The organism is Mucilaginibacter ginsenosidivorans, from assembly GCF_007971025.1.
Taxonomy (GTDB): Bacteria; Bacteroidota; Bacteroidia; order Sphingobacteriales; family Sphingobacteriaceae; genus Mucilaginibacter; species Mucilaginibacter ginsenosidivorans.
Genome location: NZ_CP042436.1, coordinates 5,241,360 through 5,299,030, shown reverse-complemented (window position 1 = coordinate 5,299,030; position 57,671 = coordinate 5,241,360). Strand labels below are relative to the sequence as shown.

Here is a 57,671-nt window from a genome sequence, read left to right as displayed (position 1 = left end):
TAAAATATTGATAATCAAATAATTACGAGTTGTTGAGGTGACAATATGTTAACCATGTTAACCCTGTTTCATGTACACGGTTTTGCTATGTGAAGTTCTTGTGTAACATCGCAGGCGTAAAAGCCGTCTATTGAAAAACACTTTCCCGGCAACATGAAAAAATTACTGACCTTAATAATTTCGATAATTTCCCTGTCCGCTTTCGCACAAAAAGATAACCGGATAACTATTGGCACGATCGATACCGTCTACTCAAAAATACTTGGTGAAAAGCGCGCGGTATTGGTACACGTCCCCCACGGCGATAAAACAGAAAAGTACCCGGTTTTATATATACTGGATGGCGAGGATCATTTTCAGTCGGCAGTAGCAATTGATGAACAAATGAGCGGTGTAACGCCGCCGATGATTGTGGTCGGCATTCCCAATACCAACCGCGAGCGCGACCTTACACCTACCCATGTGACTAACTCGAAAGAATCGGGAGGCGGTGAGAACTTTATTGGGTTCATCGAAAAGGAGCTGATGCCGTACATCGAATCGCATTACCCTGCTGCCCCATACAGGCTGTTCAGCGGTCACTCCCTTGGTGGATTAACGGTGATGAATGCGTTTTTCAATCATACCAGTTTATTCAACGCTTATATCGCGCTCGACCCGAGCCTTTGGTGGGACGAACAGCACTGGATAAAAAAATATGAAGTGGAACTGTCCAAACATAATTTCAATAAAAAGTCCTTATTTATAGCTATAGCCAATAATATTCCAGCCGGGTTGGACACCATTTCAATATTGAAAGACACCAGTGTTACCGCACCCATTCCGCAATCGGTAATTCCTTTTGTGCACATTTTACGGGCTACCAAACCACCGGGTTTGCGCTGGACATCCAAATTTTACCCTAATGAACGGCATGGTACGGTTGAGTTAACATCGGAGTACGATGCGCTGCGCTATATTTTTGATTATTATCAGTTCAGGACGAGCCAGTTCGCTGGTCACCCTGAACTGGACGAAGATTCGGTTATTGCGGCACATTACAGGGTTGTTTCCGAAAAATTGGGGTATGCCGTTAAGCCTACGGAAGACCTGATCAATAACGTGGCTTACGATTGCATGAGCCGGAAGAAGTGGGATGTAGCGTACAAACTGTTTAAGCGCAATACCGATAATCACCCAACCAGTTCCAATGCTTTTGACAGCTTGGGCGATTATTACGCGGATCGTGGTGATAAGGCAAATGCCATAAAAGCCTATTCAAAATCGCTGAGTTTGAATGAGACCGAAGACACGCGGCGGAAATTGAATGACATGAAGAAATGAATTACAGAGATGCATAATTATGCGTCTCTGCGGTAAATGCTATTTTGGTTGCCCTTTGGCCAATGCTTTGTTTGCCCATTTAATGGCGGTTTTTTCGCGATATTGGGCGTAATCAGCTTTAAGCGCCATTTTCAGCAGGCTGTCAACACCGCCTTTTACCGCGAGGTTGTATAAGCTGGCCGCTTTGCGCGTAAGGGAAGCATCCCAGGCCCTAAGGCTAAGCGAGTAGGAGCCGGACAGGTATTTCATCCAGTGCCACCAGCCGGTAGGCATAAAAAGTGTGTCGCCGTGTTCGAGAAATAATTCGATACCCTCGACACCGTTCAACGCTGGAAATTTCTCGAAATCAGGGTTGGATACATCGTAATCCTCCAAAGCGTAAGTGGCATTTGGCAGGCAGTACAGGCGGCGCTTCCATTTGTTTTCGAACAAAATAATGTGCTTGCGGCCCACAAAGTGCGTGTGAAAAATATGTGGCAGGTCAATATCGTAGTGCAGGAAAGTGACGGAGTTCGATCCGCCAAAAAACATGCCCGGCATGCTTTCCAAAAATCCGCCCATCAGGTCCTTTGGTAAAACAATATCGTCCAGCAGCTGCGGCGCCTGTTTGAAAATGTTGAAAAAGAAAATACGCAATTCCGTTGGCTCCGACATGATCAGGTCGATATACTGATCAAAAGGCATTTCGGCAGCCTTGGCGTTTATCGGTTTGGAAGGATCGGCTTTGGAGTTGTCATACAACGGAACTACCTTGTTCCCTACCACCTGTTTCATATATTCCGGCGTCCATTTTTCTCGGGCGGGCCAGTTTTTGGTGAGCCCTTTTATCACCAAAGGCTTGCGCGGCTTCAGGTAGTTTTCAGTAAAATCCTCCGGACTGATGTTCTCTACAGTATCAATCGGTTTCAGTATAAAACTCATATGCAATTCAGATCCTTATTTGCAAAGCTGCAAAGATAACGCTTTCGGGTTACTAATCGCTACCAACAAATATTATGACGCTGTAAACAAAAAAGCCCGGACGCTTTTCGCACCCGGGCCCTTCAGTTTACACTGCAAACATATAAAGCTAACTGATCAATTCGGCATCAATACGGTATTCACCACGTGGATAACGCCGTTGCTCTGGTTTACGTCGGCAATGGTGATCCATGATTTGCCGCCTTTTTCGTCGACCAGGTAAAGTTTTTTACCCTGCTGCATCACGGTCAGTTTGCCGCCCTGTACGGTGGTTAATTCCGCTTTTCCATTACCTTCCTTCACTTTCGCCATCAGGTCGGCCGAACTAAGTTTTCCGGCAACTACATGGTAAGTTAAAATTTTGGTCAGCGTTGCTTTGTTTTCAGGTTTTACCAGGTTATCGACTGTACCGGCAGGCAGTTTATTGAATGCCTCGTTGGTCGGTGCGAAAACAGTGAAAGGCCCTGCGCTTTCCAAAGTTTCAACCAAACCCGCTGCTTTAACAGCTGCAACAAGCGTAGTGTGGTCTTTTGAGTTAACTGCGTTCTCAACAATATTTTTAGTAGGATACATGGCTGCCCCGCCTACCATTTTTGTTTGAGCATAAGTCCTTGGCGCAAATGCGATAGCTGCTAAAGCAAACGCCGCGATAATCAATTTTTTCATTTTGTGTTTTAAATTTTTGTGATGTTTGGGGAAGATACGGGCGGAGTACAGCCATGGATTTTAAGGCAGGTATAATTCCAATAGCCTAAGGTTTTAAGCTATTTCAAACCGGAAACAGGAATATTTCGTAGTTGCGCGAGCTCCTAAAAAAAGAGCTCAGCGGCTATGTGGTCGGCGTATAATTTGCCGGTTTGGGTAAGGTAGAGGATGTTGTTTTCGCGGCGTATCCACTGCTTGTCAAAAAACTCGCCGGTCAGTTTCAGCAGAATATCGGACGAACCGGCAGCAATGACATTTAACTGATCAAGATCGAGCCCCCACATGGTGCGCAGCGAGGTCATGATATATTCATTGAGGCGATTGGTTTCGGTAAGTACCTCTGTTTCCGCGGGTATGTTTCCACTGTAAACGCCCTGGATATACTTTGCATTATTGGCGATATTCCACTGCCGGGTTTCACTGTTATAAGAATGTGCCGAAGGCCCTATGCCCAGGTATTTTACCCCTTGCCAGTAGTTGGTATTGTGCCTCGAATAATGTCCTGGCTTGCAAAAATTGGAGATTTCGTAATGCTCGAAGCTATGCTGTTGCATCGCATCCGCCAGGTATAAAAATTGATCGGCGCTTTGCCCTTCGTTCATAGGTGGCTCTGCTTTCTTTTTGATGAACGATGCAAGCGTGGTGCGTGGCTCAATCGTCATCGAATAGCAGGACACATGCGGCACCTGCAGTTCAAAAACTTTATCAAGATTCGCCTTCCATTTCTGGTCTGTAAGCAGCGGATAGCCATAGATCAGGTCGACCGTAATATTCTCGAACCCCATATCCTGCGCCCGCTTTACCGACGATTCTGCCTCGTCGGCCCTATGTGCCCGGTTCATCCATCTCAGGTCTTCATCAAAAAAACTTTGTATGCCTATGCTGAAACGGTTGACCGGCGTGCCCCGTAATTCCTGTATCTTTTTGTTATCCAGGTCATCCGGATTGGCTTCCAGCGTGATCTCAGCATTTGACGATACCGTATGCAACCCTGTAATGGTATCAATTATGGAATTGACCTCATCTCCATTCAATAGTGATGGCGTACCTCCACCAAAGTAAATGGTTTCGATGGATTCTTGATCAAAGTAGTTTTTTTGCAGGCCAATCTCTTTGATTATTGCCTTCAGCAGGTCATCCTTATAAGCCAGCGAAGTGCTGAAATGAAAATCGCAGTAATGGCAGGCTTGCTTGCAAAAAGGAATGTGAATGTAGATGCCCGCCATTCTGCAAAAGTAGGCATATTCTTTTATTGCGGCCAGTTGTTCTTGTGCGCCATCGCGATGACCTGGGCTTTGCTGCTCACGTGTAATTTGCGGTAAATATTGGCAATGTGTTTTCGAACGGTTAATACATTGCTATTCATAATTTCAGCCACCCGCTTGGCATCGTGGCCTTTAATGGTTTGTTGGAGTATCTCTTTTTCCCGGTCGGTAAGCAGTTCGTCAAATACTCCTGTTTCAGTTTTTGTATCATCAGGCTTTACTTCAACCCGGCTCAGTATTTGGAAGGCTTTCCGCGCAATAGCAGCGCTCATCGGTGCGCCGCCGTGCTCCGCAATATTCACAATCGCATCCCGCAGGCCCGCGGCGCTCTCATCTTTTAACAAGTAGCCATGTGCGCCCGCCCTTATGGCGTCAAATATTTTTTCGTTATCATCAAAAATGGTCAATACGATAAAATATATATCCGGGTAAAGCGACCTGGCAATGCTGATGGTTTGTATGCCGTTCATGCCCGGCATCTCCAGATCCATAAATATCACCTGCGGCATCTTGTGAAGGGGCATCAGTTTTAACTGCTCCAGGCAGTCGTTGCCGTTTATCGCGACAAAACAAAGGTCAAGATTATCAAACTGCCGTAGTTTGTCCGTTATACTGGTACGGTTTACCTTTTTGTCATCCACTAAACCTATCCGCAAGGGTTTATTCATTTTCTATGTTTAAATGTATAAAGATATACCTGGGTTACGGACCCGTAAATACTCATTTTGCAGTATATAATGTCCAGCTCGTTCCGTCGCCGTTGCCCGAAGCCAGCTCCAGTTTCATATTAACCTCTTCGGCCCTTTCCTGCATGTTCAGTAATCCGTTCCCATGTTTACTGAAGGCATCCGCAGGCATGCCTGTGCCGTCGTCCTTTACTTCAATATGAATGTTTCCATTGCTGATAATGGCAATGGTTATATTTTTTGCATGGCTGTGTTTAACAGCGTTGTGCAGCGCCTCCTGCATTATCCGGAATATATTTAGTGCATGCCGCGATCCTATACTAACATCGTTTTCAATATTTTCCTGTATGTGGAATTCAATTTTATCATAGGTTGCCGAAAACTTACCGATGTAGTTTTTGATACGGTCGCTGATCTCTGTTATTGTGATGTGCTCTTTGTTCAAAACCCAGATGGTATCGCGCAGAGAATTAATGATCTCTTTTGAGTTTTGATGCAGGTTGTTTAAGGTCCTGTCATTATGGCGTTCGTTGCCATCCATTATCTTCTCCACATCCGTGCTTATGGCAGTAGCGTACGCACCGATGTTATCATGCAGATCGGCAGCTATACGCCGCCGCTCCTTTTCTTCCGCTTCTACTATGGATAGGGCCGCCAGCCGTTTCTCTTCATTCAGCGCCAGTTGCATTTTTACATTTTGTTTGCGCTTGTAATTAACAAACACCAACCATGCCACCAGGCCCAGCAGCAGGAGTACGATCATCGAGCCATATAAAAGGTAGTTTTTTTCTGCGATGGCCAATTGCTGTTTCGCGATAGTGCTTTCCTTTTTTTGAAGGTCATATTTAGCCTGAAGTTCGGCTATGGCATCGGCCGAATTAGCTGCGTAAAAGGCGTCATTTTCATGAATAAGTTTTTCGAGGGTGGCCGCATAATTTTTGGTGTCTCCCTTATCCTGGTAGCATTTGGCCAACGTACGGTATGCCGATATTTTTAAGGCAGAAATCTCTGTGGCCGGCTTTTTATTTTTGATCGAAATAGCTTTTGCGGCCGAATCGGACCTCGCTATTGCTTCGTTCAAAAGATTAATAGCTTTACCTGGTTGCTGCGCACGCATGTAAATGGATGCCAACGCAAGTTTCTCGTTTGATAATGGCAGTTTGCCTTCTACTTTTTCGCGGATAGCGATGCATTGCATCATCACTTGTTCAGCTACATCAAATTTCTTTTGATCTTTTAAAATACTGGCCTTAACCCTCAGTGCATTAGCCATGTAAAACAGGTTCGATACCCTGTTGCACCGCGGGATGGCTTTGTCGACATAGAAAAACGCCGAATCCGTTTTTCCCACCCAACGGTAAGTTTCCGCCAGGTTGATGTATAATACCGCTGCCGGCGAATCAAACCGCGGTTCATCGGTTATATGCGCCGACCCTTTAAAATACCAGGAAAAGGCCACCGGAACATGATCGAGGTTGTAGTTGATCACACCGACAGTACTCATGTTCCTGGCAAGGGCCGTCGCATCGCCGGCCTGTTCTGCTTCGCGGATGATCTGGTATAATTGCGCAAGCGCATTTTTATAGTCGGACGCATCTCCAAAGCAATCAACTTTCAATTCTTCAAGTTTGAAATAAATTGACCGTGTTGCCGCATTTTCAAATGAATAATGTTTTAAGACCGAGTCGGTTAATAACGCGGCGCCATCTGTCCGGTTGTCGCGCAGGTATGCGTTGATCAGCATGATATCGGCCAGCGCCTGCTTATCAGCATCTTTAACCTGTTTTGCCAGTTTGCGGGCGGTTAATGCATACCGGTAAAGTGAATCTTTATTGATACTTTGATGATATTCTCCCAATGCCAGCAAAAGTTGGAGTTTCCGGGCCGGTGGGGCATTTGCAATTTTATTCTTTAGGTCGTCGATAACCCGTGTTTGCGCAAAAAGCCCATCAGGTAGTGTCAATACCAAAGCTACCAGTATTGTAATGTGATAAAGTGATCGGGTCAGTATTCTCATGCCGTAATAAATATATCAAAAAACCTGTATCCGGCGCAATTTATCAATGCAAGGTATTATGCGGCATACTCTAAATTGAGTATTTACTGCTGGTGATTATTGTTCAAGTTTTGGGTATTACAACCCCGGAACAATGAAGCAGTTATCGTTTTATTTTTTATTAACCGTCTTATTGATAGGCCCTGTTAAAAATGGGTTGACCGGCGTCAAGGTCAAAGACACAACCCGCACAGCAAAAAGTCCCGCCCGAACCGCCAAATGGGATAGGAACATTTGTGTAAACCGCCACGGCAGGTGATGTGACCGGCAGTTAAATACCCTGCTGCTAAATGACCGGGGTACTATAAATTGAGTATTTACCCAAAGCTATAATTGTAGAAATTTTGATAATACTAAAACGCTGTAATATGAAACGTGCATTTTTTTTCCTTCTTATATACAGCCTGGTATTTGGCTGTAGTAAAAGTGATTCGGATAACAACAAACCAAAAACACCCGCCACGCCTAAGGGATGGAGCAGGCTGGGGACAGATAGCCATGCGATGAAGGCGGATGGTTATATTTTTGATATGAAAATAGACGCAAAAGGGAACTTATATGCTGCCGGAGACCACTTTAATAGTAATGACGAATGGAACTTAAATGTTTGGGACGGCACCGACTGGAAGGACGTGGGAGCGCTAAACGCGAATGATGCGGGTCACGTTATCGCGTTGGACAACGTGGGCAATGTTTACCTGGGCGGTGAGTTTACCGACGAGACCGGTTATAAGAATGCTGTGATGTGGAACGGTTCAACCTGGTCGTCATTAAAGGATGTTGGCACACATTTATCCAAGCAACCCCTTGATGTACTTGCGGTTGATCCGGCGGGAGTGGCGTATTCCGAGTTTAGCATAGTGACTACAGTTGGTACTAATTTTGTTAAAAGAAGCGGCAGTAATTGGGTGTCCATCGGTAATCCACCTACTGCGCTATCCAATCCGCAAGCCTGGTGCCTTATATCCGATCCATCGGGTAACCTCTATGCATCCGGCGATTATAAATCCGACGGCTATTATTATGTAGCTAAATATAATAGCAGTACCGGATGGACTCCCATAGGCAAATTGCAGGCTAACGCAGTTATCAGTCGCGTTGCGCTTGATAATGCCGGGAATCTGTATGCAGGGGGTCGTTTCACCGATATTAACAATAAAAGGTACATATCAAAATGGAATGGATCAGCGTGGACGCAATTGGGCGATGCCATATTTAATGGAGATATCAATTCAATAACCACTGATGGTAATGGCCATGTTTATGTTGCCGGTCAATTTACCAACGCCGGTAATAAATATTATGTAGCTGAGTGGGACGGCCTGAAGTGGACAGAACTGGGAGGCGCTAATGCGCTGGCTGCGAATAACCCCATTAGTGTCGTTATCGCGGATAAAGAAGGCAACATTTATGCCGCGGGTAGTTTTACTGGTGCGGATGGACAGTCATACGTTGCTAAATTCACCAGGTAAACAGGCGGGCTGCCTGTATTTGTTTGCAAATTATTTAACACTAAATAATTTGTATTGAATAAAAGCAACTAAATATTGCGGTACCTTTGCGATCGTATTGATTGAGAGTATTTACCGTATGCGATCTTTTGCCGCGTGCTTTTTGCTGATGTTGTTTTTTACTGTGAATGCCCTCGCACAGCAGGTTTCTGATACCTTAAAAAACGGCGATACGCTGGCCCCGGCTGCTACGCAAAATAAGCACCTGCCTTTTTTGGATTCCGTTGCACTGGCTATGCAACAGCATGATCAGTTGGTACAGGACTCCCTGGCCACCAAATACATCCGCCCTGCCGACCCGGCCCGGCACGATATGCTGATGGATACCCTGATCCAAAAGTATATGTATAAGGGTACCAATTACCTGGATATCCATACCAAATCAAAAAGTTTACTGAAAGAAGGCAGCAGCCGTCCTTCGCGAGATAGGTGGGTTATCGGCATTATCCTTGCTTTGTTGATCTATGCGGCCATACTTAACCTTTTTATGGGTAAGGATGTCGAGAGCGTATGGCAATCGTTCTATAGTAAGCGTATGCTTAACCAGGTTAGCAAGGAGGATGGGGGCATCAACTCGTGGACCTTCCTGGCGCTCTTCCTGTTGTTCGCACTTACATTCGGGCTGTTCCTTTACCAGTTTTCGGCATACCGGCATGTATATTATACCATCGGGGGCGCCCAGCTGTTCTTTTCGCTTACTTTTATCATCCTGGTACTGTTTGCTGTCAAGTTCCTTGTGGTCAAATTTCTCGGTTTTGTGTTTGGCACCGGCAAGTTGGTCAGCGAATATCTATCGGTATCCTACCTTACCTATTTTAACGTAGGTTTCGTGTTTTTGCCGGTCTCTCTTTGCTTCAGTTTGCTGCCCGACCCGTTTATAAAATATGTGCTGTTTTTTGCCTTCATTCTCATAGCGGCTATAGTCGTTTGGCAATACCTGCGGGGGAGCGTAGGCATCATTTCTAACATTCTATTTCATAAATTTTATTTAATTGTCTATCTTTGTGCCCTCGAAATTTGCCCTATTTTGATTTTGATTAAGGCATTAAAGATATAGGCGTCACGTTTTTATATATAAGTATTTTGGAAGAAAGAAAGAAAAAGGTTAAAAGCATATTGGTTACTTTGCCAAAGCCCGAGAATGACAAAAACCCGTATTCCGAACTGGCAAAGAAATACAATCTAAAGATCGATTTCAGATCATTTATTCATGTTGAGGGTGTACCCGCAAAAGACTTCAGGAAAGAAAAGATCAACCTGCCCGATTTTACCGCTGTCATCTTTACGAGCCGAAACTCAGCCGATCACTTTTTCCGTATTTGCGAAGAAATGCGCTTTGAGGTGCCTGTTGACATGAAATACTTCTGCCTTTCAGAAACTATCGCCCTTTATCTTCAAAAATATATTCAATACCGTAAAAGAAAAATATTTTTCGGCAAACAAACCGCGTCCGACCTGGCCGAAGTATTAAAAAAACATTCAAGTGAAAAATTCCTGTATCCCTGCTCTGACGTTGCAGCAGAAGAAACGCAGAAATTTTTGCTGGATAATGGCTATGATTTTACCCCCGCCGTATTGTTCCGTACGGTATGCAGCGACCTGTCCGATCTGGCCGACGTTTTTTACGATGTACTGGCATTTTTTAGCCCTTCAAGCATACAATCTCTCTACAAGAACTTCCCTGATTTTAAGCAAAATAACACCCGCATAGCTGCCTTTGGCGCTACTACACACAAAGCCGTGTTGGATGCCGGTCTTATTTTGGATATCCCCGCGCCAACCCCCGGCGCTCCTTCAATGACCATGGCCATTGAACAATATGTAAAGATGGTAAACAAATAATTTATAGTAAATTATGGAATTTGCCCGCAACTTTCAAAAGCGCGGAGCCGTATAATGCCTCATAATTACCCTGCTACAACGATAAGTGGTTAATTATAAGTTATTTTGTTTTTTTATGGCAATAAACTATTAATTTATATTTTTGCTATGGAGTATGGCGAGAACTTTACATATAAAAAACATTTAACGTTTTGCTTAAAGTAAAATTAATATATTAGTAGAGGTCATATTGCGTTATCTTCAATAACTGATTGATTTAAAAATGAAGCAGATTTACTTTTTAATAGTGGTTTTAGCCGGAAGTGTGGTACTTGGCGGTTGCGGCAAAAAAGGCACAGGTGACAGGGGCGAGTTAACGGGCATTCCCCAAAAGTCCTTTAGGGCTGAAGTACCATACGGCATGGTATATATACCATCTGGTACCTTTTTAATGGGTCAAACGGATCAGGATGTTACTTTCGCACAGCTGGCCCAAACTAAACAGGTTACCCAGTCAGCCTTTTTCATGGATGAAACTGAAGTTTCGAACACCAAGTATAAGCAATTTGTACAATGGGTGCGCGATTCTATCGCTATCACCAATTATCTAAACGATCCCAAGTATTTCATGAAGCCCAAAGCGGCTGGCAATACCAATAACGGTAAAAAATATATCAACTGGGCTTATGTAAAACGCTACCCTATTTCGTTTGATGCGAACAGGAAGGGTAACAACGCTAACATGGCTAAGCTGCAAGGCATGTATTATCAGGGCGACGATCGTATTTTCGATCGCAACGAACTGGATGTGCGCCTGCTGAAATACAATTATTCTATCGTAAACCTTCGCGAGGCGGCCGATTACAAGAATGATAAAACAAAACACCGTTCAGATTTCATTTATCGCGACACGGTTCCGGTATATCCTGACACGCTGGTTTGGTTGTCCGATTTTTCGTACGCTGCCAATGAACCGATGGTTGAAGGTTATTTTTCGCACCCCGCCTATCGTAACTACCCGGTTGTGGGGGTTACCTGGCGCCAGGCACGTGCGTTTAACGTATGGCGCACGCGCTACAACGAGAACTATAAACAATCGCGCGGCTTACCACACAGGTTAACTTATACTTTGCCGACCGAGGTTGAATTTGAATACGCGGCACGCGGCGGCAGGGTTGGTACCGATTATCCGTGGGGTGGTCCGTATATCAAAAATGCAAAAGGCTGCCTTATGGCCAACTTTAAGCCAGGTCGTGGTAATTACAGCGACGATGGCGGCGCTTATACCGTAAATGTGCGCTCGTATTTTCCAAATGACTTTGGTTTGTATAATATGGCCGGTAACGTAGCCGAATGGACCTTGACCGCATTTGACGAGTCGGCCTCAACTTTTACACACGATTTGAACCCAAACTTTACTTATGATGCCAAACCCGGCGATCCGCCTGCATTAAAACGTAAAGTAGTAAGGGGTGGCTCGTGGAAAGATGTGGGATATTTCCTGCAAAATGCTACCCGTACTTATGAATACCAGGATACTGCAAAATCATACATCGGCTTCCGTTGCGTGACGCATTACCTTGGCCGCGACATTAAAGACAAACACTAACAAAATATCATCCACTAAATTAAATTCTAATTATTCTACTATCATGACAGGGAAGAAAAAACCTTACGGAATTACCAATATCGTATCTTGGGGAGCATCTGTGGTTATTATTGGGTTATTATTTAAGATTCAGCACTGGCCTTACGGTGGTACATTTATATCAGCGGGACTTATTACTGAAGCCGCTCTATTTTTCCTTTTAGGTTTTATGAGGGAAAACGTAGAAGAGCACATCGACTGGACGCGCGTTTATCCTGAATTAAGTGAAGATTTTAAAGGAGAACTTCCAACTGCAACAACACGCGGCATCGGCGCTACATCAAGTACAGCAGCCTTGGATAAAATGCTGGACGACGCAAAAATTGGTCCTGAATTGATAGGCAGCCTGGGCGAAGGCCTGAGAACTTTTGGCGATAAAGTAGCAAACATTTCAAAAGTTGCCGATGCAGGCGCAGCTACAAGCGAATTCTCATCAAAAGTAAAAACTGCAAGTGCAAGCTACGATAAACTGAGCAGCGCTTTCGAAGCAGCATCAGCTAACCTGTCAGAAATGGCTAATTCGAATATCGACTCAAAGGCTTACCATGAGCAGGTGAATAACCTGGCCAAAAACCTGTCGGCATTGAACGCAGTATACGAATTGGAGTTGCAGGACTCGAGCTCTCATCTGAAGTCAATGAACAAGTTTTACACCAGTATGGCGTCAACTATGCAAAACTTTACCGAATCGCTGGAAGATTCTCAGCAGTTCAAAACAGAAGTTGCGCGCTTGTCTAAAAACCTGAGCACGCTGAACTCTATTTATGGTAACATGCTATCGGCAATGAGCCAGCCACGTTCATAATTGATTTAATAACGACCCTACAAACGAATAAATAAGATAAAATGGCCGGCGGTAAAGAAACCCCAAGACAGCGAATGATAGGTATCCTATACCTGGTACTATTGGGCCTTATAGCTCTTGACGTACCGGAGAATTTGCTGGACTCATTTAAAAATATCAGCGATAGCTTAAACTCGTCTAAAAATAATGTTCAAATCGGTATTAATAATACGTTTGATGCTTTCGAAAAGACGAAATTGAAAGATGAACCTGAACGAGCTAGAGAACCGTACAAAAAAGCAAAAAAGGCGAGGGAATTGGCTACTAACCTAGATGCCTACATCGAATCATTAAAAAAACAATTGGAGGATGCGACAGGTGGAATGGACGCAGCAACAAATGATTATAAAGGGCGGGAAGATTTAGCAGCATCGGATCACTTGATGGTTGGCGGCGAAAAAAGAGCAGCTTATGAGTTGCATAAAAGAATTGATGATACAAGAAATGCTTTGTTAGCACTATTAGATCCCAAAGATCGTGTGGGAATGAATCTTTCATTGCAAGCGACTCCGCCAAAAAAACGTGATGGTTTCCCTAATAAAGACTGGGAGCAAGCTAATTTTGGAGATGGTATCCCTATGGGTGCCGCAATGACAGCTTTTGTAAAAATACAATCGGATGTCAAAAACTCCGAAAACGAGGTTATAAAGAAGTTATTAGGAAAAGTTGACCAGGCGCAGGTAAATCTCGACCAGTTCAATGCTGTTGCCGTTGCGCCTACAAGCTACGTTTTGGTTGGGCAACCTTATACGGCTGATGTTTTCCTGACAGCATCGGATTCAAAATCAAGCCCCGAGGTTACCGTAGATGGCTCCAGGCTTCCGACGGAAGGTGGTAAAGGCAAGTATTCGGGCAGTACCGGCAGCGAAGGTGTTCATACCTGGGTAGGTACTATCAAGGTTAAGCAAACAGACGGTACCTATAAAACGTATTCAACTCCGCCTCAAACTTACATGGTGGCAAAACCATCAGCGGTTGTATCACCTGATAAGATGAATGTATTATACATTGGCGTGCCAAACCCTATTTCGGTATCTGCCCCGGGCATCGCAAAAGAGAAACTGCATGTGAGTATATCGGCAGGCTCGTTATCCGGCTCGGCCGGGCACTATATAGCCACGGTTAATTCAGTAAGTGATAACGATGTGGTAACGGTATCCGGCGAAATTGCGCCGGGGAAAACAACCGTGTTAGGTGCAACCAAATTCCGTGTAAAACGTATACCCGACCCAAAACCACAGTTTGCGGGGAAAAGCGGTGGCAATACAAGCGCTGCTAATATTAAAGCGCAGGACAGGGTTTTTGCCAAACTGGACAACTTTGATTTTGACGCTAAATTTAATGTGACCCGCTTTACGATCTTAGTGATCAAGCCGCGCCAGGACCCGATCATATATTCGGCCACCGGTTCGGAGTTGACCAGCCAGATGCGTGCAGCAATAAATACGATAGGCCCGGGGTCGACCATAGTATTTAAAGATATTGTAGCAGTAGGCCCTGACGGCACACAACGTGGATTGGATCCGATAGTGTTATCGGCAAATTAAAAGGATATGAAAAAGAGATTTTTGGTTATTGTACTTTGTTTGGCGTGTGCGGGTGCGTTTGCCCAGCGCAAGAAGGTTAAAAAAACCACCTCAAAGCCAACCACCACGCAACAGCAGGCCGGTAACACCGGTGCCAAAACTGTTGTGGATACGACAAAAAAACAACAGGTAGCCACCGCGCCCGCAAAGCCGTTTGACAGGCCGCTTGATGGATATTACAAAAAAACCAATATCCTGAATGCCAGGGTTACACCTTATGCAAATGTTCGTGAATCGGATGTGGCTTATGCCAAACGTGTATGGCGCGAGATAGATGTTCGCGAAAAAATGAACCAGTACCTGGCTTCGCCAAAACAACGCCTCATTGACATTTTGATGGACGCTGTAGCAGCAGGCGAGCTAACTGCCTATGATGCTAACCCAAGTAAAGATGATCCGGACGGCGATGCGTTTGCAAAACCGTTGACCGCTGCCCAGGCCAAATCAAAAATGGCTGATAGTGTACTGGTGGACAGATTTGATAAAAACACGGGCGACAAGATCGGCTCGACCATGCAGCCCGGAGAGTTTAACCCCGACAGCATTGTTAAATTCCGTATCAAGGAAGACTGGATATTCGACCGCCAGCGTTCGATATTCGAACCGCGCATTATAGGTATTGCGCCTATGGTGAAGCAAAAGGTGACCGGTCTTAACCTGGATTACCAGCCCGCTTTCTGGATATATTTCCCCGATGCCCGGCCCATACTGGCTACCAAAGAAGCAGTTGACCGCAGCAATGATAATACAGGACTGAGTTTCGATGACGTATTTATGAAAAGGATATTCACCAGCTACATTGTGAAGGTATCCAACGATAAAGATGAACGAATCAAAGACTACGCGCAGGGTATAGATAAACTGTACGAATCGGAAAAAGTGAAAAAACAGCTGATGGATTGGGAACTCAATCTTTGGCAATACTAAGAAAAAAATAGCCCTAACTTATAAGAGGAAAGTCTTAGGCCGGATAACGGTTTAAGACTTTTTCTTTTGCAATAAGTTATGCGGCCGTTGCTATATCAGGTGCATTTAAGAGCTCTTAGCGGCCTCCCCAAAATAACTCCTTATTGCAAGCGCCTGCTTTTTGGTCACTACCTCCAACAACTCGTCTTCTGTCGCATTTCGTATTTTTTTAACCGACTTAAAGTATTTCAACAGTTTGTCGGCCGACGTTTTTCCTATTCCTTCTATTAGCTCAAGCTCAGTTGCTAAAGTGCCCTTGTCGCGTTTTTTCCTGTGAAAAGTGATGCCGAAACGGTGGGCCTCATCGCGCAGTTGCTGGATGATCTTCAGCGTCTCCGATTTTTTATCGAGGTATAAAGGGTATTGGTCGCCGGGGTAATACAACTCCTCGAGACGTTTTGCAATGCCGATAACCGTTACCTGTTTATCTATCCCCAGTAACTTGAGGCTTTTCACTGCGGATGATAATTGTCCCTTACCACCGTCGATAATGATCAGTTGCGGAAGTTCGGAGCCTTCATCCAGCATGCGGCGATAGCGGCGGTGTACAGCCTCCTCCATAGTAGCAAAATCATTTGGCCCCTCAACGGTTTTTACGTTAAAATGGCGATAGTCCTTTTTTGATGGTTTCCCGTCGCGAAACACAACGATAGCCGACACGGGATATTTCCCCTGGAAGTTCGAATTATCAAAACATTCGATATGCCGGGGCAACTGGTTCATCCTCAGGTCCTTCATCATCACCATAAGCAACCGCTCAGTACGCACTTCAGGGTTTAGCTTTTCGTACTGGTCTATCTTCTCTTTTTTAAAGAACAGTACATTCTTGTGTGAAAGATCAAGCAGCTTTTTCTTTTCGCCGAGCTTAGGCACCGTGAACTTGATCTGTCCATCATCAATATCCGGGTGAAACGGCACGATCACTTCTTTTGAATGGCTGTTATACCTGCTCCTGAACTCTGATATAGCCAGGGTAAGTAACTCTTCGTCGCCTTCATCCAGCCGTTTCTTCAGCTCGATGGTTTGGGTTTGAATGATGGTGCCGTTCATCACTTTCAGGAAATTGACGAACGCGTATTTTTCATCCGATGCGATATTGAAAACATCCACATCGGTGATAGACGAATTGACGACGGTCGACTTACTTTGGTAGTTCTCCAGCAGGTCGAATTTTCGTTTCAGCTTGTGTGCCGCTTCGAAATTGAGACTGGCCACAGCTGCATCCAGGTCGGCTTTCATGTTGCGCAGTACCGCACCTATCTTGCCGTTCAATATATCTTTTATCTCCTCGATATTATGCTCGTAGTCTGCTTCGGTTTGATAGTTCTGGCAAGGGCCTTTGCAGTTACCCAATTGATATTCGAGGCAAACCTTAAATTTCCCTGCATCGATATTTTGCCGTGTAAGTGCCAGGTTACAAGTACGAAGAGGATAGGTTTCTTTGATCAACCCCAAAATGGCGTGCATCATGCTAACCGAAGCATACGGGCCCAGGTATTTGGAACCGTCGCGGACAATGCGCCGTGTCCAGAATATGCGCGGAAAATTCTCATTTTTGATAATGATCCATGGATAGGTCTTATCATCTTTCAGCATCACATTATACCTCGGCTGATGCTTTTTTATCATGCTGTTTTCCAGCAGCCAGGCATCTACCTCCGTATCTACGATGGTAAAAGTTATGTTGCGTATTTTGGATACCAGTACACGCGTTTTGGCATTGACCTGTGTATCCTTATTGAAATAGGAGGTAACCCGGTTCCGAAGATCTTTGGCCTTGCCAATGTAAATCAGTTCCTTATCCGTATCCCAAAACTGGTATACCCCTGGTTTATGGGGAATTTTTTTTAACGCCTCCCTATAATCAAAATCATTCATTAGCCATTGGTTCATCGGTTAATTGGTAAAGGATTGTCGAATACCCAATCAACCTTGCAATATTTCAACTTTCCAACCTTACAATAAACCACTAAAACCCAAGCTTCTTATCCACATCCGATGCCGGGTTCTGTCCCTGTTCCTGCTGGTCGTACGCGCTGCAATCGAGCGTTACGGTAAGCGGGGATTTTGGAGGATCGAAGTCGACATTCTTTTTAATACCGAGTGATTCATTGGCATATACCCGCTTCATAAAGCCCGCAAATATAGGCAATGCTGTGTTGGCTCCTTCACCCAGCCGCGTCGACCTGAAGTGGATGTCCCTGTCCTCGCAGCCCGTCCACACACCGGTAACCAATTGTGGCGTAATACCGATGAACCAGCCGTCGGAATTATCCTGCGTGGTGCCGGTTTTGCCGCCTACCGGGTTGCGGATGCCATATTTGTAGGTAAGTCTCGAGCCGGTGCCGTTTTCAATAACACCTTTCAGCATGTAGGTCATTACATAAGCTGTTTGCTCATTCATAGCCTGTGTCACGCGTGGTCTGTGGGTATAAAGCACATTGCCTTTCTTATCTTCTATGCGCAATATGAAGGTCGGTTCCGTCCATATCCCATGATTGGCAAATACAGAGTACGCCCCGGTCATATCAAAAACCGACGCATTAAATGAGCCAAGGCAGATTGATGGATAAGGCCCCACCTCACTGGTTATCCCCATTTTTTTTATCTGGTTCATAACCGGAACGGGGCCCACCTGTTTCATAACCCATGCTGTAACATAGTTCTGCGAGAAAGCAAGGGCAGTTCGTAAAGTAATGGCTCCCGGCTGAAGGTCGGATTGTGATTGACGCGGGCTGTACGGTGGTTGCCCCGGTATGTCAATTTCAACAGGCACGTTATCTACCTTTAAACACGGCGAATACCCATTATCTATAGCCACAGAATAGGTAAACGGCTTTGCTGTTGAACCCACCTGTCGCGTTCCGTATTTTACCTGGTCGTATTTAAAGTGCTCGAAATTTATACCCCCAACCCAGGCTTTAATATAACCGGTGGTTGGGTCCATGCTCATCATGGAGTTGCGCAGCAGCAATTTTGAGTACACAATCGAGTCGATGGGTTTCATCGTCATCGTGGTATCGCCTTTCCAGGTAAACAGGTCTACTTTGGTAGGTGTATTGAAATCTTTTTTGATCTCGTCTGCCGACATGCCCTGCAGTGTATCGGCCTTATACCTGTCCGACCTGTGCATACCCTGGTCAAGCAGCAGTTTGAAGTTTTTGATACTTTTATATAAACTATATCCCTTCCAGTGATCGTTAAACTGCACCTGTAACTGACGCATGTATTCGGCCTGTGCCTCTTCGGCATATTGCTGCATCGTGTAATTGATGGTCGTGTAAATTTTCAGGCCATCACGATCAAGATCATAAGAGGTTCCGTCGGCTCTTACGATCGACTCGTCCTGCAATATTTTCTGAACCTCTCTTTTCAATACAGCTCTGAAATACGGCGCCGGTCCGTCGTTATGCGTTATCCGGTTAAAATGTAATCCCAGTGGCTTGGACTTAAATTCTGCCAGTTGCCCCTCGCTCAGGTATCCCAATTTCGCCATCTGTGTTAGCACCACGTAATTTCGGCGGTTCAGAAGCCGGTCGGGATGATTGATCGGCGAATAGTATCCCGGCCCGTTGATCATAGCTATTAGCATAGCAGCCTGGTCGGGCGTTAGTTTATCAGGCGTTGTATTAAAGTAAGTGCGCGCCGCCGACTTGATCCCAAAAGTGTTGTAAGCGCCGAAATCTACTTTATTCAGGTACATCGTGATGATCTCTTCCTTGGTATACCGCCTTTCGAGGTTTACGGCGGTTATCCATTCCTTCATTTTCTGGGTAAAACGAACGATCTTATTTCGTGAAGGATGTTCCGTAAAAAGGTTCTTAGCTAATTGCTGGGTAATGGTGCTGCCGCCCTGGCTTTTAAAAATATTGAGAAACAGGATGGTAAACTGGCGCCTGAAGTCGATGCCCGAGTGTTCATAGAAGCGTTCGTCCTCGGTAGCTACCAGCGCGTGGATAACATTGGGCGATATTTCCTTATAGGTCACATTCGAACGGTTCTCTACATAATAAGTGCCTAAAGTTTGTTTGTCGGATGAGATGATCTCGGACGCCTGGTTACTTTTTGGGTTTTCCAGGTCGCGGAATGACGGCAGCGGGCCAAAAATACCAAAGTACGTACCAACTATCAGCAGCACCACCAGCAAAAAACAGCTGATAAAAAACTTCCAAATATAGCCGTTGTACCTCCTGATATCCTGTTGCGATAATTTAACGACGATCATTCTCTTTCAATTTAATTTTAAGCAATAGTAGCTATTTCAATAATTATTCTGGTAATAATCTATATAACTGTCCAGCGTAGATTTATTGTTCAGCTTATCCAAATTTTCCTGCGTAATGATAAAAAAACTATACTGGTCCTTCGGAACTTTCATAATATCCGGCATCAGCGGGATAATAGCACGGGCGTAATCTTTAACTGCTCCGAGGCTGTAAAACCGTCCCACGTAAATCAGTTGGTTGTTGTCGCCTACGCTCATCAGCTGGTGTTTAATGGCACTGCCTGCCAGGTTAGCGCGATTAAACTGCCCTATGCCGAAACGTGATGAGGCCAGGTTTACGGTTGCCGTGCTCACATTCACTACAAAATAGTAATTCGTGCTGTCGCGCATCGAGAATATTGATGATTTGGCTGCTTCTTTGGTTGCAGAAGGAACTTTACCCTGAACAGTATTGGCTTTAGCCGAGTCTGGTTTTTCAACAACCGGCTTACCTGTTAAAGGGTCCTTTACAACTTTTGCAGCTTCGGCCTGCTTTACAGCAGCAGCCTGCTGTTCTGCAAGGAGGTTATTATACCTGGCGGCGGCTTGCTGGGCTTCTGTCATCGCCGGTGGTACAAAAGGTTCCTCGTTCGGGTCCTTGTCCGTTAGTACGACTGGTCTTTTAAACAAAGCATCGCGATTGGCATCGAGGTAAATTAGATGTTGCTTCACTAATGGCGTTATCAGCCTGTCGTTTGGATATTTGCTTATTATAGCGGCAAGATCGGCTTTAAATGGATCCAGCTTTTCCAAATGTCCCTGAGCTATTGCCCGAAGATAATCCAATTGAGCGGCCCATTTATTGTCCGGCCGTTGTTTTTGAAGAGCATCTATAAGCAATATGGTACGTGGATAGTCAGGCTTCGAAAAAGCGTCATAAACCTGGTTGTATTTTTCAGTTAGCTCGGCATCGGCATCATTCAGTTTTTTGCCGTAATCCGGGTCGACAATAATTTTCGCAAATGGCGTATCCGGGAAGTTTTTCAGCAGGAGGTTTTTATATTCGTCTGCCTTTGCCTGGTTGTTGTCATCGGTATATAAGCGGTAAAGGTTATAGTATAAAGCCGGTTTGTCCGGGCTATCCGGAAAACGACTCAGCAATAACTCATAGGTCGCGATCGCTTCTTTCCTGTCGCCTAATATATCCCGGTAAAAATTAGCAACGTCAAAATAGGCATCATAAATAAGCTTGTTCGATATGGCGAGTTTTTCCGGTGTAAGCGGCAGGTTGTCTATTAATTGTTTGCGGTAATCACCGGCATTAACGCCCTTGCCTTTCGCTGCCTGGTCAGCCGGCGCGTCAGGGTCAATACTTTCAGCTGTGGTGAGCGTCGAATTGCCATTTGATTTATTGCTTCTCCGCCAGTTGTCTTCCAGCTTGCGGTTGCCCCATCGGCGTTTAAAATCGTTGTAGCCCTGGCTCACGGCGTTGCTGTTATAAAAATAAAATGTGCTCCCGCCGCCACCCTGGGGACCGCCCGGCTGCGTATTATTTGCAGCTATCGCGTTATCAATACCAGCCTGAACCTGCTGCCGGTGCAGTGTCTCATTACTAACCATCGCATCTATACGCGTGCTCCTGGCTTTTTCATCCAGCTTCGCCAACATTTGCAAGGTATCTTCCCTCGATATGATGCTAAATCTGTCTGCAAGCAATTGCAGGTTGTCGCTTTTCTTTTTGATGGTTTGGTAACCCGGATAGCCGGGCGACAAACTAAAAAGCGTGCTATCGTAATATTTCTTGGCAGCCACATAATCGCCCCGGTCTTTGAAATAGATATCGGCCAGCCGCAGGTAGGAGAGTCCCTTCTGGTTTTGATTTTTGCGGCTATAGTTTATTGAGAGGTGATAGTTTTTGATGGCGTTGTTCAGGTCCTTGCCGGTATAATATAACTGCGCTATCTGGTAATATACCTGGTCTATAAAATCTTTATTATTCTCGTTTTTGATTAAGCTGCGCAGCCGGTCTATCCGGTTCACTTTGGCGCCGGTCTCATTTTGTTCTATCCTTATACGATTAAGGTTAGCATTAAAAGCCATTTCGAACGCTGCATTGCTGTTTACTATACTGCTGTAGTTTTTATAAGCGTCGGTTGTTTTATTGTTCAATTCCTGCAATTGGGCCATAATAAAGGTCAAGCGCAGCCGCTGACCTTTATTACGACAGAATTGTATTGCCTTTTTCGCCACCTGTTCGCCTTCTTCATAATTCTGCACATCAATATCATATTGCAGCTTCGTGGCGTAAATATCAGCGATGGTGCTCTTCTTTGTTTTCTTATCAATGTTCGAAACAGCCGAATCTATAGCCAGTTTTGCTTTCGGCAATTGATCCAGACAGATCAGGGTACGGGCCTTCCACATCAAAGCTTCTTCAGACAGTTTTTTTTCCTCCGGGAACGATCTTACCACGTAACTGAAATATTCCGTTGCGTCGAAATAATTGGCCTCAAGATAATCCGTTTTTCCTAAAACCAAATAGGCGTCGCCAAGGTAGTGGCTTTGCTCTTTAATGTTGATGATCTTGTTGCCTTTTGCTTTGGCCTCCTCAAGGTCTTTATCCGGGGTGCCGCTCTGTGCCGTTGTATCCTGGTAAACGCGCAATATCTCATTATAGGAATCTACAAATGACAAAGCGTAACTTTCCTGTTTCTCGCGCAGTATCTCGTCGGCATCAAACAGGATATTGTAATGCGCCGTCAGATTCTGCATGGCGCGGTTGAAGCCGCTTTTCTTTTCGAGTGAGCATCCTGCTATCAACAGCACTAAAACCGGGAAGTATATTCGTCGAAAGACAGATGTTTCAGAAGTGCGCCTCAAAGTAAAAACAACAGTTTATAAAAGCCTTGCTAATTTACTAAATAGTATGCAATAGGATCAATAAATTTGCAGATGACTAATAATGAACCAAATAATAAGAATGGCCGTTCAATCAATGCTTACGCGAAATACTCCGGCCTTGGCTTCCAGATGATCGTTATTATTGGCGGGCTTGCCTACCTGGGAACTAAGATCGATCAGTCCGCCGGCCATCAAACCAAATGGGTCACCGCGGTACTGGCGCTTGTTGGCGTCTTTATCTCATTGTACATAGTTATTGTATCTCTTAAAAAGTGAATAGCAATGATAAATATGATGTTGGAACGGCAACATAATTTTATTCGTAAAATAATAAAAATCTGCACCTTTGCACTTCATAAATCAGGAGGCATCCATACAAAGTAAATGAAACTCAGCACAGCCGTATTCTATTATCTTTTATTTACAATCTGCCTGGCTATTCCGCCGATTGCTTTACAGCATAATGGCTATGACGATTGGCTGGTGGTACATTTCTGGCTGATCTTTTTTTACATCTCAGGCTTCACGTTTTTGGTAGTAGGGCTGATGTTATTCATCCAGCAAAAAAACAAGGACTACACAACCCAGGCTTTCCTGGCTGGTACCACAATAAAAATATTGGCCTGTATATTCTTTATTGTCATCTTTTCGATGAAAAATAAGGTAAATAAGTACGTTTTCGTGGGTGATTTTTTTTATATTTATTTATTAAATATGGTCTTTGAAGTTTATGTTCTGTTACGTAACTTGCGGCACAAAAATTTAAGGTAGAAAACTTCATTTTAGATGACAAGCGGCAAGATTTTGAACTCAAAAATTTTTAACATTTTCTTCATTTGCGCGTTTTTTTTACTCGCAGGCACATTTTCAAAATCAGCATCCGCCCGGGAAAAGGCACCGGAGGGTGCCGAAAAGAAGTTTGAGCCAAAGGATGTGATATTGGAGCATATCGGCGATTCTCACTTTTGGCCAATTGTCTTCCCCTTTGTAAAAGAGACAAAAATTCCGCTGCCCGTTATCCTTTATACCGATAAGGGGTTAGAGCAATTTTCTTCCGGAGACTTACTGCCTGAAGGGACTGTATATACCGGTGTAAAATATAGCTACAAGCTTGAAGGTAATAAAATAGCGGTGGTCGATGCTTCGGGCAAGGTGGACGAAGCTGCGAATAAGAAGGTATGGGATTTTTCTATTACGCGAAATGTTATCAGCATGTTCATGACTATAACTTTGCTGCTTATTGTATTCCTTACCATATCATCAGCCTACAAAAAGCGCGTTGGTAAAGCTCCAAAAGGTTTGCAATCGTTCCTCGAACCGCTCATCCTGTTTATCCGTGATGATGTGGCCATACCGAACATTGGTGTAAAGTACACGAAGTATATGCCTTTGCTGCTTACCATCTTCTTTTTTATACTGATCAATAACCTATTTGGTATGATCCCGGTTTTCCCCGGTGGTTTTAACCTGACAGGAAATATAGCTGTTACATTAACACTGGCTACTATTACGTTGCTTGTAGTTAATTTCAGTGCCAATAAATATTACTGGAAACACATATTTATGCCGCCTATACCCATATGGTTGTACATCATCATGGTTCCGGTGGAGCTCATATCGGTTATATCACGCCCCTTTGCGTTGATGATACGTTTGTTTGCAAACATCACTGCAGGCCACATCATTGTATTGAGTTTGATATCCCTGATATTTATTTTTAACACAATATGGATATCACCGGTATCGGTAGCGTTCACTGTGTTTATCGATACCATCGAATTGCTGGTGGCGTTTTTGCAGGCTTATATCTTTACCATGCTTTCGTCGCTGTTCATAGGAATGGCCATTGAAGAGCATCATTAATATTGAATTAATTATCTATTAATATATACACGTTTAAATTTATCAAACAATGACTGGAATGATTGGACACGCTGGAATGGTTTTAGCCGCTGCTACAACTGTTTTTGGTAACGTTGCTGCTCTTGGTGCAGGTTTAGCTGCTATTGGTGCAGGTATCGGTATCGGGCAGATCGGTGGTAAAGCCGTTGAAGCTATCGCACGCCAGCCTGAAGCTATCTCAAAAATTCAAACAAACATGATCATCGCTGCAGCTCTTGTAGAAGGTGTTGCTTTGTTTGCTGTGGTAGTTGCCCTGCTCTAATTAGGGACAGGCAAAAAACAAAAACAACCCGGAGCGTTTGGCGCCGGGCTGTTTTTAATTAATGAAATTATAATTTTATAAATAGACTGAATTATGGAATTAGTTAAACCCGAAATAGGTTTAGTTTTCTGGACAGCCCTTTCATTCCTTATCTTATTATTCATCCTGGGTAAATTTGCCTGGAAGCCTATCCTGGCCGCCATCAGCGAACGTGAAAAATCTATTGAAAGCGCGCTTTCAATGGCCGAAGCTGCCAAAGAAGAGATGGCTCGTTTGACAAGCGAAAACGATGCCCTGTTAAAACAGGCACGTATCGAACGCGATGAGATTTTGAAGGAAGCCAAGCAGATGAAGGACCAAATAGTGGCCGATGCTAAAGATGCCGCTAATGTTGAAGGTAGCCGAATGATCGAAAGGGCTCGTATCGAAATAGATAATCAAAAAGCTATCGCCATGGCCGACGTTAAGAATCAGGTAGCTACTTTGTCTATTGAGATCGCGGAAAAAATATTGCGTAAGCAGTTTGAAGATCAGAAGAAACAGGACGCTTTAGTGGCCGACCTGCTGAAAGAAGTGAAATTAAGGTAAGATATGAGGTATGAGATGTAAGATATGAGACGAATCAACAGGTCTCAGATCTCAAATCTCAAATCTCACTACTAAAAAGATATGTCTGAATTAACAGTTGCAAACAGGTATGCCAAGTCGTTGATCGATCTTGCCGAAGAGGAGAAAGCTCTCGAGGCAATAAGGAGCGACATGGAACTTTTTACGCATACCCTAAAAGCCAATTCACAGCTGCAGGCAGTTTTGGCTAATCCCATCATTGCTCACGACAAAAAGATCAAGATATTGGAGGCTATATTTGCCGGCAAAGTAAGTAAGGTTACTGATTCATTCTTTAAGATAATGATCAACAAAAGCCGTGCGCAGGTTTTATATGCAACCGCAAAGGAGTTTATTAATCAGTATAATGTGATCAAGAATATTGTGCGGGCTTATGTAACATCAGCGACTCCGTTATCTGAAGAAAATAAGAAGCAAATAATTGCGGAACTAAAGGCATCGACAGGTGGCACTATCGAATTGCATACCAAAGTAGATCATAACTTGATCGGCGGGTTTGTACTGAAAGTGGGCGACCTGCAGGTTGACACCAGTTTGCTGACGAGCTTAAAGAAATTGAAATCAGACTTCGCCCACGGCGTGAATCAATAACAATAAAAAAACAAAACTCTAAATAAATAAAAAATGGTAGAGGTAAGACCAGACGAAGTATCAGCCATATTGCGCCAGCAATTGTCGGGCTTCAAGTCAGAATCTGAATTAGAAGAAGTAGGAACGGTACTTCAGGTGGGCGACGGTATTGCCCGCGTTTACGGATTAACTAAAGTACAATCGGGTGAGTTGGTTGAATTTGAGACCGGCCTGCAGGGTATCGTGCTAAACCTGGAAGAAGATAACGTGGGTGTGGTATTGCTTGGGAAATCGGACGGCGTAAAGGAAGGCGATACGATCAAGCGTACCAAGAAGATCGCTTCGATAAATGTGGGCGATGGGATGCTTGGCCGCGTGGTGAATACCCTGGGACAGCCAATAGATGGCAAAGGTCCGATAACAGGTAAAACTTACGAAATGCCGCTGGAGCGCAAGGCACCCGGTGTAATTTACCGTCAGCCTGTTACCGAGCCTTTACAAACAGGTATCAAGGCCATCGATGCGATGATCCCTATCGGCCGTGGCCAGCGCGAGCTTGTGATCGGCGACCGCCAGACTGGTAAGACCGCTGTTTGTATCGATACCATTATCAATCAAAAAGAATTTTATGCTGCCGGTCAGCCGGTACTGTGTATATATGTGGCTTGCGGCCAAAAATCTTCAACCGTTGCGAACATTGTTCGTACGCTGGAAGAGAACGGTGCCATGCCTTATACCATCGTTGTTTCGGCAAGCGCTGCCGACCCTGCTCCAATGCAGTTCTTCGCACCGTTTGCGGGCGCTGCTATCGGCGAGTTCTTCCGCGATACCGGGCGTCCTGCTTTGATCATCTATGATGATTTGTCTAAACAGGCTGTTGCTTACCGCGAAGTGTCGCTGCTGTTGCGTCGTCCTCCTGGCCGCGAGGCTTATCCTGGTGACGTATTTTACCTGCATAGCCGTTTACTGGAACGTGCCGCTAAGATCAACGCCAACGACTCCATCGCCCAGGCAATGAACGATCTTCCCGATTCGATAAAAGATATCGCTAAAGGTGGTGGTTCGTTAACCGCGTTGCCAATCATTGAAACACAGGCCGGTGACGTATCAGCGTATATCCCAACCAACGTGATCTCGATCACCGACGGCCAGATATTCCTGGAGTCGAACCTGTTTAACGCTGGTGTTCGCCCTGCTATCAACGTGGGTATTTCGGTATCGCGTGTGGGTGGTAACGCACAGATCAAATCGATGAAAAAAGTTGCCGGTACCCTGAAACTTGACCAGGCCCAGTTCCGCGAGCTGGAAGCTTTCTCAAAATTCGGTTCGGACCTTGACGCCTCAACCAAAACAGTACTTGACAAGGGTGCCCGTAACGTGGAGATTCTGAAACAAGGCCAGTATTCGCCGGTAACCGTTGAAAAACAGGTGGCTATAGTTTACGCAGGTACTAAAAACCTGATGCGTAACGTGCCGGTTAACAAGATCAAAGAATTCGAAAACGAATATACTACTCAGTTGGAATTACGCCACCCGCAAACGCTGGCTGCTTTGAAAGCCGGTAAACTGGATGACGAGATAACCGGCGTACTGGAAACAGTAGCAAAGGAATTGGCAGGGAAGTATTAATCAGATATGAGATGTTAGATATGAGATTTGAGTTTTCTTATCTCATATCTAACCAGATAAATTAGATAATGGATTTGGGTTGACGTGAAAGTCTCACGTCTCGTATCTCAAATCTCACATCTCAAAAAGAATGGCTAATTTAAAAGAAGTAAGAAACAGGATATCGTCGGTAACGTCGACACAGCAGATCACCAAGGCCATGAAAATGGTTTCGGCGGCCAAGCTGAAGCGTGCCACCAATGCGATCATGCAGTTGCGACCTTACGCCAACAAGCTAAAGGATATGCTGGCCAACCTATCGGCATCACTGGAAGATGGCTCATCGCCATTTTTACAGGAGCGCGAGCCGAACAAGGTGCTGATCGTTGTTGTTTCGTCTAACCGTGGTTTGGCCGGCGCTTTTAACGCTAACGCGATAAAAACCGCTAATAACCTGATATCTGAAAAATACAGCGCCCAGCATAAGGCAGGCAATATATCGATAATTGGTATCGGTAAAAAAAGCCAGGAGTATTATCAGCGTCGTAAATACAATGTGGTTGGAGATAACAACGAGCTGTTCAACTCGCTTAATTTCCTCAATGTGTCGAAGGTAACGGAAGCCATCATGGAAGGTTTCCTGAAAGGTGAGTTTGATCGCGTCGAGGTGGTTTACAACCAGTTCAAAAACGCAGCCATGCAGATCCTGACCGTTGAGCAGTTGCTTCCTGTTCCTAAATCTGAAAAGAAAGTAGACACGGCTCACCAGGTCGACTATATTCTTGAACCATCGCAGGAAGAGATCGTGGAGCAGTTAATACCAAAGAATATCAAGATACAATTATACAAAGCCGTTCTGGATTCGCATGCTTCTGAGCATGGCGCCCGTATGACAGCTATGGATAAGGCGACTGATAATGCAGGCGAATTGCTTAAGCAATTAAAATTATCCTACAACCAGGCACGGCAGGCAGCCATTACAACCGAGCTTACCGAAATTGTGAGCGGTGCGGCTGCTTTGTCATCAAACTAATAGTTTTATTTTGAATAATATTTGAAAGGCTTCCTGGTAGGAGGCCTTTTTGCTTGTTGCTATTTTTTTGTCATTCTGAGCGACAGCGAAGAATCTATTGAAATCTCCGATCTACCGCAACTTCGGGTCACCTTTTTCACCAATCGGTATTAATATCAAATCTCATCTACCCTTATTTACGCACCTGCGTAGTGCTATTTTTTTGAAATAAAATTCTGTTAATATTTAAAAAAAGGAATTATATTCTGAAATAATATATTAAACTGGGTTACTATTTCGTTCTGGTCGGTATTAATAAGAACTCAATTTAAACTGAAAAATCATGAAAACGAAATTTTTGATCCTTGTAGCTGTCGTAGCGCTACTTGCGGCTTGTAAAGGAAAGTCGTCCAAAGACTATGAATTCATCAATGACAGGTCAGCTGCGATGGCCGATACGGTAGCCGGTGCCGATAGTACGAAAATGCCCGCCGAAAAACTTGTGAAAACATCCGACATTAATATCAAAGTGAAAGATGTACGACTTGCAGGTGAAGAGATAGCTTCATTGACCAAAGCTTATGGTGGCATGGTTATGCATCATCAAGTGCAATCGACAGCGCGGCCCGCACACGACGTACACATCAGCAGTGATTCTATCATGCGAATTGCAGCTTACAGCACTACAGCCGATATGATGGTTCGCGTGCCGTCGGAAAAGCTGGAGGAGTTTACTGCCAAAGTGAGCCGCATGGGTATATATGTCAACATGAGCCGGATGGATATAGAGGATAAAACGCTTGATTATTTAGCTGCTCAGCTTAAGTTGAAGGACAGACAGGAACTGGTGAGCCAGCAGAGAAGAGGAAAGATAAAAATTAAGAATCCAACCGATGTACTTTTGCTAAAGGACGACATGGTGGATCACAAGATCGAGAACCTGCGGACCGACGCGGCTGTAAAATTCAGCTTGGTAAGTTTGAATTTCTACCAGGGCGATTCGATACTTAAAGAAGTCATCGCTAACGATGATCCGTCAGTTTATAATATTCCCTTCTTTCAGCGACTTGGTTTAGCTGTCGCCGATGGCTGGTTGCTATTTATTGATATTGTTATAGCGCTGGCAAATATGTGGGTGTTGATCTTGTGTGGATTGTTCTTGTGGCGGAGCTTTATCTATTACAAAAGACAGCTGAGAAAAACGCAGGCACCCGCTGCATAAAAGTTTAAACTATTTGCCAAATTTTAGCTAAACATTTCTATTTTTGTTGCAAATCATTCAAGCTTAAAAGAATATGAACAAAACAGAGGAAGCTAACGACGAGAAGCACTACGTATTGATAGTTTTTGCCGTAATTGTAGGCATTGCAGGCATATACCTCCGGTTTATTAACGATGCACATATGTACACCTGGATAGCCAATATATTATTGATATTAGGTGTTGCTATCGCGCTGAAAGCTATTTTTGCGATATTGAAGTAGATCCCTGTTTAAAATATAAACTAAAAAGCGTGCTGAGATCTCAGCACGCTTTTTTTGTGAATACGTTTGCCGGATTATAAGGATCGTCAGCATCTAAACGTTCAAAAGCCTGATACCTGATGACCGATCTATTTGGGTCTGTACTTAGATCCGTTCAATATCTTTTGCGCATCCTGGTCGGCCATCAGCTGCTGCAATGTTACATCTGGATTTTTATCCATGTATTCTTTAACTATTTGCCAGCCTGTCCAAACAGCAAGTTTTGGAGCGGCCTCGTTCTTTTCGCCCAACCCGGGTGTGAAAGGAGCTTCGCCTAAATACTTTTGGATCTTTTCGTAGTCTGATTCATAAAGCAGGTTTTGTTCGAGAAAATATGCCCATATCTGCGATTTAAAATCATTGCACCATTTCAGTTGCTTGCCGGTATAACCTATTTTCAGCGTATCGGCCATGTCCGGTAATATCTTGTCCATAAAGTACATGATCTTGCCGTTGTATACCATTCGCGACAGAAGCGACTTATCTTTGTCGCCTTCGGGGAACATATCCTCCCTGGCCATCACCTCCACCACCCGCGGCGTTATGTGATCCGGGGTGAAACGCCTCGAAATATAATGCGGAAACACTTCGCGAATTGCATTTGCTGTATAGAATTTGGAATTTGCTCCTAAAAACAGGTCGAGCCCGATGCCGTAATAGCCGTTCCCGATGGTTATTTGTGCTCCCTGGAAACCCGAAAAGTAGGCAAAAAGTCTTGGCAGGGCTTTATTAGGATAGTAATATTTGACGTGTTTGAAAGCATCGGTAAGTTCGGCATTCTCTTTATCCATGTTAGGGAATATCGAATCTACCTCGTGCTTAACCTCGTTGTACGGCCCGGCGGCAAATATTTCCCTCAATGTTTTGAAATAACCCGTGTCCCGTGTTTCACCTACCTGTATAATACGCTCCATAAAGTCGGTATAAAATGAGCCGTATTTTTTTTGCATGTACACCGCCTGCGGGGCAATAGGTTTAGTTTCCATTGCGTTCATATCATGATCAAAGCGCTCGATTGTCACGTTAACATCAATATTGCTGACATCAACTTTTTTGGAGCGGCCGCATGAGGCTAATAGCACTGCCATAAAAAAAATTAGGTAAATTTGCTTAGGCTTAACAGAATAGAAGGTCATTTTTCGTTCTTTTAACAAAATTAGTTTTTTAAGCCGCATTAGCATAACCAAAATTGTTATCATCCTTATATGAAGATCGCACTGGCACAGCTTAATTACCATGTTGGTAATTTTGAATCGAATACCGCCAAAATTATCAGCCATATACACCAGGCCGAACAGCAGGGGGCCGACCTTGTTGTTTTTGCCGAGCTATGCGTATGCGGATACCCGTCGCGCGACTTCCTCGAGTTTAAGGAATATATAGGCCTTTGCGAAGACGCCGCCAAAAAAATAGCTACTGAATGCCACAACATAGCTTGTATTATTGGCCTGCCGACCGTAAATAACAACCCTGAGGGAAAGGATCTGAATAATTCAGCTTACTTTATTGAAAAAGGCGAAGTAAAAGCTATTGTGAATAAGGCCCTGCTGCCCAATTATGATATTTTTGACGAATATCGCTATTTTGAACCGTCGACCACCTTTAAGTGTATCGATTTTAAAGGCCACCGTATTGCGCTAACTATCTGCGAGGACCTTTGGAACACTATCGAAAATCCCTTATATGTTACCCGCCCGATGGATGTGCTGATCAAAGAAGAGCCTGATGTAATGATCAATATAGCTGCTTCGCCGTTTGCTTATAACCACGATGAAGAGCGGATCAAAATATTAAGCGATAATGCGCAGCGCTATGGGCTGCCGCTTTTTTACGTCAACCATGTAGGCGCCCAAACCGAACTGATCTTTGACGGCGGATCATTGGTGTTCGACAATGCAGGGAATATGGCTGATGAACTGCCTTATTTTAAGGAGCAGGTGTCTTATTACGAGCTGGAAGATAAGTCGACAGTGAAACTATTACAGCCTGCTACCGTCAGGGTGAAAAAGCAGGCCGATATCGAACAGATACACCAGGCCCTGGTGTTAGGCATACAGGACTACTTCTATAAATCGGGCTTCAAAAGCGCTATACTGGGTCTGTCGGGTGGTATCGACTCCGCTGTAGTTTGTGCCCTTGCCGCCGAGGCCCTCGGTCCGCAAAATGTGATGGCCGTCCTATTGCCATCGCGCTTCTCAAGCGACCACTCCGTTAAAGATGCCGAGGATCTGGTCAGGAACCTTGCCTGCAAGCACGAGATCGTGCCTATCAGGCATATTACCGAGGCGTTTGAATCGACACTGCATCCGCAATTCCAGAATTTGCCGTTTAATATCGCCGAAGAAAATATCCAATCGCGAAGCCGCGCAGTTGTGTTGATGGCCATGTGCAACAAGTTCGGTTATATTCTGCTCAATACGTCAAACAAAAGCGAGGCTGCAGTCGGCTACGGGACCCTTTACGGCGACATGTGTGGGGGCATTTCTGTTATAGGCGATGTGTACAAAACACAGGTTTTTGAACTGGCCCGATACCTTAACCGCGAGCGTGAGATCATCCCGGTAAATACCATTGTTAAACCGCCTTCAGCTGAATTAAGGCCGAATCAAAAAGATACGGACTCGTTGCCTGAGTATGATATCCTTGATGCCATACTAATGCAATACATCGAGAACAGGTGTTCATCTGGCGAGATCATCAAAATGGGCTATGACGAGCAAACAGTGCGCAGGGTGCTTCGGCTGGTTAATATTGCCGAGCATAAGCGTTATCAAACCCCGCCTATACTAAGGGTGTCGCCAAAAGCGTTTGGTATGGGCCGGAGGATGCCGATAGTGGGTAAATATTTATCATAAAAATTTAATTTTCAGGTTAAACCTTTTAAAAAAAGAAAAGTCAAACCGAAACAAGGGAAATTGCTATGAAAACATTACTAAACCTGTTGCTGGCATTATTGGTTATTGCCGGCATATCATCCTGCAGCAGTTACGACTATTATACCGCCGGGCTCAACAGGACCAACATGAGCGGCTACCGCTCTTTTGCCTGGATGCCGCCGCAAGGCAAGGATCGCTCCCTGGATGTCAGTTCAGCTGCTGATCTGAAAATAAAGGATGCGGCGGTCGCTTCGTTAAATGCCAAAGGGCTTCGCCTCCAGCCAAATAATCCCGATCTGCTGGTTACTTATCGCGCCATGGTGGGCCGTGGATCGAAAACGGTTTATGCGTCTACTTACTATGGCTCGGGCCCGGGCTTTTATCCCGGATGGGGTGTTGGATTTGGCTGGGGTTACGGTTGGGGATATCGTCCCTATTACGCATACGGTTATTCACCATTCATTTATTACGGGGGATCAACTGCGGTTGGAAAAGAGCATTATAAAGAAGGCACGGTTATTATTGACCTTATCGATACGCGCACACACAAGATCGTATGGCGCGGTTTCGGAGTAGGCGAGGTGCACCATAATCCTCAAAAAAATGTCGATGACCTGCCAAAAGTAATTGACGGCATTATCAGCCAGTTAAGCCTGGAGCCACCGGCTACGGCAGGCGGACGCTCGATCAGATCATAAGTTACCCCTCATATATATTATTGTTTTAATTATCCTCCCGGTATAAATTCCGGGGGGATTTTTTTTGGAGGGGAGTATAATGGAGAATTTGTCAGCGTTATAGTTTTACGAACTTGGTTTGGCCAATCAGGGTTTGGTCTTTAGTGTTCCAAACCTGTATCACGTAGGTGCCGGTGGTAAGGTCGTTTACGCTGCCCTGCCAGTTAGTTTGTGACAGGTTGATGTTTCTCACCATCAACCCGGTGCTGTTGCTTATCTTAACATTATAGTTAGCCTTATTTATTGCGCCCCCCTGTTGTGTTATGGTAAGATTGATGGTACCTTTTGCCGGATTAGGATAAACGTTAATATTGCTGTTGCTCAGATTGTTGCTTATCGACGAATATTCTATCGGTACCAATGCCGAATAAGAAACGTCGCCATTGACGTCTTCCGTTCGTAACCGGTAAATATTGCGACCGAATTGGGGATATTTGTCAAAAGCGGTATACACTCCGTGCCCGTTGGATGTTTTCCAGCCGATCGCATCAAAGTTATTGCCGTTGTCCGTACTGCGCTCAACTGTAAAGCGCGTATAGTTTTCTTCGTTCTTAGCCTCCCACGACAGGTTAACCTGTCTTCCTGTTTCATCAGAGTTTTTAGTGGCTGTAAACTTTACCAAATGATAGGCGAACCCTTTATTTTGGCTAATGACCAGTTTAAACCTGTTGGGTCCAAAACTATTGGAATCAGCCTTGTCAATGGCGAAATCGTAAGTAGAAGTCTCGCGCAGGTCTACCGAATCTTTTGTAAGATTGTCAACCAGCGAGATGTTATACAGCCTGGGTATACCTACTATATTTTTTAGATTAAAATGATAGTACCCGCTTGAGGATGCCGATGCTGAAAGCGCAATAGTTAATGTCTTCTTTGGTAACGGTTGTACATTTATCGCGAGTGCATAATTATCGCTCGACATACTTGACAGGCTAACAACACCTTGCCCTGATCTGTACAGCGCCTCATTTTCAGCGTCGTATGTTGTTACGGCACCGTCCTTCAGATGGATGATAATGTCATCGGTATTGACGGAGTCTTTTATCATCACCAGGTGCAGGTATTGAAGGGTTGCGTATTCGTTTACCGGTTTGCCCATAAGCAGGTTAAGCCCCGTAACCTGCGTGCTTACTTTTGCCGATTCGTTAAAGATAAGTTTTCCGGTTGCAGCCGTAGCTACTACAAAAAAACCTTGTCCGCTGGGTATTACGTTGCTTGCATTGTGTGTTCCGATACCACCAGAACCTTTTGTATAGGCCCCGAAATTGTGACTCACAGGATCGAGCACATACATTGTTGTTCCGACGCTTGTGCCATAAATTCCCGATGTAGTAGTAGTGGTATTGAACAGGTCCCAATTGATGGAACTTGCGTATGGATTGCCCACCAGGTTAAACCCGCGCACCGTTGAGTTCGCAGTCGCAGTTGTATACCCGATCGTAGCTGAAGCAGGGGTGTACCACTCGTGTACAACTACCTGGCCCTGTGCCAATGTGCCTGTCGCCGTTAGTGTTGTATTTTCTGGGGTTGGGTATGGCGAAGTTGTTTTACTTGCAAGCGAAGTACTCCTGTTCCCGCGGAAGAAAAACAAATAACCGTTGCCGACCGGAATGTTAAAAGTGCCGATCTCATTATCAAGGCTATAGCCTGGTGAGGACGCAAGGTTAGCAATACCCCTGAAATTTCCCGCAGTAAAGCTGTTGTTGCCGGGCGCCAAATTTTCGCGGTATAAGTATAAAGTTGGGTTGCCTGTTTTATCAAAACTGCCGCTCGTGCCACCCGAACCCGTCAAATAACACGAGTTTTTCAGGTAGTTAAGGCTGTAAACATTATTACCGCTTACAGTACTTACATACACCGGCGAAGATAATAGGCGATAGCCACGGTAAGTTGTGCTTCCGCCTGTTACATATCGTTGAACGTTTACAAAACCGGTGATAGTTGACGTGCCCGTGAGGGCCGCAACAGTGGCGGAGCCTGTGGCATCTGATTTAAGTGTTAAATATGCTGCCACCGCCGAACCTGCAACCAGTTTTGCCGGACTCACTAAGGTAAGTACTCCGTTGCTGGCAACCGAGAAATTACCGGTGCCCGAACCCATTGTGGCTGTTCCGGTACAGTTGAAAGTGACGTTTTTGAACACGGTACCGGTTGCGCTGTTGTCGGTAAGGCTTTGCGATGCGCCGGAAAAATAGACTGTGCCTGCGCCTGCGGTAAAAGTGCCGCTGTTTTGGTAAGTCCCTTTGAAAATCATACTTCCCGACCCGCAGGTTAATGTGCCGCTATTGTTTTGATACACACCTGATACCGTTACTGTTCCTGAACCTGCGGCTACCGTGCCGGTATTTATCTGCAAAGTATTGGTTACCGTCAATGTTCCGGATCCTAATGTGATCGTATTCCCATTATTCTGAAGGATGCCGGTTACCGTGATATTGCCCGATCCTTGCGTAACATTGACAGAGTTAACCCAATTACCTGTTACGGTGATCGCAGGATTATTAGTATTGAGGTTGACAGATCCTGTGCCGCCGCTTGTCCAGTTGCCACCTACGGTTAATGTGCTGTTTGCAACTACCTTGGTGCTTGCGCCCCCAAAGGTAAGGCAGTCATAATTGTAATTATTTATCCCGAGGCCTGTTGTTCCCGTTGTATAGATGGCCTGCGAACCAGAAGTGGCATCGTAAAGTACCGTACCGGTGCCGGTTCCGTTGTTTGTAAAGTCGACGGTGAAACCCGTTGTGATCGGTGTCGATACCGGGTTTATATTCAATAATTCCAATGTGGTAGGAGAGGTGCCTGTATCCATCTGGAACAGCCCCAGGCCAGGGAAACCCGGGTCGCCCGTGCCGCCGGATAACGGATTATTATAAGATACGGTAACTATTTGCCCAGTAAGCTTCAGGTTGTTTGCGTCGAGCGAAAAGTAGGGATATACAATGCCGTTCCCGGAACTATTACCAGTAGCCCGAAGGGTGATATTGCCCGTCACATTCATTTGATTTACCTGTACGCTTACATTATTTACTACGCCTGTCCAACTGCCGGGAGTAGTCAGATCGCCGATGGTAAAGCTGCCGCAGGTAATGGTGCCGGTTCCGGCCAATATGGTTGTCTGGTAAAAATTAGGATCGTTATTTTGAGTGATACTCCCGCTTACCGTCAAAGTGCCGTTGACCGTTAAGGTAAAGTTATCGTACGTGCCGAATATAATGGATGCACATGATTGAACATCAGTGATAGTCGGTGGATTGGTATAAGCGTTTACAGCTATCTGAACAATGTCCGCGGCCCCGGGCGTTGTTGTGGCTGCAACGCCGGCGACCTGCCAGTTCAATTTGTTGTTCCAGTTGTAAATCCCGCTTGTAGCTGTGGTGCCCACCCAGTCATAAGTTGCAGCGAAGCCCTTTACTGCTATCATGAGCAGTATGAAGTTTATGAGGAGGATCTTGCACAAAAACGTTTTCACTATGGAGAATCGGCACTTTATTGCACGTTTTGTACGGTGCTTCTTCAAATAGGTTTAGTCGTTTTGGCCACATTTTGAGGGGGTTACGTTAGGTAAATTTCCGTTCACTACTGATATACAGTAGTTTATAAAAAATCAAAAAATAGCAATAAAACGCCAATTTTTGACACGGCCGTTCCATTTCCGGCTTCAATTGGTAAAAAACGTCAATTTCCTCCCCCGGGGTCATAATTTTACGAACCTGGTTTTGCCTACCAGGCTTTGTGATTTTATGCTTATCACCCGTACAAAATAGGTCCCCGGCTGCAGGTTTGCAATACTGCCCTGCCATGAAGTTTGTCCGGTGGAACCATTTTGAACCACCTTTCCCGATCCGTCCATTACATTTATTACAAATGATGTTTCGTCGTTTACATCAGGATTTATTACCACATTTATCATACTGATGGCCGGGTTGGGATAGATAGATAAGCTGTTGTCAGCCGCTATATTGCTCCGGTCATCGAACAGTACATTTGCATTATTTGAGTAGGTGATCGTTTTATTGACATCTTCCTGTTGCAGGCGATAAATGTTCAACCCCTTTAATGGTTTGCTGTCAGTAAAACTATAGGTCCCGGTCCCTGTCGCCGGTACATTACCTATCACATTGAAGGTTAAGCCATCGTCATTGCTTCTTTCCACTGCGAAATGGGTATAATCGCCTTCATAATTTGTGGCCCATTGAACAAACGAATGCCCACCCCGTATCCTGACCGCATCGAAATTTATTAGCCGGTAAGCATACGCCGGGTTTTGACGTATAGTAAGGGTAAAGCGGTTGGGTCCAAAACTTGTTGTGTCGGCCTTATCCAGTTTAAAGGTATAGGACTTGTTTTGGCGCATATCGAGCGAGTCATGAGCAAATTTGTCCATAAGCCACACATCGTAAAGCATTGGGATGGCATTTATCTCAGCAAGATTCAACTGCAGGATACCGCTACCCGTGGCTTGTATGTTTAATTTTATGGCATCGGGTTCTTTACCCGGCAAGGGAAGCACATTAATAGCAAGGCCGATATTATCAGATGAAAGGCTGCATAGATTTACATTGCCAAACCCCTGCAGGTATGGAGCATCTTCATCAAAAACGTACTTCTCGCTTGCTGTCGGTTTGAATTGAATTATAATGTCTTCGGAACTAGCGGCATCTTTTACAAGCTTTAACCGCAGGAATTGAGCATTTTTGCTTGCCTGCGCTTCGATATATTTTGATGATGATCGCGATTTAGCCGAAATTATCTTTTCCGAAGCGCAAGTGGCATTGGATTTCGTATTTATTGCAAACTGTACTATACAGCAGAGCAACAGAGCTTTCCAATAGGGTCTCATGACATGGCTGTTTTTAGGGTCGTATCATTTCTGCCGCAGTGGATAACAACAGAAATATAAAGCAATATACGTTAATTTATAATTAATAGATGCAAATATTTTCAGTATTTTTTACTAAAATAGTGCATAATTAATTAATAAACAGCTTTTTATGGAGATTATATATTAATTAATAAGAAATATATAATAAGCTAAAACATAGCAAAATAAGCTTGCTAATTAAACATACCCGTTTCAGGCACTTAACAAATATTTTTAGCCAAATTGAACTTTAAGCCGGGAGCTCATAGCTTAACAAATTTATTTTGCCCGACTAATCGCGAGGTTTTGGCGTCCAGTACCTGTACAAAATAGGTGCCCGGCTTAAGATCGCCGATGCGCCCTTGCCAGTTAGCTTGCGACGAATTGGCCTGTTTGACGATAACCCCTGAACTATTCATGATCCTGATATTGTAAAAAGGAGTATTCAAGCCGGCTTTGGGTGCGATGTTAAGATTCAGCTTATTAACGGCGGGGTTGGGGTAAATAGTCAACAGGTTTGCTGCTATATCATTGCCGCGGTCAGAGTATCCAACTGTAACTATATCCGAATAAGATATAGTATTGTTAACGTCTTCCTGTTTCAGGCGATACATATTCAATCCGTTCGCCGGGTTTTTGTCGACAAAGCTGTACTCACCCTGGCCGGCTGCCGGCACACCCCCTAATACTTCAAATGTTTTGCCATTGTCGGCACTCCGTTCTACGGTAAAACGGGTATAAGTTCCCTCATTTTCGCTGGTCCAGTTAGTTTGTACCTGTTTTACTCCAAATATTTTACTTGCTGCAAAATCCAATAGCTTGTAAGCATAGTCAATATTCTGGCGGATAACCAACGTAAAACGGTTCGACCCGTAACTTGCCGTATCGGTTTTGTCTATCTGGAACAGGTAGGTCCTATTCTGTCGCATGTCCAATGAATCACTCCGGTAATTATCCATCAACCATATTTCGTAAAGCTTTGGGACCGATACCAGGTCGCGCAACGTAATGCTGTAAATGCCTGTTGCATTCGCATTTACATTTAGCGGTATCATTTCAGCTTGCTGTTTTGGCAGTGGCACAACGTTGATGGCGAGCGCAACTTTGTCTTTTGAAATAGCCGAGAGACTAACGGAACCAAAGCCCTGCCTGTAAGCAGCATCCAGACTTGCATTATAGTCCAGGCTGCCCCTGCTGCTAAATTGCACAATGGTCTCATCGGAATTGACGGCATCCTTGCTCATTCTCAACCTTAAATATTGAACGTTAGCTGTATTGAGTGGTTTGCCCATCAACAGGTTCGAACCGGTATTCATTGCGGTTGTTTTTGCCGATTCTGTAAATGTCAGGGTCGACGTTGTTGCCATACCGGCAACGACAAAGAAAGCCTGTCCGCTTGAAATAATATGGCAGGCATGATTAGTCCCCGGCAACCCGCTGTTGGCTATGTAGGACCCAAAATTGTGCGTTACCGGGTCCAGCACGTACATTGTCGTACTGATGTTCTGTCCGTATATCCCACCACTTGCCAGCGATGTGGTTTGAAAAGTGTCCCAGTCGATAGCGCAGGCATAAGGGTTGCCCACAAGATTATATCCCTTTACCGGCGAGGCTGAAGTATAGCTGAGGTAAGTATTTGTTGGGGTAAACCAGTTTTTAACAGCAATGTTCCCCTGGTTTAAGGTGCCGTTGGCGCTAAGCGTTGTACTTTGTGGTATATAGGTGGTAACCGTTTCATTTGCAAATGTCGTACTCGAGCGGTCACCCCGGAAGAAGCAGAGGTAACCATTCCCCCGGGGGATATAATAGCCTGCTCCGTCAATATCTATGGTATAGCTTGGCGCAGAATTAATGTTGTTTATTCCGCGGAAATTTCCCCCGGTAAATGTTGAGTTTGATGGATTGGTAAGGCTCTCCCTGTAAAGATATAGAGTAGGGTTGGCAGCCGTTGTATTATCAAATCCACCTGTTGTCGTGGTGGCGGTCAGGTACATCGAGTTTTTCAAATAATTGATGCTATAAACGTTATTCCCATGTGTATCGGTGCCGTTGTATACCGGGGAGGATAATAAACGATATGTTCGGTAAACGGAACTTCCGCCTTGCAGGTAACGCTCAACATTGATCGAACTGGCGGCCGTTCCCGTGATAGCGCCTGATGCTACCGGTCCTATAGACGCATCGCCTATAGAATCTGACTGTAGTGTGAAAGTCAATGGCGATGTCAGTGTCAGCGTACCTGTCCCGTTTATATTGGTCATCGAGCCCGGCGCCAGGTTAACAAGCGATGTGGATGAACTGCCCTTGATGACAGGCGAGGCACCGGTGTTAACAGTGATGCCACTACTCACAGCAAGTGTCTTTCCCGAATTAATACTTAACGTAACTGAATGGGCCGAACCGAATGTGAGGGAATTAACGGTCACGTTGGACGATATTTTAGGTTGCTTGTTCCTTGAGTAATTTACAACACCTATTTGCACGTCGTCGTTTGCCCCCGGAACGGTATTCTTACTCCAGTTTCCTGCCGTATTCCATGCAGTGCTGTTGCTGGCGGCTGTCCAGTTATTGGTTTGCACACATTGTATAGTTATCGTGGTGCTGCTGCAGCCCGATACATTAAACCCGGTTATAGTGTAGGTAGTTGTCGAAGATGTAGCTGACGGCGTGCCTGAAATGGCCCCGGTGGCATTGTTAAAGCTTAAGCCAGCAGGTAGTGCAGGCGAAATTGTGTAGCCGGTACCGGTCATTTTCCGAATGACGTTATTGCTGTAGTCAGCGATATAAATATCGCCCGAACTTTGGTCAACAGTCAGCCCGCGTACATCGCTGAATGCAGCTGCCGTTCCCACTCCGTCTGTTAAAGCTGAATTTCCGCTTCCGGCAACTGTAGTAACCACACCGGCGGGCGTGATCATCCTGATCAGGTAATTGCCCCGGTCAGTCACATATATATTCCCGGAAACATCCAGGTCAAGCCCGCTGGGTATACTGAAAGATGCTGCCGTGCTTACACCGTCTGCCGACCCTGCCGTTGTGCTTCCTGCTATGGTTGTTACCACCCCCGCAGGGGTAATCATCCTTATCTCGTTGTTGTTCTGGTCGGCTACGTATACATTACCCGATGCATCTGCGGCGATACCGTTGGGCCCGTTAAACGTTGCCCCGGAACCTGTCCCATCCGCTGAACCCGAAGCACCCGTCGCGCTGCCGGCAAACAAGGTCACACTCCCGCCTGTGGTCATTCTCCTGACCTGGTTATTACCAAAGTCGGCTATATAAATATAATTGTTAACAGGGTCGTAAACTATACCAGCCGGTTGATTAAAGCGCGCAGAACTGCCGCTTCCGTTTGTGGTTCCTGTGTTGCCCGAGGTGCTTCCGGCCAATAATGTTACTGCCATAGTAGACGCGACCAGCTTCCTTATCTCGTTATTATTAAAATCGGCTACGTACAAGTTACCCGATCCATCATAAGTAATAGCGTACGGTCCGTTAAAACGTGCCGCACTGCCTGATGAGTTCGTTGTTCCGCTCGAGCCGGTTGAACTTCCCGCAAGTAATGCGGTTGAAGCAGAAGATACCACTATCCGGCGTATCTCGTTGTTACCGGCATCGGCTACATACATATTACCTGAGCCATCGAGCGTCATCCATCGCGGTGTGGTGAACCTGGCCGAATTACCGGTGGAGTTTGTTCTTCCGGAGTAGCCAGATGTGCTTCCTGCCCAGGTAGTAACCGTAGAATAGGTATTTGCAGGTACTGCGCCGCCTGTGTTAGTCGGGGTTAGGGTAGATATAGAACTACCAACAGTAAAAACATTGGTTGCTGTACTGTAAGAAATGTTTGGAGCCTGGCCTGAAGCTCTTAACGCAATAAACGCCGGGGTAATAAAAATGGCCACATAAAATAATATTCTTTTCAAAGCAATACGATTTAAATGTGTGGGCCCCGATTGCGGGGTCCAAATAAATATGCGGGTATATGCGCTGGCAAAATACCCTTGATGCCCGATAGGTTTATCGGGTAATTTGATTCTTTTTAAAACGCCTGTTAGCTAGATAAAAAAGTACAGCGAGACGCAGGGGAATGTCTTTAGTAGTACGATTTATTTACAGCTTCACGAATTTATTCTGCCCCACTAACTGCGAGGTTTTTGAGTCGACCACCTGCACAAAATAGGTGCCCGGCTTCAGATCGTTTATACTTCCCTGCCAGGTTACCTGCGACGAACTGATCTGCTTCACAATCACACCAGAACTGTTCGTAATCTTAATGTTGTAAGACGAGGTGTTGCCCGTTGTCTTAGCTTGCATCGTGAGACTTAGGTTATCGTTTGCCGGATTTGGATAAATACTCAGCAAATTCGCAGCAATAGTATTGCTACCGTCGGCAAACCCGATACTAACTACTTTCGAGTAAGTTATCGTGTTGTTGATATCTTCCTGTTTCAGACGGTACATATTCAACCCGTTTGCCGGATTTTTATCAACCAGACTGTACTTGCCCTGGTCGGCAGCTACAACGCCACCCAGTACATCGAATGTTTTACCGTTGTCCGTGCTCCGCTCAACAGTAAAACGTGTATAATTGCCTTCGTTTTCGGTTATCCAGGTTGTTTGCGCCTGGCGAACGTTGGGCAGTTTCGTGGCTGCAAAATCCAGTAACCTGTAAGCGAAGCCCGGGTTTTGACGGATCACCAAAGTAAACCTGTTCGACCCAAAGCTTGCGGAATCTGTCTTTACTATCTGGAACTGGTAAGTTTTATTCTGACGCATATCCAGCGAATCCTTCCTGTATTTATCCATCAGCCAAACCTCGTATAGCTTCGGAACAGCTACCAGGTCCCGCAAGGTTATGCTGTAAATACCTGTAGCGTTTGCATTAACGGCAAGGTTTATTACCTCCGGCTGTTGCTTTGGCAACGGGATGACATTTACAGACAGCTGAACCTTATCGCTTGAAAGGCCCGCAAGGCTGACAGCGCCATAACCCGCCCTGTAGGTTGCATCCAGGTTTGCATTGTAATTAAGGCTGCCGTTGCTATTGAATTGAATTATGGTTTCATCGGCATTAACGGCATCCTTTGCCATTCTAAGCCTTAAGTATTGCACGTTGGCGGTGTTAAGTGCTTTGCCCATCAGCAGGTTTGAACCAGTGTTCATAGCCGTCGTTGTTTTTGCCGATTCGGTAAAAGTTAGTGTCGATGTGGTGGCTGTTCCCGCAACAACAAAAAAGCCCTGACCGCTGGATATAACGTTGCTCGCATTATTTGTCCCTGGCAGACCGCTGTTAGCAATATAAGAGCCGAAGTTATGGCTTACCGGGTCCAGAACATAAATAGTAGAACTGATATTTTGCCCGTATATGCCTCCGCTGGCGAGGGATGTTGTTTGAAAAGTGTCCCAATCGATGGCACATGCATAAGGGTTGCCCACCAGGCTGTATCCTTTAACAGGCGATGCTGCGGTATAGCTCAGGTATGCGTTAGTTGGTGTGAACCAATTCTTTACAGCAATATTCCCCTGGTTTAAAGTGCCACTAGTGCTCAATGTCGCGCTCTGTGGTACATAAGTCGTTACTGTTTCGTTCGCAAAAGTGGTACTTGCCCTGTCCCCTCTAAAAAAACACAGGTACCCGTTTGCCTGTGGGATGTAGTAGCCTGAACCATCAATATCAATTGTATAACTCGGCGACGAATTGATATTATTTATCCCGCGGAAATTCCCGCCTGTAAATGATGTATTCGTCGGGGTTGTAAGGCTTTCCCTGTAAAGATATAAAGTCGGGTTAGCAGCTGAAGTGTTATCAAATCCCCCGGTTGTCGTTGTCGCGGTGATGTATATTGAATTTTTAACGTAGTTTATGCTGTAAACTTTGTTGGCATGTGTATCAGTTCCATTATATACAGGTGATGACAACAAGCGATAACCCCTGTAAGCCGAGCTGCCGCCGGTAATAAATCGCTCGACATTGATCGAGCTTGCAGCTGTACCTGTAATAGCGCCGGATGCAACTTGCCCTATCGATGCATCGCCCGTCGCATCGGACTGCAGCGTGAAAACCAGGGGAGAAGTAAGCGTCAGAGTTCCGGTACCGTTTATGTTTGTTATAGAACCCGGCGCAAGGTCAACCTCGGATGTTGCCGAGCCACCCACTATTACCGGAGCGGCGCCCGTGTTAACTGTTATGCCGCTTTTTACGGTAAGAATTTTTCCGGAATTTATTGTTAAGGTAACTGAGTGGGCTGAGCCAAAAGTTATAGAATTAACAGTGTAATTTGCAGCGATGTCGGGTTGCCTGTTCCTTGTATAATTGACCACCCCGATCTGTACGTTATCATTTGCTCCCGGAACGGTGCCCGCACTCCAGTTACCTGCCGTGTTCCAGGCAGTGGTATTGCTGTTCGCTGTCCAATTATTGGTTTGTACGCATTGGATAGTTATAGTGGTGCTGCTGCAGCCAGATACATTGAAACCGGTTATGGTATAAGTGGTCGTCGACGACAAGGCTGTGGGGGTACCTGAAATTGCTCCTGTGGCATTGTTGAAACTTAGGCCCGACGGTAGCGCTGGTGAAATACTGTAACCTGTGGCTATCATTTTTCGGATAACGTTGTTGCTGTAATCAGCGATGTAGACGTTGCCCGAACTTTTATCAACGGTAATTCCCCTTGCATCACTTATCGCAGCGGCCGTTCCAACCCCATTTGTCAAGCCAGAACTCCCTGTGCCACCGATGGTGGTCACTACACCAGCAGGCGTAACCATCCTGATCAGGTAATTTGCCCGGTCGGTCACGTAGATATTTCCTGAAATATCCAGGTCGAGCCCGCTTGGCGTGCTGAAAGAAGCTGCGGTGCCTATGCCATCGGCCGATCCGGCAGTGGTGTTTCCTGCTAAGGTAGTTACAACCCCGGCCGGAGTGATCATCCTGATCTCGTTATTGTTTTGGTCGGCTATGTAAAGATTGCCTGACGGGTCTACGGCTATGCCGTTTGGCCCGCTAAATGTCGCTGCCGTACCTGTTCCGTCGGCAGACCCCGAGGCGCCCGTCGGGCTGCCTGCAAATAATGTTACAACTCCTCCTGTGGTGACCTTCCTGATCTGGTTATTGGCGAAATCCGAAACATATAAACAACTGCTAACCGGGTCGTAAACTATCCCGGCGGGCTGGTTAAAAAGCGCAGCCGTACCTGTTCCATTGGTCAGGCCCGATGCAGCGGTAGTGCTTCCCGCCAGTAAGGTAACAGCCATGGTTGATACAACCACTTTCCTGATCTCGTTATTTGTAAAGTCGGCCACGTAAAGGTTGGCCGATCCATCGTAAGTTATGGCATAAGGTCCGTTGAAACGCGCTGCACTGCCCGAGCCATTTGTAGTTCCGCTTGCGCCCGTGGTGCTTCCGGCAACTAACGCCACTGCAGCGGTCGAAGTTACCGCCTTGCGTATCTCATTATTTCCGGCATCCGCTATATACATATTGCCCGACCCATCAAGCGTCATCCAGCGTGGGGTATTAAACCTTGCCGCAGTACCGGTACCGTTGGTGGTGCCGCTTGCGCCTGTTGTGCTTCCTGCCCAGGTGGAAAAAGTAGAATAGGTATTTGCGGGTACCGCGCCGCCCGTATTGGTTGGTGTTAGTGCCGATATGGCGCTACCTACCGTAAAGACATTGGTGGCAGAGCTATAGGAAATATTTGGCGCTTGCGCCAAAGCACAGTCTGCAAATACAAAGGGGATAAATAAAACGCCCAAATACAGTATTATTCTTCTCAAAACAGCACGGTTTTAAATATTTGGAACCGAAACTAATAAAATTAATCAGATATGATTTTTCGTTCCAATATATGTTCGGCTCGTTTTACGAAATCATAAGTATTTGGTTACCAATAATTTATTTCTCATTAATTAAATAAGAAGAAATATAAGGAAATAATAATCAATATTTATCATATAAATTAAATATTTAACTAATGAATTGACCTTGAATTTGGACATTATCAAAGAAGAGTTAGGCGCCCGATTATCCGGAATGTGGAAAAGTTGAAAAATTGTACCGTTTTCCAGGGTGTGCCATGTCAGAAACCTAACGGTCCGGCTAACATTTCTGCACTGTTTAAATACTTTTCATTACTTCCGCAACAAAAAAGGCCGGCGCAAGAAATTTGCGCCGGCCTTTTGGGTATTTAATTACGTGCGTTCTACAATTTCACGAATTTGGTCTGCCCGATTACGCTGTTATTTTTCTTGTCTATAACCTGTATCAGGTAAGTGCCGGTCAGGAAATGTCCCACGCTTCCCTGCCAGCTTGGATCGGTCAACACGGCGTATTTAACTACTATGCCGGCGCTGTTGGTTATACGCAGGTCGTAAGTGCTTTTACCCTGCGTTTTAACAGGAATGGATATGCTTATATTATTGATAGCGGGATTTGGATAGCAGGTTAAGCGATCATGATTCCCTTTATCACCTGTTATCGATATGTCAACAACATTTGAATAAGTGATCGTATTGGTGATATCTTCTTGTTTAAGCCTGTAAAGGTTATCGCCATTTATTGCATTTTTATCCGTAAGGCTATATGCTCCCGCGCCGTTGGACAGCATTCCACCAACTACTTCAAACGTCTTTCCGTTATCATTGCTGCGCTCTACTGTGAAGTGGGTATAGTTTTGTTCGTTCTTCGTTGTCCAGTCCAGTTCCACATGTTTGCTGTTGCCAACCTGTTCACCGGTAAAGGTTAGTAATTGATAGGCATTTGCCGGATCTGTGCCTATAACGATGCTAAAACGTTTTGAACCTAAGGTGGCGGTGTCAGCGGTGTTTACGCTGAAGCTGTAGGTGGCAGTAGTACGCAGGTTGACCGAATCTTTCGTGAAAGCATCTTTCAGCCAAACAGCGTAAATTTCAGGTATGCCCGATAGGTGCTTAACGTTGATGGTGTAGTTTCCGGTTATAGCCGACAATTTTAGCGGAATAGCGCCTTTTGATAGCGGAAGGTGATTGATGGCGAGTGCCACATTATCGTCGGATATACTCGCAAGCATTACTTTCCCGGTACTTGCACGATACCTGGCATCCTCCATCAGGTCGTACCCGGTTTTGCTGGCGGCGTTAAAAGCAATTATTGTTTCGTCAGAGTTTGCCGAATCTATCGCAACCTTCAAATGAATGTACGGAGTTGGCTGATTTGCTACCGGCGGCTTACCCATAAATAAGTTTGGTGTTACAACCTGGGTGTTTACCTTGGCCGTCTCGGAAAATCTGAGCGTATTGGCTCCGGCCGGGCTGGCCTGCACAAAAAAACCGACGCCGCTTGGCACTATGTGGGTTGCATTGTTTGTTCCCGCCGGTATGGTGGGATCATAATAGCCGTAATTGCCGCTCGCTGTTTGCCCGGTAGGGTTCAGCATAGCTATGATCGGTGATAACCCCGGGCCATAAATAGAGAATGCGGAGTTGCTGTTGCTGAATTTATCCCAATCAATAGAACTTGCGTATGGGTTGCCAACCAGGTTAAAGCCTTCGATGCCTGGGTTACCCGATACCGTCGAATACATTAAAGCAGCACTTGACGGGGTATACCAGTAGTGTACGTTTACGGTACCCTGGTTCAAAGCTCCTACGGCGTTTAAAGTATCCGTAGTTGCAGGTGCTCCTGCCGTAGTAAGGGTTGCCAGGCTGGCCTGCTTCCTGCTTCCCCTGAAGTAGAACAGGTAGCCGTTGCCGATAGGAATATTAAATGGTCCGCCGTCGATATCCAAAGTGTAGTTAGGGCTGGCCGAGAGGTCGCTTATGCCCCTGAAGTTGCCACCCGTAAAAGTCGCATTGCTGGGTATTAAGTTTTCACGGTACAAATAGAGCGTGGGGTTACCAACCTTGTCGACACCGCCACCCGACCCTGTAATATAGGTATTGGTGCGCAGGTAGTTTACGCTGTATATTTTATTACCATAACTGTCTGTTATAGCAGTTCCTAAAGCAGTGGTATCGGCTACCGGCGATGAAACCAGGCGGTACGACCGTGAAGCCGTCACATAACGCTGCACAGTTACGGGCCCGTTTACCGAGCAATTATTGGGGATGGCAGCAACCGTTGCTGAGCTGTTTACATCCGACATGAACGTAAGATTGTACGATGCATTTGAAACCACATGAGTTTGAGTGCCCGATAATGTCATTATACCCGAAGGCGATACATAAAAATGGCCGCTCTGCATATTCTTATTGGCATCGCCGCTGAAAGAAACCTTGTTAAAAACAGTGCCGTTGGCCGACCCATCCTTCATATGCTGCACACCGGTACTGCTAAATATAGCATTCCCAGTACCGGCAGTAAAGGTGCCGTTGTTGGTATAATCGCCGGTAAAAGTAAAGTCGCCCGAACCTAATATAAGTTTGCCGCCTGCGTTATTAGTATACGTGCCCGCAACGCTGATAGCGCCGCTGCCATGCGTAATGGTGCCACTGTTATTTACATCGCTTGCGAAAGTGGTAGTGCCGTTACTTGTTTGAGTGAATGTAGAACCTGCGCTTGAGTTATTAAACACGGCTGAGAACAGGATGGTACCGGTACTGTTTTGTGTGATGCTGCCCGAGCCGGAATTGGTTGCCGTGCTGGAAAAAGTGAGCAAGCCGCCGCCGTTACTGTTGTAAAGACCGGTATTGCTTGTCGTATTTGCATTGGTTAGCGCACCGCTGCCTGTAAGGTTAACAGTACCAGAATTGGTTACCGCACCCTGGAAATAAGCCAGTGAAGTAGCAGACTGGTTGAAAGTGCCCGCGTTATTAGTAGTGCTTAATGCTGTAAAAGTGCCTGTGCCTGAATGATTGTATATGCCTGTGCCGGTACTGGTGAAAGCGGCATTAAAGGCTGCGGCGCCCGAACCCGACTGTGTATAAGTACCGGAATTACTCACCACGTTATTGGCAGTAACGGCGCCGCTACCCGACTGGTTATAGGTGCCGGTGCTGGTATTGGTAAAAGTTCCTGTAAAAGTAACGCCGCCGGTTCCAGAATGTGTGAAAAGCCCGCCGTTGCTGGTAGTGCCGGATATAGTTAAAGCATTGGAGTTGTTTTTAAAAAGGGTCGTACCGCTTGCCGAAGAATAATTTCCGCCGATGGTAAGGTTAGGGTTATTGGTGGTTATGTCAACTGTTTCGGTCCCCGATGCGAGCGTAAAATCTCCGATAACACTAAAGGTGCCGCCAGTAGATGCGTTGACTTTTTTCGTGCCTGAACCAGAAAAGACAATATTGCCGTAAATGCCACCATAGGTAAAAGATCCTGTGATGGATGCAACATTAACACTGAACCCAGATCCGCTACCACCAAGATTAGCGTTACTTGCCGAAAGAGTATTTCCAACGGCATATCCGCCTCCATAACCGCTCGTGTTTAGCGTGAAACCTGTAACACTGCCTCCGGAAACAGTTATATTAGCTAAAGCGCCCTTACCAGAACCGCCCGTTAAAGGCACATTGGTGTAAATTCCGTCAACATAACCCGATCCACCGGCTAAGCTATTGGTAGTCGCAATTACGTTAGTCAATGTATAGAACCGATCAATAAAATTGTACTGCTGGGTATTGCCGGCCAAGTAAACCGGTATATCTTGCGTAGGGTCAGTGCCTTTGAAATTGACTGTTAACGTGCCGCCTATAGCGCCATTGCTTACATTATAAAAGTCGACTTTGTTATTATTATCGCCCGTTTGAATATTTAAGGGGCTTGCGTTATATAAATTTAATACCGGGTTGTCCGTAGTTGTACTAAATCCGTCTATGGAGAAAAAAGCTAATGGCTGGTAATTTGTAGCTGCATAGTTGTAGGGGACAATTGGATTGCTTACATCTATCATTTTAATCTGCCCATAAAGATTGATCGTGCCAGCGGCGAACGAGAATTCAGCCAGGCTTTCGGCTACAACCTTGTTGCTTACATCAAGCCGGGCGGGCGAATAAAGAATAAAGTCGCCCAATACGTTGAGGGTAAGACTACCGCCGGTGGCGTTATTGCCCATTTTCATTTGGGTAGTATTAATTATGTTATCTACAGATGGAAGCGTCCCATCGCCAATAATAAACGATCCGCAGGTCATCGTTCCGGGCTGTCCGGTATTTGTACTGATATAATTAAACACGGGCCTTTCGTAAATACCCGTTGTGCTAATATTGGCGGGGTTATAATTGCTTGAGGCCCTTTGTGTAAAAGCACCACTGATATTTAAATTACCATTGATGAGAAGTACTATTGACCATGCCGTCGAAGCATTGCCAGTAATTGAACTTTGCGGCACAAAATTGTCGCCAAAATCAAGTGATGCAATATTGATAGTCGTGCCGGCAGTGATAATTGGTTGTCCGTTTCCATGCTGGGTGATGTTAATTCCAATATAAACAGCAACGCCTTCGGTAGCACCTATATGGCCAGGATAATCTGTTGCAGGGCTTGTAGTTACTCCCCCGGTGGTCGACTGCCAGTTTCCTGGGTTGGTCCAATCGTTCTTGCTGCCGCTTGCAGCATTGCCCACCCAATCGTAAGTGGTTTGCGCATAAGTACTCATCCCAAGCAGGACAAATACGAAGCTTAAAAGTGATATGATGAGTAAAGGTTTTTTCAATATTTTCATAAAGGTCTCGCCACGCGATTTGGACGTGACGAACAGTGTGCGTCTACCTGTCGCAATAATCGTGCACCAAGTGCATGATTATGCCGTATATCGGGTGTTTTCGGCGTTGCGGATGGTAAAATCAGCGAAAATATTTACGCGCGGGATAAAGTTGTTTACCAGGTACATAAACTGGCTTTTTCTGCGCGTGTTTTTATTCCCCATTTTGGGTAACAATCCCCACATTTCATGCTGCTAAAGCGCACTTTATCAGCGTTTAAAAGCGTTTTTGGGCACGTTATTATCTAAACGATCTCTGTTGAAATTATATATAATAATATATGATTTTGTATTACAGGTGTTTACTGCGATTGATTGAAGTTTGTTTGATGTTTAAAGCTTTATAAATTGAGTTCTGCCCACAAGGCTTTTATCCTTGTTGCTTATTACCCTGATGAAATAAGTTCCAGGCAGTAATGCGGACACCTCGCCTTGCCAGAAAGGCTGCGTTGTGGTTGCCTGCTTAACCAGTTGCCCCGAACCGCTTGTAATGCTGATCTCATAGCCTGCATCGGTTGTTGTTTTAGGCTGAATGATAAGGCTTAAGGTTGATTTGGCGGGGTTTGGATAGGCGCTCAATACGTTGGCTATTCCGCCCGCCTGGTTTGAATACATCACCTGTACGGTCTTCGAATAGCTTATTTCGTTATTGATATCCTCCTGCTTCAGCCGATACAGATTCGGTCCCGCTGCGGGAGCATTGTCGGTAATGGCATACGCCCCGGTCCCGGTTGAGGTGAGTCCGCCGACAACCTCAAAACTGTTACCCCCGTTTGTGCTGCGCTCTATCGTGAAACGCGTGTAGTTTTCTTCATTCGCAGTTTCCCATTGTACCAGTACGTGCTTGCCGGTACCTTTTTCTGCCGTGAAATCTATTAGTTTATACGCTAAAGCCGGGTTTTGTGTCATCGTCAGCACGAAGCGGTTTGACCCGAATGTGCTTGTATCCGCCATATTTATGTCGAAGCTGTAACTCCCTGCAGTCCGCATATTAACTGAATCTTTTGTGAATGCGTCCTTTAAAAATATGTCGTACAGTGCCGGGATGCCGGAGATCCGTTTTGCGGTTATGGTATAACTGCCACCTGATGTTGCCGAGACCTTCAACGGAATGCTAACGGTTTTTGATAAAGGAAGCTGATTGATAGCAAGTGCAACCCGGTCGGTCGACATGCTTGCAAGATGAACTTTGCCCGTACCCGTCTGATACCTGGCATCTTCTGCTATATCGAATGTGGCTTTGGTATGACTATTAAAACTAAGCAATGTCTCGTCAGTATTAATAGTGTCCAGGGCTACTTTAATTAGTATGGATTGGTTTATTGCCTGGGCAACCGGCTGAGTGTTCATAAATAAATTAAGCCCGGTTACCTGTGTGCTTATCTTGGCCGACTCGTTGAAAGTGAGTGAGGCAGTACCGGCTCCCGATGCCTGCACAAAAAATCCAACCCCGCTTGGAATAATGTTGGTTGCATTGTTTACACCACCCGTTGATGGGCTGTAGACACCGTAGTTTCCACCGGCTGCCTGTCCGGTGGGATTAAGCAGGTAAATAAACCCGCTTGTATTTGGCGCATATATTCCCGCTGTGGAAACGGAGGAGCTCCAGGTATTCCAGTCGATGGAGCTGGCGTATGGATTTCCTACCAGGTTGAAGCCTTCAACAGAGGCAAGTCCGGAAGTAGTTGTATAGCCCAATGTTTTGGGTACAGGGTTATACCAGTCGGCTACCGTGACGGGTCCCTGGTTTAATTTACCCGATGCTGTAATGGTAGCTGCAACCGGTGTGGTGGTAGTCACGAAAGGATTTACCGTGGCCAGGCTGCCGCGGAAGAACATCAGGATGCCTGTGCCAACCGGTAGATTGAAACCTGACCCGTCAAGTTCTATGGTGTAATTTGGCGCGGCGCTCATATCGGCTATGGCCCTGAAATTTCCGGTCACGTACGAGGAGTTGTTCGGGACCTTATCTTCCCTAAACAAGTAAAATGTGGGGTTTCCCGCTTTGGTAAATCCGCCCGGTATGCCGTTAAGACCTGTTGAAGGGATGGCAGCGGCAATGTAATTCATGCTGAAAATGGTATTGCCATTGGCCGTAACGCCGCTGTTCACCGGCGACGAGATCAGCCTGTAGCCACGGTACCCGGCGCCTCCTGTTACGTAGCGTTGCACATTAAGGGTGCCTGAAATGGAACCGGATGTCATCTGGCTCACAGTTGCCGAGCCTGTGGCATCTGACTGCAAAGTAACCAGGTTCACCGTTGAGGAGGCATTCGTAATTGTTAATGCCCCGGTACCGCTGACATTTACTACAGCAGCCGGAACAATATTGATGGCCCCTGTCCCCTGGCCTATAAAGTTTGGGGTAGCGTTGTTGTTGATAGTCAGGATATTGTTGACGGTAAGTGTTGCCCCGTTCTGTACAGTTAATGTGCCGGAGTTCGCTCCAAATGTCACGTAGTAAGCAGCTACCGTGGTGTTTGCTAATATTGCCGGCTCGGCGCCGGCATAATTTACAACGCCGATACTGGCAAGGTCGGTAGCGGTTGGCACGCGGTTGGCGCTCCAGTTTTGTTTGGTGGCCCAGTCGCTGTTTTTGCTTCCTGTCCAATAATTATCCACAACGCATGCTATACTTACTTTGGCGCTGCTGCTGCCCGATCCGTTTGTAGCTGTTATCGTAAAAACGGTTGCTGCGGTTTGTGCCATTGGAGTTCCTGTTATGGCGCCGGTTGACGGGTTAAAGCTCAGGTTTGATGGCAATGTTGCAGGGCTTATGGAATAGCTGGTTGGCGTTCCGCCTGTATTTGTCGGTGTTAATGCCGTTATAGCGGAACCGATAGTAAAAACGTTGATGGAGGGATTATAGCTGATCAGCGGCGCAGCCAGGTTAGGCGGGCAAGATAATGTAACCGTCGTATTACCACTGCCGCTTGCATTGTAAGCTGTAATGGTATAAGTAGTAGCGGAAAACGGACTTGTCGGAGTGCCTGAAAATGTACCCGTGGCGCTGCTGAAGCTTAAGCCTGTGGGCAATATACTGCTTAGGTAGTACCCGCCCACCGGTGGATACCGGGTTACCGTGTTATTGGTAAAATCAGACACGTACAAATTGCCTTTGCTATCGGTAACAAGCCCTTCCGGGTCCGTTATCCCCGATATCGTAGTCAAAAGCGTGCCTGACCCATTGTAAACAGTTACGGTATGGGTGCCCGAATCGCCGATATATATATCGCCTGAACCGTCTACATAAATTGCGTTAGGATTATTTAACCCGGTGATCACAGTTGAAAGATAGCCACCTGTCGAGTTGTATTTGGTTACGTTTTGGCCGCTATTGTCAAGCACGTAGATATTGTACGATCCATCCACCGCTACCGCCACAGGATTTGTTGTATGGCCGGAAGCTATAGAAAAGGCCAGCCCGCCGCTGACATTATATTGGGAAACTGTATTCGCACCGCTATTGTAGTTACCCTGTGCTACGTATAGATAATTAGAGGCGTCCTGGGCGATACCATTTGCGGTACCTAATCCCTGGATGATGGTCGACTGGTAGGTGCCGGCCGAATTATACTTGTCCACATAGGCATTGCCGTGGTTATTACCCAGGCCATTATTGGTGCGGTGGTAATTTAATACATAGCCATTACCTGACGCATCGAAAGTGATACCCGCCGGCTCGGACAGGTTGGCATTGGTACCAAACGTGCCTTGGTAAACCCCCGCTGAATTATACTTGCTTACCGAACTGTTGCCGTAATTAACAACATAAATATTGCCGGATGGATCGATACCCATTCCATAAGGATTGCTTAATGTCGCTCCTGTTAGCTGTACACCGGTGCCATAGGCAAATGACGCAACAGCTCCGCCCGAATTGGCGGGGACCAATGGCGTTATCGCTGTATTAATGGTATAAACGTTTGTAGAAGGAGTGTAACTGATGTTAGGAGCCTGGGCTGAACTGTCTATCGGGGCTGAAAATAAAGCGCAGGTAAATAGAAGAAACAGCAAATATTTGTTAGATATTCTCATGTAGCAATGTTCGTTTGTCCCGTGAATAATCAATAGTGGATACATCACAGGCAAATACTATGCTATACATGTTCAAACGCTTATATACGGGTCCGTTTTAGCCACTGTAGCCATTAAAAAAGCTTTATAGAGGGCGTTATTGCCAAAAGGTCAATAGGTTAGCAAGTGATATACTATTCCCCGATTCGTGTAACAATCTTCACACAATGCGTGATTGAAGTAAAGATTTCGACGGTTGAGCGGCTAAGGTTGTAAGCGCTTTTCGCCAGGGTGATAAGGATGAGTTTCGGACATGATCGCTCTTGTAAATGGCGTAATAAATACGTCCCGGATCGGGTGGATTTTGCGATCTATAGTTTTACAAACCGGACAATCCCTGCACTGGTTTTGTTCTTATTATTTATAACGTTAATACTATAGGCTCCCGGCAACAAGGTGGTTATGTCGCCCTGCCAATATGGTTGCGTCGAGTTCACTTGTTTAACCACTATGCCAGCACTGTTGGTAATTGATATACTGTAATTTGCCGCATCCGTTATTTTTGTATCGATGACCAGGTTGATGGACGATTTTGCAGGATTGGGATACACACTCAAATTACCGGTAATACTACCGGCATATTTTGAATACATCACCTCGGATACTTTTGAATAACGTATACTATCATCTATATCTTCCTGTTTAAGCCTGTAGAAATTCGGCCCGATAACGGGGGCATTATCTATGAAACTATAAGCACCCAGCCCGGCTGAACTGACATTGCCGATTACCTCAAAGTTTGTACCTCCGTCGAGACTGCGTTCAACTGTAAAATGCGTATAGTTCTCCTCGTTTCGCGTTGCCCATGATACCACCACATGTGTAGCATCTGCTGCCTTTTTTGCATCGAAGGTTAATAATTGATAAGCATAGTAAGGGTTTTGCCGTATTACCAGGGCAAACCGACCGGAACCATAGCTTGCAGGATCTTTGTTGATGATACTGAAATTGTATTTGAGGTTATCGCGCATATTGACAGAATCTTTCATGTACGCGTCCATCAGCCATATATCATACAACTGGGGTATTTGTTTCAGTTCTTTTAATTCCAACTGATATACTGTATCTATTGTGGCCGTAATATTCAACGGGATGCTTTCGCTGTTTTTTGGCAGCGGTAATGTATTGATGGCAAGTTTAATACTATCCGAAGACATACTTGCGAGGTGCCCTTTACCAAAGCCTTGCTGGTAAGGTGCGTCTTCGGTTGGCGAGTACTTCGGCAGGGCGCTGCTATTGAAGCGTATCAGCATATCGTCCATATCAAAACTGCCCTTATTTAACTCCAGCCTCAAATATGGGTTACTGACCACTTCGTTAGCTGTGGTGCTCATTAACAGGTTGAGTCCCGTCACCTGCGCCGTCGATTTCGCCGTTTCGTTAAAAATGAGCTGTGCCGACGAACTGGTAGCAACAACGAAAAATGCCTGGCCGCTGGGAATGATATTGGACGCTTTGTTAGTGCCGATACCGCCACCACCTTTGACGTAAGCGCCAAAGTTCTGATTGGTCTGGTTGAGCTCGTACATCGTACTGCCTACATTAGATCCATATATGCCCGTCGTAGTAGAGGCTGTCTGGAAGTTTTCCCAATCTATCGAGCTTGGGTAAGGATTGCCCACCAGGTTGAATCCCCGTACCGATGTCGGCGACGCGGATGTATAACTTAAATTGGACGACGACGGCGTAAACCAGTCTTTCACGGTCACCTGTCCCTGGTTCATTGACCCGGTTGCAGTCATAACTACGCTTTCGGCGCTGGTGCCGGGGGTATATTTATTGGCCAGGTTACTGGTGCGATCACCCCTGAAAAAAAACAGGAAGCCATTACCGACAGGGATATTGAAACTGCCGGCATCACCGTAAACCGAGTACGAAGGTGATGCATTTATGGCGCTTAATGCCCTGAAATTGCCCGAAGTGTAAGCCACGTTCGACGGCGGCATATTCTCACGATAAAGGTACAGCGTGGGGTTACCTGTTTTATCAAATCCACCCGCGGTTCCGCCGGAGCCCGTCAATAGGGATGTCGCCCCGACATAATTCAGGCTATATATATTGTTTCCACTCGCGGTGCTTGTGTAAACCGGGGAGGACACCATACGGTATCCCCTGTAAGTTGAGCTGCCCCCCGTAATATAACGTTGTACGTAATAAGTGCCGGTGATAAATCCAACCGAGGTAGAAGGGACGGACCCGATATAACCGGAGCCATAGCTATCGGACTGAATGATAAAAAAGCCGGCACTATTGTTGGTAATTGCTGCCTGGTAACCCGATATGGTTACCCCGGAAGTAGAGCCCACGTAAAAAGTGCCCGAATTGTTAATATTTGCTCCCTGTCCTGTCAGGTTAACGATACAAGCCGAATTCGAAATCCCTGAATAAAAAGTTCCTGTATTGGTGATAGGGCAGTTTTGAGTGCCAACATTAATTGTAGCTGCAGAGTCGGCCGTGAACCAGCCTGCA

The 57,671-nt window shown here is 45.5% G+C and carries 37 protein-coding genes (1 of these 37 only partly in view); 20 read left to right on the top strand and 17 right to left on the bottom strand.

Features of this window, described 5'->3' with window-relative positions:
* The first annotated feature begins 153 nt into the window (after positions 1-153).
* Complete coding sequence (locus FRZ54_RS24025) at positions 154-1,323, top strand: alpha/beta hydrolase-fold protein (protein ID WP_147034332.1); 1,170 nt, start codon at positions 154-156, stop codon at positions 1,321-1,323.
* Between the two features lie 39 nt (positions 1,324-1,362).
* Here the strand turns inward: FRZ54_RS24025 and FRZ54_RS24020 are convergent, their stop codons facing one another.
* The 5 genes from FRZ54_RS24020 to FRZ54_RS24000 form a co-directional block, all read right to left on the bottom strand.
* On the bottom strand, positions 1,363-2,244 hold the full coding sequence (locus FRZ54_RS24020; protein WP_147034331.1) for a cupin-like domain-containing protein: 882 nt from the start codon (positions 2,242-2,244) through the stop codon (positions 1,363-1,365).
* Positions 2,245-2,400: 156 nt separating this feature from the next.
* On the bottom strand, positions 2,401-2,949 hold the full coding sequence (locus tag FRZ54_RS24015; protein WP_147034330.1) for a fasciclin domain-containing protein: 549 nt from the start codon (positions 2,947-2,949) through the stop codon (positions 2,401-2,403).
* A gap of 143 nt (positions 2,950-3,092) precedes the next feature.
* A complete protein-coding gene (gene hemW, locus FRZ54_RS24010; RefSeq protein WP_147034329.1) occupies positions 3,093-4,214 on the bottom strand; it encodes a radical SAM family heme chaperone HemW in 1,122 nt (373 codons plus the stop codon).
* 23 nt (positions 4,215-4,237) lie between these two features.
* Positions 4,238-4,921, bottom strand: coding sequence for a response regulator transcription factor (locus FRZ54_RS24005; RefSeq protein WP_147034328.1), 684 nt, complete (start codon positions 4,919-4,921; stop codon positions 4,238-4,240).
* 52 nt (positions 4,922-4,973) lie between these two features.
* The gene (locus FRZ54_RS24000; RefSeq protein WP_147034327.1) at positions 4,974-6,956 is read right to left on the bottom strand and encodes a tetratricopeptide repeat-containing sensor histidine kinase; all 1,983 of its coding nucleotides are present in this window, start codon (positions 6,954-6,956) and stop codon (positions 4,974-4,976) included.
* A 407-nt stretch (positions 6,957-7,363) separates the two neighbouring features.
* On the opposite strand from FRZ54_RS24000, the gene FRZ54_RS23995 reads away from it, so the two are divergent.
* The 7 genes from FRZ54_RS23995 to porN all read left to right on the top strand — a co-directional run bounded on the left by FRZ54_RS23995 (position 7,364) and on the right by porN (position 15,332).
* Positions 7,364-8,467, top strand: a complete 1,104-nt coding sequence (locus FRZ54_RS23995) for an NHL repeat-containing protein (protein WP_147034326.1) — start codon at positions 7,364-7,366, stop codon at positions 8,465-8,467.
* Positions 8,468-8,585: 118 nt separating this feature from the next.
* The gene (locus FRZ54_RS23990) at positions 8,586-9,563 is read left to right on the top strand and encodes a DUF4271 domain-containing protein (protein WP_147034325.1); all 978 of its coding nucleotides are present in this window, start codon (positions 8,586-8,588) and stop codon (positions 9,561-9,563) included.
* A gap of 26 nt (positions 9,564-9,589) precedes the next feature.
* Positions 9,590-10,348 carry a uroporphyrinogen-III synthase gene (locus FRZ54_RS23985; RefSeq protein ID WP_187359708.1) on the top strand — a complete coding sequence of 253 codons (759 nt, stop codon included), beginning with the start codon at positions 9,590-9,592 and terminating at the stop codon, positions 10,346-10,348.
* Positions 10,349-10,610: 262 nt separating this feature from the next.
* Entirely contained in the window at positions 10,611-11,936 is a 1,326-nt protein-coding gene (gene porK / locus FRZ54_RS23980) for a T9SS ring complex lipoprotein PorK/GldK (RefSeq protein ID WP_147034323.1), read from the top strand.
* 43 nt (positions 11,937-11,979) lie between these two features.
* On the top strand, positions 11,980-12,780 hold the full coding sequence (gene porL / locus FRZ54_RS23975) for a type IX secretion system motor protein PorL/GldL (protein WP_147034322.1): 801 nt from the start codon (positions 11,980-11,982) through the stop codon (positions 12,778-12,780).
* A gap of 41 nt (positions 12,781-12,821) precedes the next feature.
* A complete protein-coding gene (gene porM, locus FRZ54_RS23970; RefSeq protein ID WP_147034321.1) occupies positions 12,822-14,366 on the top strand; it encodes a type IX secretion system motor protein PorM/GldM in 1,545 nt (514 codons plus the stop codon).
* A gap of 6 nt (positions 14,367-14,372) precedes the next feature.
* Positions 14,373-15,332, top strand: a complete 960-nt coding sequence (porN, locus tag FRZ54_RS23965; protein ID WP_147034320.1) for a type IX secretion system ring subunit PorN/GldN — start codon at positions 14,373-14,375, stop codon at positions 15,330-15,332.
* 105 nt (positions 15,333-15,437) lie between these two features.
* Here the strand turns inward: porN and uvrC are convergent, their stop codons facing one another.
* The 3 genes from uvrC to porW all read right to left on the bottom strand — a co-directional run bounded on the left by uvrC (position 15,438) and on the right by porW (position 22,455).
* Positions 15,438-17,249, bottom strand: coding sequence for an excinuclease ABC subunit UvrC (uvrC, locus tag FRZ54_RS23960; protein WP_147034583.1), 1,812 nt, complete (start codon positions 17,247-17,249; stop codon positions 15,438-15,440).
* Between the two features lie 91 nt (positions 17,250-17,340).
* Positions 17,341-19,596, bottom strand: coding sequence for a penicillin-binding protein 1A (locus FRZ54_RS23955; protein WP_147034319.1), 2,256 nt, complete (start codon positions 19,594-19,596; stop codon positions 17,341-17,343).
* A gap of 36 nt (positions 19,597-19,632) precedes the next feature.
* Positions 19,633-22,455, bottom strand: coding sequence for a type IX secretion system periplasmic lipoprotein PorW/SprE (porW, locus tag FRZ54_RS23950; protein WP_147034318.1), 2,823 nt, complete (start codon positions 22,453-22,455; stop codon positions 19,633-19,635).
* 72 nt (positions 22,456-22,527) lie between these two features.
* Here porW and FRZ54_RS23945 point away from each other — a divergent pair, with 72 nt between their 5' ends.
* From FRZ54_RS23945 to FRZ54_RS23900, 10 genes are all read left to right on the top strand, one after another.
* Positions 22,528-22,752 (top strand): AtpZ/AtpI family protein, encoded by a 225-nt coding sequence (locus FRZ54_RS23945; RefSeq protein ID WP_147034317.1) that lies wholly within the window; start codon positions 22,528-22,530, stop codon positions 22,750-22,752.
* A 108-nt stretch (positions 22,753-22,860) separates the two neighbouring features.
* Entirely contained in the window at positions 22,861-23,247 is a 387-nt protein-coding gene (locus FRZ54_RS23940; protein ID WP_147034316.1) for a hypothetical protein, read from the top strand.
* A gap of 15 nt (positions 23,248-23,262) precedes the next feature.
* A complete protein-coding gene (gene atpB, locus FRZ54_RS23935) occupies positions 23,263-24,339 on the top strand; it encodes a F0F1 ATP synthase subunit A (protein WP_147034315.1) in 1,077 nt (358 codons plus the stop codon).
* A gap of 49 nt (positions 24,340-24,388) precedes the next feature.
* Positions 24,389-24,640 carry an ATP synthase F0 subunit C gene (atpE, locus tag FRZ54_RS23930; RefSeq protein ID WP_446685951.1) on the top strand — a complete coding sequence of 84 codons (252 nt, stop codon included), beginning with the start codon at positions 24,389-24,391 and terminating at the stop codon, positions 24,638-24,640.
* A gap of 93 nt (positions 24,641-24,733) precedes the next feature.
* Positions 24,734-25,228 carry a F0F1 ATP synthase subunit B gene (locus tag FRZ54_RS23925; RefSeq protein ID WP_147034314.1) on the top strand — a complete coding sequence of 165 codons (495 nt, stop codon included), beginning with the start codon at positions 24,734-24,736 and terminating at the stop codon, positions 25,226-25,228.
* An 81-nt stretch (positions 25,229-25,309) separates the two neighbouring features.
* Positions 25,310-25,858 carry an ATP synthase F1 subunit delta gene (atpH, locus tag FRZ54_RS23920; protein WP_147034313.1) on the top strand — a complete coding sequence of 183 codons (549 nt, stop codon included), beginning with the start codon at positions 25,310-25,312 and terminating at the stop codon, positions 25,856-25,858.
* A gap of 33 nt (positions 25,859-25,891) precedes the next feature.
* Positions 25,892-27,466: a F0F1 ATP synthase subunit alpha gene (atpA, locus tag FRZ54_RS23915; RefSeq protein ID WP_147034312.1), complete on the top strand. Its 1,575-nt coding sequence runs from the start codon at positions 25,892-25,894 to the stop codon at positions 27,464-27,466.
* Between the two features lie 130 nt (positions 27,467-27,596).
* The gene (atpG, locus tag FRZ54_RS23910; protein WP_147034311.1) at positions 27,597-28,478 is read left to right on the top strand and encodes an ATP synthase F1 subunit gamma; all 882 of its coding nucleotides are present in this window, start codon (positions 27,597-27,599) and stop codon (positions 28,476-28,478) included.
* Positions 28,479-28,800: 322 nt separating this feature from the next.
* Positions 28,801-29,679, top strand: coding sequence for a DUF4349 domain-containing protein (locus FRZ54_RS23905; protein WP_147034310.1), 879 nt, complete (start codon positions 28,801-28,803; stop codon positions 29,677-29,679).
* A 73-nt stretch (positions 29,680-29,752) separates the two neighbouring features.
* On the top strand, positions 29,753-29,941 hold the full coding sequence (locus FRZ54_RS23900) for a hypothetical protein (protein WP_147034309.1): 189 nt from the start codon (positions 29,753-29,755) through the stop codon (positions 29,939-29,941).
* Positions 29,942-30,069: 128 nt separating this feature from the next.
* On the opposite strand, the gene gldB is transcribed toward FRZ54_RS23900, so the two are convergent.
* Positions 30,070-31,116 (bottom strand): gliding motility lipoprotein GldB, encoded by a 1,047-nt coding sequence (gldB, locus tag FRZ54_RS23895; protein ID WP_147034308.1) that lies wholly within the window; start codon positions 31,114-31,116, stop codon positions 30,070-30,072.
* Positions 31,117-31,185: 69 nt separating this feature from the next.
* On the opposite strand from gldB, the gene FRZ54_RS23890 reads away from it, so the two are divergent.
* Positions 31,186-32,835 (top strand): NAD+ synthase, encoded by a 1,650-nt coding sequence (locus FRZ54_RS23890; RefSeq protein WP_147034307.1) that lies wholly within the window; start codon positions 31,186-31,188, stop codon positions 32,833-32,835.
* Between the two features lie 65 nt (positions 32,836-32,900).
* Complete coding sequence (locus tag FRZ54_RS23885; protein ID WP_147034306.1) at positions 32,901-33,554, top strand: DUF4136 domain-containing protein; 654 nt, start codon at positions 32,901-32,903, stop codon at positions 33,552-33,554.
* Between the two features lie 97 nt (positions 33,555-33,651).
* Here the strand turns inward: FRZ54_RS23885 and FRZ54_RS23880 are convergent, their stop codons facing one another.
* From FRZ54_RS23880 to FRZ54_RS23850, 8 genes are all read right to left on the bottom strand, one after another.
* Positions 33,652-37,011, bottom strand: coding sequence for a T9SS type A sorting domain-containing protein (locus FRZ54_RS23880; protein WP_147034305.1), 3,360 nt, complete (start codon positions 37,009-37,011; stop codon positions 33,652-33,654).
* Positions 37,012-37,284: 273 nt separating this feature from the next.
* Positions 37,285-38,430, bottom strand: a complete 1,146-nt coding sequence (locus tag FRZ54_RS23875) for a T9SS type A sorting domain-containing protein (RefSeq protein ID WP_147034304.1) — start codon at positions 38,428-38,430, stop codon at positions 37,285-37,287.
* Positions 38,431-38,714: 284 nt separating this feature from the next.
* Complete coding sequence (locus FRZ54_RS23870; RefSeq protein WP_147034303.1) at positions 38,715-42,377, bottom strand: NHL domain-containing protein; 3,663 nt, start codon at positions 42,375-42,377, stop codon at positions 38,715-38,717.
* Between the two features lie 187 nt (positions 42,378-42,564).
* Positions 42,565-46,230 carry an NHL domain-containing protein gene (locus FRZ54_RS23865; protein WP_147034302.1) on the bottom strand — a complete coding sequence of 1,222 codons (3,666 nt, stop codon included), beginning with the start codon at positions 46,228-46,230 and terminating at the stop codon, positions 42,565-42,567.
* Positions 46,231-46,655: 425 nt separating this feature from the next.
* Positions 46,656-51,086, bottom strand: a complete 4,431-nt coding sequence (locus tag FRZ54_RS23860) for a hypothetical protein (protein WP_147034301.1) — start codon at positions 51,084-51,086, stop codon at positions 46,656-46,658.
* A 78-nt stretch (positions 51,087-51,164) separates the two neighbouring features.
* Positions 51,165-51,290, bottom strand: a complete 126-nt coding sequence (locus tag FRZ54_RS24865; RefSeq protein WP_262712279.1) for a hypothetical protein — start codon at positions 51,288-51,290, stop codon at positions 51,165-51,167.
* Positions 51,291-51,458: 168 nt separating this feature from the next.
* On the bottom strand, positions 51,459-55,163 hold the full coding sequence (locus FRZ54_RS23855; protein ID WP_187359707.1) for a putative Ig domain-containing protein: 3,705 nt from the start codon (positions 55,161-55,163) through the stop codon (positions 51,459-51,461).
* A gap of 350 nt (positions 55,164-55,513) precedes the next feature.
* Positions 55,514-57,671 carry the 3' portion of a T9SS type A sorting domain-containing protein gene (locus FRZ54_RS23850; protein ID WP_147034299.1) on the bottom strand. 785 nt of this gene lie beyond the right edge of the window, so 2,158 of the gene's 2,943 nt are visible here — the last part of the coding sequence; its start codon lies beyond the right edge, outside the window; its stop codon occupies positions 55,514-55,516.

Coding starts and splice junctions, on each gene's coding strand:
- FRZ54_RS24025 (WP_147034332.1), top strand. CDS start 154: ATGAAAAAATTACTGACCTTAATAATTTCGATAATTTCCCTGTCCGCT.
- FRZ54_RS24020 (WP_147034331.1), bottom strand. CDS start 2,244: ATGAGTTTTATACTGAAACCGATTGATACTGTAGAGAACATCAGTCCG.
- FRZ54_RS24015 (WP_147034330.1), bottom strand. CDS start 2,949: ATGAAAAAATTGATTATCGCGGCGTTTGCTTTAGCAGCTATCGCATTT.
- hemW (WP_147034329.1), bottom strand. CDS start 4,214: ATGGCGGGCATCTACATTCACATTCCTTTTTGCAAGCAAGCCTGCCAT.
- FRZ54_RS24005 (WP_147034328.1), bottom strand. CDS start 4,921: ATGAATAAACCCTTGCGGATAGGTTTAGTGGATGACAAAAAGGTAAAC.
- FRZ54_RS24000 (WP_147034327.1), bottom strand. CDS start 6,956: ATGAGAATACTGACCCGATCACTTTATCACATTACAATACTGGTAGCT.
- FRZ54_RS23995 (WP_147034326.1), top strand. CDS start 7,364: ATGAAACGTGCATTTTTTTTCCTTCTTATATACAGCCTGGTATTTGGC.
- FRZ54_RS23990 (WP_147034325.1), top strand. CDS start 8,586: ATGCGATCTTTTGCCGCGTGCTTTTTGCTGATGTTGTTTTTTACTGTG.
- porK (WP_147034323.1), top strand. CDS start 10,611: ATGAAGCAGATTTACTTTTTAATAGTGGTTTTAGCCGGAAGTGTGGTA.
- porL (WP_147034322.1), top strand. CDS start 11,980: ATGACAGGGAAGAAAAAACCTTACGGAATTACCAATATCGTATCTTGG.
- porM (WP_147034321.1), top strand. CDS start 12,822: ATGGCCGGCGGTAAAGAAACCCCAAGACAGCGAATGATAGGTATCCTA.
- porN (WP_147034320.1), top strand. CDS start 14,373: ATGAAAAAGAGATTTTTGGTTATTGTACTTTGTTTGGCGTGTGCGGGT.
- uvrC (WP_147034583.1), bottom strand. CDS start 17,249: ATGAATGATTTTGATTATAGGGAGGCGTTAAAAAAAATTCCCCATAAA.
- FRZ54_RS23955 (WP_147034319.1), bottom strand. CDS start 19,596: ATGATCGTCGTTAAATTATCGCAACAGGATATCAGGAGGTACAACGGC.
- FRZ54_RS23945 (WP_147034317.1), top strand. CDS start 22,528: ATGACTAATAATGAACCAAATAATAAGAATGGCCGTTCAATCAATGCT.
- FRZ54_RS23940 (WP_147034316.1), top strand. CDS start 22,861: ATGAAACTCAGCACAGCCGTATTCTATTATCTTTTATTTACAATCTGC.
- atpB (WP_147034315.1), top strand. CDS start 23,263: ATGACAAGCGGCAAGATTTTGAACTCAAAAATTTTTAACATTTTCTTC.
- atpE (WP_446685951.1), top strand. CDS start 24,389: ATGACTGGAATGATTGGACACGCTGGAATGGTTTTAGCCGCTGCTACA.
- FRZ54_RS23925 (WP_147034314.1), top strand. CDS start 24,734: ATGGAATTAGTTAAACCCGAAATAGGTTTAGTTTTCTGGACAGCCCTT.
- atpH (WP_147034313.1), top strand. CDS start 25,310: ATGTCTGAATTAACAGTTGCAAACAGGTATGCCAAGTCGTTGATCGAT.
- atpA (WP_147034312.1), top strand. CDS start 25,892: ATGGTAGAGGTAAGACCAGACGAAGTATCAGCCATATTGCGCCAGCAA.
- atpG (WP_147034311.1), top strand. CDS start 27,597: ATGGCTAATTTAAAAGAAGTAAGAAACAGGATATCGTCGGTAACGTCG.
- FRZ54_RS23905 (WP_147034310.1), top strand. CDS start 28,801: ATGAAAACGAAATTTTTGATCCTTGTAGCTGTCGTAGCGCTACTTGCG.
- FRZ54_RS23900 (WP_147034309.1), top strand. CDS start 29,753: ATGAACAAAACAGAGGAAGCTAACGACGAGAAGCACTACGTATTGATA.
- gldB (WP_147034308.1), bottom strand. CDS start 31,116: ATGACCTTCTATTCTGTTAAGCCTAAGCAAATTTACCTAATTTTTTTT.
- FRZ54_RS23890 (WP_147034307.1), top strand. CDS start 31,186: ATGAAGATCGCACTGGCACAGCTTAATTACCATGTTGGTAATTTTGAA.
- FRZ54_RS23885 (WP_147034306.1), top strand. CDS start 32,901: ATGAAAACATTACTAAACCTGTTGCTGGCATTATTGGTTATTGCCGGC.
- FRZ54_RS23880 (WP_147034305.1), bottom strand. CDS start 37,011: ATGATAGCAGTAAAGGGCTTCGCTGCAACTTATGACTGGGTGGGCACC.
- FRZ54_RS23875 (WP_147034304.1), bottom strand. CDS start 38,430: ATGAGACCCTATTGGAAAGCTCTGTTGCTCTGCTGTATAGTACAGTTT.
- FRZ54_RS23860 (WP_147034301.1), bottom strand. CDS start 51,086: ATGAAAATATTGAAAAAACCTTTACTCATCATATCACTTTTAAGCTTC.
- FRZ54_RS24865 (WP_262712279.1), bottom strand. CDS start 51,290: ATGGGGAATAAAAACACGCGCAGAAAAAGCCAGTTTATGTACCTGGTA.
- FRZ54_RS23855 (WP_187359707.1), bottom strand. CDS start 55,163: ATGAGAATATCTAACAAATATTTGCTGTTTCTTCTATTTACCTGCGCT.